The organism is Rhizobium oryziradicis (genome assembly GCF_001939045.1).
In the GTDB taxonomy this organism is placed as follows: Bacteria; Pseudomonadota; Alphaproteobacteria; order Rhizobiales; family Rhizobiaceae; genus Allorhizobium; species Allorhizobium oryziradicis.
Map to the genome: position 1 here is coordinate 1 of NZ_MKIM01000017.1, position 57,671 is coordinate 57,671.

Here is a 57,671-nt window from a genome sequence, read left to right on the forward strand (position 1 = left end):
CGCCTCATCTGATGCCACGCTTTCGAACCTGACGCTCTCAAGCGGCACGTTGTCTCCAAGCTTTGCCTCTGGCACGTTGAGCTACACGGCAAGTGTTGCAAACGCGGTGTCGACGTTAACGGTCACGCCGACGGTTGCGGATGCAACGGCGTCTGTGACGGTCAATGGTACGCCTGTCACATCCGGTTCAGCGTCCGGCACGATTACGCTTGCTGTTGGAGCCAATGCGATCACGGTTGAAGTGACGGCGCAGGATGGTTCCACGAAGGTGAGCTATACGGTAAACGTGACGCGGGCCGCTGCTGCTTCTATCGTTTTTTCGCCAGCTTCCGGCCCTCTTAGCAAGGGAAGTGTCGGGGTAAATTATAGTCAGACCTTGACGCCTTCAGGGGGGAGCGCACCTTACACTTTTGCGGTCACCAGTAATGTTCTTCCGGCTGGCCTCACACTGGATTCATCCACGGGTGGGATCAGTGGAACACCAAGCGCTGCAGGTGAATATGCATTTACCGTGACGGTAACTGACGCCAATGCTCAAACAGCTTCTGTTAATTATCAACTTTCAATTGCTGCTGCGCCGACGAGTTTGGTCTTTTCACCAGCAGGCGGTGCTTTGAGCGAGGCGATGGCGGGCGAGGATTATCGTCAGGAGATTGTTGCAAAAGGCGGTACGGGCACTCTGATTTACAGCATTGGATCTGGCACGTTGCCGAAAGGCCTTGTCCTGAATGTGTCGACCGGAACGTTGACCGGTCCTCTGGAAGCCAAAACAGAGGGGGACTATTCCTTTAGTATTTCGGTCAGTGATACGGGTGGTGCCACCGCAGCGGCAAATTACACGCTCAAAGTCGCGCCGCGTGCTGTGACCGCGCCAAACAAGGAGATCAATGTTACTGCGGGTTCGACACCTCCCGATGTCTACCTTAATCGCGGGGCAACGGGTGGACCGTTCTTCTCGGCAGAAATTGTCGTGGTTGAGCCGCCAAATGCTGGCACGGCACGGATTGTTCAAGGGCAATTGGCCCAGGCCACGTCGTCTTTCATCCCCGTCGGCTGGTATTTACAGTTTACGCCAAATCCGAGCTATTCCGGCCAGGTCAAGGTTAATTATCGATTGAGCAGCACGTTGGGCCTCTCCAACACCGGCATTGTGACCTATAATCTCGGCTATGATGCTGCCGTGGTTGCGCAGGATATTGATGCGCTTGTCCATGGCTTTGTACGCTCACGGCAAAGTTTGATTGCCGCGTCGCTTCATATTCCAGGCCTTATGGAACGTCGGCGTCTGGATTCGGTGACAGATCCTGTAACGACGGTCGTGCTGCCCTCGTCTGAGGGGCTCTCCTTGGGCTTTTCAACCAGTCTGGCGCAAATGGAAGCTGCTCGCAATCATGCCGATGGCATTGAGGGCGGCTCGGATACCCGGTTTAATATCTGGGTTGACGGTATCATTGCCCTGCACAACCGAAAAGACAACGGCAGCCAGTGGGGCAGTTTCGGCATGCTCTCTCTCGGGGCCGATTATCTCTTGACCGACAAGGCGTTGCTGGGGGTGTCTCTTCATTATGACAGAATGACCGATCCCACAGACGATGATGCCAAGTTGACCGGAAATGGTTGGCTGGTTGGGCCTTATGCATCTTTCGAGTTGCAAAAAGGCATATTCTGGGACACCAGTGTTCTTTATGGTGCCTCCTCGAATACCATCGATACACGCTTCTGGGATGGCCGCTTTGATACGACCCGCTGGATTGTGGATACAAAGGTAAAGGGACAGTGGGTCATTGGTGACTCAACTGTGCTGACTCCGAAGTTCAGAACCATCTATCTCTCCGAGACGGTGAAAGACTATGGTGTCAGCAACAATCAGGGCGACTTCCTTGGTTTGAAAGGTTTCACTGAAGAGCAATTGCGCGTCAGTGCGGGTGCAGATCTTGCCCGTTCCTTTACCTTGGAAAACGGATCGGTCCTGACACCCAAAATTGGCGCAAACGTCGGCTTTTCGGGGTTGAATGGTGCTGGTGCCTTTGGCGCACTTTCAGGTGGGCTATCGCTTGTGACCGACAATCAATGGGGAATGGAGGCCAACATTCTGTTCAATATTGAAGGCGATGGTGACAAATCCACAGCAGCCAGAGTGCGTGTCAGCAGAAAGTTCTGATCGGTTCTGACTGGTATATGTGCCGTTGCGCAGAAAAATCAATCGCGGGGAGGGGGCTTCCCGCGCGCAGGCCTCTGATGACTGTGTAGGGCTTTTGCGCCTTAACGCGTGATACGAGATTAAAGTGCCAAAGTTGAGCAGACACCACGGGCCACATGAATGACCGCATGTTTTTTGCCGCTCGGCTTCATCCCTTTTTCCGAGTACAATATGTCACGGTAAATCGCAGGGCTGATATACCCCGCGACCGTGTCGGCGTCATATTGCCAATGCCAAATACTTCTTGTGGAACAGTTGCTTTTCAAAGCAGCAAGGCCTCGCTTTATCCTGGCGCGGCCATCATCCTGTCTGCGAATCGGTTGCGAATAGGTGTCTGTTCGTAGATGATCGACTTTCGAGCAGAAGGCCGGATGCGGTGCGCAACCATTCAGTGGAAATTCTGCAGCACAGCATCGGCCGAAAAGTGGGAAGCGGTTTTCGGATAAATCCGATGAGTAAACAAAACTTAGAGCATCGGCCGAAAAGTGGGAACCGGTTTTCGATCCGCTGCTCTAAGAGGGATAAGACTGGCCTTTAGGCCTCACATGTTTGGGAAAACCAATGGCCGTCAATAATGCACCCGCTATGGATCCAATGCAGCCTCTCGCTGTTATGGTTGAGCACGCACGCATGCGGCGATTGTCGGTGCAAGACCTGTTCAGTTTTGCAGAAAACCGCGCTGCGAGCGGTCAACGGCAGGAAGCAATCGAGCTTTATAAGGCGTGGATTGCGTTTAACGAGGTGCATCCCTTTTTGCATCTGGTTTATTTCAATTACGCTGTCACGCTGCGTCAGGCTGGCGATATCACCGGCTCAATCAACGCGCTGACAGCTTGCTTGAAGATTGACCCGAAGTTTGGTCAGGCCCATATCAACCTTGGTCGGGCGTTTGAAGATAGCGGCCTGGCAGCGCTTGCAATCGAGCAATGGCGCAAGCTTTTGGATGTCACGGCTGAGAGCACGGCTGAAAAAGTCTCGCATCGGCTTATGGCGCTTCAGCACGTTGGCCGCGTGATGGAAAATGCCAACCTGTTGGAAGATGCGGAGGCGGCGCTGTGGCAAGCGATGGAACTGCGCCCCGATAAAAGCGAGTCGGCCCAGCATTGGACTGCCATCCGCCAACGCGCTTGCAAATGGCCAATATTGACGCCGTCTGAGCATGTCTCTCTGCGTCATCTGGTCGACGGCCTGTCGCCATTGTCTTTGGCTTGCTTTGCGGATGATCCGCTTTTTCAACTGGCCAAAGCCTATCGCTATAACAAATCTCTGGTCGGCCGCCCTGATACCCAACATTTTCCGCGCAAATTGGTGGCCCGCAAATCGGGAACGGGCCAGCGTCTTCGCGTTGGCTATCTCTCATCTGATCTTCGCGATCACGCAGTTGGTTTTGCGCTGCGCGACGTGTTGGAATTGCATGATAAGACGAGTGTCGAGATCTTCGCGTACTATTGTGGCGATCCGGTTACCAATGATGCGACCCAAAACCGCATGAAAGCAGCCGTCGATTGCTGGCGTGATATTGCGACGCTGAGTGATGAAGAGGCCGCACGGCAAATTGCTGCCGACGACATTGATATTTTGATCGACGTCAATGGCTACACGAAACATGCGCGGACACGCATTTTTGCCTATCGCCCGGCTCCCGTGATCGTCAACTTTTGCGGTTATCCCGGCACAATGGGTAGCCAGTTTCATCAGTATATGATCGCGGATGAGCATATTGTGCCGCCTGAAAACGAAATCTACTTTACCGAAAAAGTGCTGCGGATTGCCTGCAACCAGCCCATTGATCGCAAGCGGGAGATTGCCAAAACACCGTATCGTGCGGAGGCCGGTCTGCCGGAAGGGGCATTCGTTTTCGCCTGTTTCAATGGCATGCAAAAAATCACCGAGGCCACCTTTGCCCAATGGATGAAAATTCTGAAGGCGACGCCAGGCAGCGTGCTCTGGCTGCTTGGTGCCAGTGATGATGTGGATCAGCGCTTGCGCACTTTGGCAGAAGCCGCAGGCGTTTTGCCCGATCGCCTTATTTTTGCGCCCAAGGCACCTAATGCGCAGCATCTGGCCCGTATTGCGGTGGCTGATTTGTTTCTGGATACGTTCCCTTATGGTGCCCATTCGACCGCAGGCGACGCGCTGACCATGGGCTTGCCGGTTCTGACGGTGCCCGGAAAAAGCTTTGCGTCAAGGTTTTGCGCCAGCATTGTGCATGCAGCGGGCGTGCCAGAACTGGTCTGCAAAGATCCTCAGCATTATGTTGAACAGGCAATTGCTTTCGCCAATGCCCCCAAGACCTTGTTGAAGATCAGAAAGGCGCTGCAAGACCAGCGCGAAACCTCTGTTCTGCGCGACATTCCTGGGCTTGCTCGCCGTCTCGAAACCTTGTTCTGGCACATGCAGGAAGAGGCCGAACGGGGCGAAACACCGGTGCCGGACTTGCGCAATCTCGACCTCTATTACGAACTCGGTGTGGAACTGGTGCAGAGCAATATTGCCTATTGCGATGAGCAGACCTATCGCCAGCGCTATAGGGAAAAGCTGGCGCGTTATCACGACTATGCGCCCATTCCCTACGACAGCCGCCTCTGGACCGAGGAAGCTGCAGGAAAGCGTTGATGATGACGGCGGTTGAGGGCAAAAAAATTGCGATTGTCGGGGCCGGTCTCTCCGGTGCTGTCATTGGTCGCGCGCTGGCCGAGGCTGGAAATCAAGTTGAGATTTTTGACCGCAGGCCCCATATTGCCGGCAATTGCCACACCGAGCGCGATGAGCAAACGGATGTGATGGTCCATGTCTATGGACCGCATATTTTCCACACAGATGATGCGGAGGTCTGGAACTACGTCAACAGGTTCCAGACGTTCATGCCCTATAAAAATCGTGTCAAAACCACGAGCAAGGGGCAGGTCTATTCGCTACCCATCAACCTGCACACCATCAATCAGTTTTTTGGCAAGAGCTTTCGGCCCGATGAGGCGCGCGCCTTTCTTGAGACGCTGGGGGATGCAAGCATTGAGCAGCCAAAGACCTTTGAGGAGCAGGCGCTGCGCTTTGTCGGAAAGGATCTCTATGAAGCCTTCTTCAAAGGCTATACCCAAAAGCAATGGGGATGCTCACCCACAGAATTGCCAGCCTCGATTTTGAAGAGGCTTCCCGTGCGTTTCAACTATGACGACAACTATTTTTTCCATCGGTATCAAGGCATGCCAGAGAATGGCTATACCGATATGGTCGGGCAGATCCTTGATCATCCGAATATCTCACTGCATCTGGAAACGGCGTTTCAACGGGACCAAGCCGTTGGTTTTGCTCATGTGTTTTATTCCGGCCCGCTCGACGGTTATTTTGACTATCAATATGGCCATCTCGGCTATCGCACGCTGGATTTTGAGCGCTTTACCTATGATGGTGACTATCAGGGCTGTGCGGTGATGAATTACGGTGACGTGTCAGTGCCTTTTACGAGGATCACTGAACACAAGCATTTCTCTCCCTGGGAGAGCCACCAAGGCTCGGTCTGCTACCGCGAATTCTCCAGAGCCTGCGGGCCGAAGGACACGCCCTATTATCCCATCCGGCTGGTTGAGGAAAAAGAGCAGCTTTCGCATTATGCAGCCCTCGCCACGCAAGAGGCTCACGTGACCTTCGTCGGGCGGTTGGGCACCTATCGTTATCTCGATATGGATGTGACAATCCGCGAGGCGCTCGACACCGCAAAGCTCTATCTGTCCACGCTGGAAACAAACGCGATGATGCCTTCATTTTTGCATCCGCCGACATAGGGGTGCCTTTTCAAGGGGCATCGGTGATAAAGCGATGGGCATTGTCTTTTACGCTGCCGCGCAGAAAATCCATGATCGAGCGAATGCGTGGCACTTGCAGCATATCGTGATGGCAGACGATCCAGTAATCGCGTTTGAGCACGGTGTCTGGCAACACCGGGCGAAGCTCTGGATATTGGTGCGCGATAAACAGGGGCAGCACACAAAGACCAAGACCATTGCGGGTTGCGGTCAATTGCGAAAAGATACTTGAGCTTTGAAAACCGGGCCGAATTTTAGGATGAATGTCGCCCAGATAATCCAGCCCCGGCGCAAAGATCATGTCCTGAATATAGCCAATGAAAGCGTGGGAGAGCAGATCATCTGGTGTTTGCGGTGCGCCATTGCGCACAAGATAGTCTTTTGATGCGTAGATTTGCAGCTGATAAAAAGTCAGATGTTCAAAATGATAGGGGCCTGCTTTGGGTGGGTCCAGCACCACGGCAAGATCGGCTTCTTTGCGCGATAGCGACATGATTTGCTGAATGGTCACCAACTCCAGCGTGATAGACGGATGATAGTGGGAAAGCTCTGCCAATCTTGGCGCGAAAAAGAAATTGGAAAAGCCTTCTGGCGCTGACATGCGCACAACACCGCGCTGAACAAGATCTCCGCCCGACAGCTCTTCTTGCAGGCGGGCCGCCTCTTGCTCGACTTTTTCTGCGGTTTCCACAAAGCGATGACCAACAGGCGTGAGCACATAGCCTCGCGGGTTGCGCTCAAACAGCTTCACTTTCAAGGAAAATTCCAGTCGATCGATCCGGCGCGATACGGTGGCGTGGCTGGTGCGCAAATTACGGGCCGCGGAGGACAGCTGGCCCGAGCGTGCCACGGCCAGAAAGAACTGGAGATCATCCCAGGTAAACTGCATCTTTGCCATGGTTTAAATCCATCTGTTCAAAAATGAACATGTGCTGTTTGGAATTAATCCGCCAATTGTGTTGCGTCAATGATCAATATAGCCGACTATCGCACATGTTCGGCTGTTTTGAGGAGAACGGCTGGCCAATTTTGAACAGGTTCATCTCTGTTTGAACATCTCTGGGAGGGGAATATCATGCGAAATATGCTTTTAGCATCGGTTGCAATTTTTGTTGCGGGCGCGTCAGCGGTTTTTGCTGCGTCGGCAGGCGGCGTCTCTGACGGCAAGGTCAAGATTGGTATTTTGAACGATCAATCGGGCGTTTATGCCGATTTTGGTGGTAAGTCTTCGGTCGAAGCGGCCAAGATGGCGGTGGAGGATTTTGGCGGCAAGGTGCTGGGTGCGCCGATTGAAATTGTGGATGCCGACCACCAGAACAAGCCCGATATTGCCTCCAACATTGCAAGGCAATGGTTCGATCGCGATCAGGTGGATGCGATTATGGAGCTGACCACCTCGTCGGTTGCGCTTGCTGTGCAGGCCATCGCCAAAGAGAAGAAAAAGATCGACATCGTGACCGGTGCGGCAACCACCGAGCTGACAGGCAAGCAATGCAGCCCCTATGGTTTCCATTGGGCCTATGACACCCACGCTCTTGCCGTTGGCACCGGCGGTGCTTTGGTGAAACAGGGCGGCGACAGCTGGTTTTTCCTCACAGCCGATTATGCTTTCGGCTATTCGCTGGAGCAGCAGACCAGTGAGTTTGTGAAAGCCAATGGCGGTAAGGTTTTAGGCTCGGTGCGGCATCCTTTGTCCACCAGCGATTACTCCTCCTTCCTGTTACAGGCCCAGTCTTCTGGCGCAAAAGTGATCGGCTTGGCCAATGCTGGTGCTGATACGCAAAATGCCATCAAGCAGGCAGCGGAATTTGGTATTACCCAAGGCGGTCAACGTCTCGCAGCTCTGTTGTTCACGCTGGCAGAGGTGCATGGTCTTGGTCTTCAGGCAGCACAAGGGCTGACACTGACAGAAGGCTTTTATTGGAACCGCGATGATGAAAGCCGCAAATTTGGCGAGCGCTTCATGAAACGCACCGGCAAGATGCCCAATATGATACATGCGGGCACCTATTCGGCGGTGATGCAATATCTGAAAGCGGTTCAGAAGGCTGGCACCGATGATACTGACGCCGTGGCCAAGGAATTGCATGAAATGCCGGTGGATGATGTGTTTGGCCGTGGTGGCACCGTGGGTGCCAATGGCCGCATGATCCACGACATGTATCTGCTGGAGGTGAAGAAGCCTTCCGAGAGCAAGATGCCGTGGGATTATTACAATGTGCTGGCCACCATTCCCGGCAAGGAAGCCTATATCGATCCGGCCAAGAGCGGTTGCGATCTCGTCAAGTAAACAGGCTGGAAACAATGATGAACGCATCCGTTGAACAGATGGAGCGCTCAGAGCCACGGGTGGTGTTATCCGCCCGTGGCCTGCGCCGGGACTTTGGCGGCTTCACCGCCGTGCGGGATGTTGATCTTGATGTGCATGACCGGCGGGTTCATGCGCTGATTGGGCCAAATGGGGCTGGCAAAACCACGGTTTTCAATCTTCTGACCAAGTTTTTACAGCCAACCGCTGGAAAAATTACCCTGCTGGGCGAGGATATTACGCGCACTGTACCGGATAAGGTGGCCCGCAAGGGGCTGGTGCGATCCTTTCAGATTTCGGCGGTGTTTCCGCAATTGAGCGTTCTCGACAATGTTCGGGTGGCCTTGCAGCGCAAGAGCGGGCTTGCCCATCAATTCTGGCGGCCGTTGTCAGCGCTGAACCAATTGAACAGCCATGCTGAAAATCTGATCGCCACTGTCGGCCTCACACGAGAGCGCGATGTGCTGGCGGCGGATCTGTCCTATGGTCGCAAGCGGGTGTTGGAGATGGCGACCACGCTGGCGCTTGATCCGAAAGTTCTGCTGCTGGATGAGCCTTTGGCGGGCATGGGGCAGGAAGACATTGGCACGATTGCCAACCTGATCCGCGAGGTGGCAGCGACGCGCGCCGTGTTGATGGTGGAGCATAATCTCTCCGTTGTGGCCGATCTTTGCCACCATGTCACGGTGCTTCAGCGTGGCGAAATTTTAGCTGAGGGCAATTACGACACTGTCAGCCGCGATCCTCGCGTTAGAACCGCCTATATGGGCACGGAGGAAGACTGAAATGGCGGCTCTTCTCGAGATTAACAATCTGAATGCCTGGTATGGCGAAAGCCATGTGCTGCATGGCGTGAATATGACCATTGGCGAAGGCGAAATGGTGACGATTTTGGGCCGAAACGGCGTGGGTAAAACCACGACCTTGCGCACCATTACCGGCATCCTGCGCAAACGCCGTGGTGAAATCCGCCTCAACGGGCACGATATGATGCAGGTGCCGCTGCACCGCACGGCCCATCACGGTTTGGGCTATGTGCCGGAAGAGCGCGGCATTTTTGCATCGCTCAACGTGATTGAAAATCTGATGTTGCCGCCAGCCGTGGGCGATGGTGGCATGTCGCTGGATGAGATTTTCGAACTTTTCCCCAACCTGCATGAGCGGCGCAACAGCCCCGGCACGCGGCTTTCCGGTGGCGAGCAACAGATGTTGGCCATGGCGCGCATTTTGCGCACGGGCGTCAAACTTCTGTTGCTGGATGAGCCAACCGAGGGGTTGGCCCCGGTGATTGTGCAGCGCATTGGCGATGTTTTGAAAAAGCTGAAAGAGCGCGGCATGACGGTGTTGCTGGTGGAGCAGAATTTCCGCTTTGCCGCCCGTGTCGCCGACCGCTTCTATGTGATGGATCATGGCATGGTGGTGTCGGAATTTCCAGTTGGCGAGCTGCCCGAGCGTATGGATACGCTGCACACGGTTCTGGGGGTTTAGGTCATGACAATGATATTCGGCATTCCCCTTCAGGCCTTGCTGGGCCAATTGCTGGTGGGGCTGATCAACGGCTCTTTCTATGCGCTGCTCTCGCTCGGCCTTGCGATCATCTTTGGTCTGTTGCGGATCATCAATTTCGCCCATGGGGCGCAATATATGCTTGGCGCTTTCACCGCTTACTTGCTGCTTCAATTTGCTGGCATTGGCTATTGGCCAGCGCTGGTGCTGGCACCTGTGATTGTCGGTCTGGGCGGGGCTGTGGTTGAGCGGCTGTTCTTGCGCAGGCTCTATGATCTCGATCCACTTTACGGGTTGTTGTTCACCTTCGGTCTGGCGCTGACATTGGAAGGCACGTTTCGCTACCTCTACGGCGCATCCGGCCAGCCTTATGCCACGCCTGCGGCGCTGACTGGCGGCACCAACCTCGGCTTTATGTTCTTGCCCATCTATCGCGGCTGGGTGGTGATTGCATCTTTAGCCGTCTGCCTTGCCACATGGTTTCTGATTGAGCGCACCAAGCTTGGCGCATACCTGCGCGCTGCCACGGAAAATGCGACGCTGGTGCAGGTGTTTGGCGTCAACGTGCCGGTTTTGCTCACCTTTACCTACGGCTTGAGTGTGGCCCTTGCAGCCTTTGCCGGGGTGCTGGCGGCACCCATCTATCAGGTATCGCCGTTGATGGGGTCTAACACCATTATTGTGGTTTTCGCGGTCGTCGTTGTCGGTGGCATGGGGTCGATCATGGGGGCAATTCTGACCGGCTATATGCTGGGCATTGCCGAAGGCCTGACCAAGGTGTTCTACCCGGAAGCCTCCAGTATCGTCATTTTCGTCATTATGGCCATTGTTTTGCTCATCAGGCCGGCTGGCCTTTTTGGTCGGGAGAGCTGATATGTCTTCAAAATCATCGACACTTGCCGCATCCCGCTCGTCCATCAAGCTTGCACTGGGTTTGCTGGCTCTGGCCTTTTTGCTGGCAGCCCCCTTTTTCGTCTACCCTATTTTCCTGATGAAGCTGTTGTGCTTTGCCCTATTTGCCTGCGCCTTCAATGTACTGTTGGGCTATACCGGCCTTTTGTCTTTCGGCCACGCGACGTTCTTTGGAGCTGCGGCCTATTTCACCGCCTATGTGGTGAAGGAATGGGGCTTTCCGCCAGAACTGGGTATCTTGACCGGCGTGGTCGGCGCGGCATTCCTTGGGCTTATCATGGGCCTGCTGGCCATTCGTCGTCAGGGCATTTATTTTGCCATGATCACGCTTGCGCTTTCGCAAATGTTCTTTTTCTTCTGCCTTCAGGCCGAATTCACCCAGGGTGAAGATGGCATCCAGTCGGTGCCGCGTGGGCATCTTCTGGGCATGATTGACCTCAATCAGCCGCTGGCGATGTATTACACGGTCGCCGGTATTTTCCTGCTGGGATTGCTGTTCATCTGGCGGTTTGTGCATTCACCCTTTGGCATGATTTTGAAATCCATCCGTGAAAACGAAACACGCGCGCTGTCCTTGGGCTATGCGGTGGCCCGCTACAAGCTGGGGGCTTTTGTGTTTTCGGCCGCCCTTGCCGGATTGGCCGGAGGCATGAAGGCGCTGGTGTTCCAATTTGCGACCTTGACGGATGTGTCCTGGCAGATGTCGGGTGAAGTGATCCTGATGACGCTGCTGGGCGGCATTGGCACCATGCTGGGGCCGGTTTTTGGCGCAGGCATTATTGTTGCGCTTGGCAATTATCTGGCCACAACCGGCTTTCCTGTCACCATCATCACCGGCGTTGTTTTCATGGTCTGCGTGTTGGTGTTTCGGCGCGGTATTGTTGGCGAAATCAATGCATCTTGGATCGGTCGCAAGCTGGGTTTCAACCAACATTCTTGATGCAGAATGGTTGAGGGAATGAGCCTCAACCCTGCGCAATGCATTGTTGCGGAGTAGAAAATGGACATATTTGATTATATTATTGTCGGCGCGGGTTCGGCAGGATGCGTCTTGGCCAATCGTTTGGCGGCAGACAGAAACACTCGCGTTCTGCTGCTGGAGGCCGGTGGTAATGACAATTACCACTGGATTCATATTCCAGTCGGCTATCTGTATTGCATCAACAATCCGCGCACGGACTGGTGTTTTTCAACGGAGAAAGAAGAGGGGCTAAACGGTCGTGCCCTCAATTATCCCCGTGGCAAGGTTTTGGGTGGCTGCTCCTCCATCAACGGCATGATCTATATGCGTGGGCAGGCACGCGATTATGACCAGTGGCGGCAGATGGGCTGTGATGGCTGGGGTTGGGATGATGTCTTGCCCCTGTTCAAGCAATCCGAGGATTTTTACAAGGGCGCGGATGCACTGCACGGAAGCGGCGGCGAATGGCGGGTTGAGCGTGCCCCTGTGCGCTGGGCGGTGTTGGAAGCCTTTCAGCAGGCGGCAAAAGAGGCGGGCATTCCCGAAACTGCGGATTTCAACCGTGGCAGCAATGAAGGCAGCGGCTATTTTGATGTCAATCAGCGCTCGGGTATTCGCTGGAACACCTCGAAAGCGTTTATGCGGCCAGCCGTTGCTCGTGGCAATCTGACGGTTTTGACCAAGGCGCACACCAAGCGGCTGATCCTTGAAGGAGACACCGTGAAAGGTGTCGAGGTCCATCATGATGGCATCACCAAGCAGTTTTTCGCTTCAAAAGAGACGGTTCTGTCGGCTGGTTCGATCGGCTCGCCGCATCTGTTGGAACTTTCGGGTATCGGCAATCCAGAGGTTTTGCGAAAAGCCGGCATTGATGTTGTCCATGCCGCTCCGTCTGTGGGTGAGAATTTGCAGGACCATTTGCAGCTGCGTGTGGTTTTCAAAGTCACCGGCGTGCCGACTTTGAACGAAAAAGCCTCCAGCCTGTTCGGCAAAATGGCGATTGGTATGGAATATGCGCTGCGCCGCTCTGGCCCCATGGCCATGGCCCCAAGCCAGCTCGGTATTTTTACCCGGTCAGGACCGGACAAAGAGACGCCGGATTTGCAATTTCACGTTCAGCCGGTGTCGCTGGATAAGTTCGGCGATCCGGTGCACCGCTTTCCGGCCATCACCGCGAGTGTGTGCAATCTAAGGCCGGAGAGCAGGGGATCGGTGCATGTTCGTTCTCCCGATTTTGCCCTGCAACCGGCCATCGCACCCCATTATCTCACCAGCGAGCGGGATAAGCAGGTCGCGGTGCAGTCTATTCGCATTGCCCGCAACATTTCCAAGCAACCGTCTTTTGCACGGTTTACCCCGCAGGAATATAAGCCGGGAAGCCAGTTTGAAACCGATGACGATCTGGCCAAAGTGGCGGGCGATATTGGCACTACGATTTTTCATCCGGTGGGCACCTGCCGCATGGGGTCCGATCCAGACAGCGTTGTCGATCCGCGCCTGCGGTTTCGCGGGTTGAAACGGCTGCGGGTGGCAGATGCCTCGATCATGCCGACCATCACCTCCGGCAACACCAATTCACCGACGATCATGATCGCCGAAAAGGCGGCACAGATGATCCTCGCAGACAACAGATAAGAAGGAATGTGAGCAATGGCAAAGATTGCGTTCATCGGCCTTGGCAATATGGGATTGCCCATGGCGGCCAATTTGGCAAAAGTAGGCCATCAGGTTTCGGGTTGTGATGTGTCGGAAGCCGCGTTAGAGGCGGCCAACAAGCTTGGGATAGAGCCTGCAAAGACCATTGAAGAGGCCGTCGCAAGTGCCGAGGTGGTCATCACCATGTTGCCCGCTGGTCGTCATGTTATCACTGTTTGGGGCACGATTACGGCTCACGCATCAGCGGGTGCTCTGTTGATTGATTGCTCGACCATTGATGTCGACAGTGCGCGCAAAGCCCATACTATGGCCGAAGCAGCGTCGTTTTTATCGCTTGATGCGCCGGTCTCAGGCGGAACAGGCGGAGCGAATGCAGGCACGCTGACCTTTATGGCGGGTGGCACGGTTGAGGCGTTTTCAAAGGCCAAGCCTTTGTTGGAGGTCATGGGTGCTAAGATTGTGCATTGCGGAGAGGCCGGTGCCGGGCAGGCAGCCAAGATCTGCAACAATATGATTCTTGGTATTTCCATGCTTGGCGTGTGCGAAGCCTTTGCGTTGGGCGAACGGCTTGGTCTTTCGCATGAAGCCCTGTTCGCGGTGGCTTCCACGTCATCGGGCCAGTGCTGGTCGCTGACCAGCTATTGCCCGGTGCCGGGGCCGGTGCCAAATTCGCCAGCAAACCGCGATTATGCTCCGGGTTTTGCCGCACAATTGATGCTGAAAGATTTGAAATTGGCGCAAGATGCCGCTCTTGCCACCGGTGCATCAACGCCAATGGGCGCACAGGCACAGCAACTCTATAGCCTATTTGAAAAGCAGGGCCACGGCGGGCGTGATTTTTCTGCCATTATCGAGCTTTTACGCGATCATCAGGCCTAACCAACAAGCCTTGTTGCAAAATGCGGGAAGATGGGTTGAGCTTATCGGCCTCAAAGGCTATTTGCTGCCATGCATATCAACAACAAGGTTTACTCAGGCATGGCTCCAGCTTTTCTCGTCACCCATTCCGGTGGCTTTCATGCCGATGAATTGCTGTCCAGCGTCATCCTGACCCGGCTTTTTCCAGACGCGAAGATTGTTCGAAGCCGCGCACCAGAGTGGATTGCGCCTGCTGAAGACCGCATTGTCTATGATGTCGGTGGTCTTTATGATGCTGACCAGCAGATTTTTGACCATCATCAGCGCGGCGCACCGTTGCGCGACGATGGCCAACCGTATAGCTCGTTCGGCCTGATCTGGAAACACTATGGCCGCGATTATCTCGCAGCATCAAGCCTGCCTGAGGCGCATATCGAGGCGGTTCACACCTCGTTTGATGGCAGTTTTGTGTTGCCGGTCGATCTGGTGGACAATGGCGCGCTCAGCCCGGCAACGGCTGGACAATTGGCTGGGTTGACCCTGCCGGCGCTTTTGGAAACCTTGAAGCCTGTTTTTGATGAAACAGACCCGCAGGCCGAAGATCGCACCTTTCACGAGGCTTTGGCCATTGCGCGCAGCTTTGTTGAAGCCAGAATATCCAAAAGTGCCGCGAAGCTGCGGGCTGAAGCGGTGGTAGAACAGGCGATTGAGCGGGCAGGGCAGGGGCGCATTCTGGAATTGCCGATGGGCATGCCGTTCCGCCCGGCTGTGGTGAAAGCCGGTGCCGATCATCTGCTGTTTGTGGTGCATCCACGTGGCAATGACTGGACCCTGATTGGCATTCGCCGCGCTGACGAGGGCTTTGATCTGCGTGCAGATTTGCCAGCAAGCTGGGCCGGACTGACCAATGCCGATCTTGAGGCCGCCTGCGGTGTTGAAGGGGCCACCTTCTGCCACAACGGTCGCTTTATTGCGGCTGCCAAAACCCGCGAAGCGGCTCTTGCCATGGCCGAATTGGCCGTGAAAGAGGCGTTGGCTGTGGGCTTACCTGCTTAACATCAAGGGCAGGGGCTCAGCACAGCGCTTTGCCCCGCCTGTTTTCCCAGCTCAATACAGGTGTCTGCATAGCAAAGATGCCAACCGCCGCCAGTTGTGCCGGAGGCGGCAAGAGAAAGCTGCTTGATCGGTGCCAGCTTTGGTGTCCATGTCCACCAACCATCTTTCAGTTTTGCATCGTCGCCCGGCTCCATGCCCGCGCCAGAGCCTTTGACCCTGGCTTCTACAAGATGAAGGCCAGCGGGTTCAATTTGCCACTGCTCACGCCAGTCGATTTTCTCAACCGAATGGGTCCATTGCAGGGTAAAGACCGTGGTTGCAATCACCATGGTCTTTGCGCCCACGGCAATGCAAAGGCTCACGCGCTGGCCTCCGCTTTTGCGCGCCGCCAGAGCCAGAAAGCAAAGAGGGCTGATAGCACAAAACCTGCTTCATCGGTCATCGGTAAAGCCGCTACCAGCAAGAAAGCGGCACTCATTGCAAAAACCCGCTCAAGCGGTTTGAGCATCACCGCGCAAAAACCGGTCACAGTTGCTCCCCACAAACCAATGGCAAGCAGGGCCTTGGTGACGATGTAGAGCACAGCTGGAATATAGCCGATTTCCAAGGCCAGCGGTCCACCATCCTGAAGCATCAACGCGGGCGAATAGACGGCCATAAATGGCACAACGAAGCCAGCGGCTGCGACCTTGATGGCCTCGAGCGAGATGCGCAAACCACTTTCTTTGGCAATGGGTGCCGCGGCAAAACAGGCAAGCGCAACCGGCGGCGTCAGATCGGCGAGAATGCCAAAGTAAAACACGAACATATGGCTGACGATCAACGGAATGCCCAAGGCAAGCAATGCGGGGCCTGCGATCGACGATGTAATGATATAATTGGGGATGGTGGGAATGCCCATGCCCAGAATGATGCAGGTGATCATGGTCAGCACCAGCGATAAAAACAGGCTGGTTTTGCCCACAGAAACCACGAATTCGCCAAAGGTTGTGGCAACACCCGTGAGGGTCATTGTGCCGACGATGATGCCGACAATGGCGCAGGCAATGCCAACCGGCAGGGCGGTTTTTGCACCTTCCGCCAAGCTGTCAACGCAATCCACCAATGTTTTGCGGCCGCCCTTGCTGATCGCGTTCCACGCCACCAAAACCACCAGCGCAGCCAGCACAATGTTGAAACCAAATTTCAGAAAAGCAGCCCCGATCACGCCGAGTGCGATCCAGAAGATCAGGCGGATTGCGCCTGCGGGCAGGCCTAGCGCTATGCTGCCACCAAGGATGAGCATCGTTGTCAATCCAAGGCCGACCGTGCCTGCAAACAGCGGCGTATAGCCCGAAAACAGCAGCCAGACGAGCGCTGCCAGCGGCAGAATGAGATACCAATGTTGCCGCAGCGCCCTTGTCGCAGATGGCAATTCCGAGACAGGCAGGCCCACCAGGCCACGCCGACCTGCCTCAAGATGCACCATCCAGAAGGCCGACATGAAATAGAGGATGGCGGGAATGAGCGCTGCCTTGACCACTTCGGAGTATTCCACACCAAGAGTTTCGGCCATGATGAAAGCGACCGCTCCCATCACCGGCGGCATAATCTGGCCGCCCATCGAGGCGGTTGCCTCTACGCCACCGGCGAAGGCGGCGCGATAGCCGAATTTTTTCATCAGCGGAATGGTGAACTGGCCGGTGGTGACAACATTTGCCACACCTGAGCCGGAGATTGTGCCCATCAAACCCGATGAGATCACGGCCACTTTGGCAGCTCCCCCGCGTTTGTGACCCACGAGCCCAAGGGCCACGTCGGTGAACAGTTGGATCATCCCCGCTTTTTCGAGGAAGGACCCAAACAGGATGAAGAGGAAAATATAGGAAGATGACACGTAAATCGGCGTGCCATAAATGCCTTCCGTGCCATAGGCCATATGGTCGATGACCTGTGAAAGGTCATAGCCGCGATGATCCAGCGGGGCGGGCAGATATTGCCCCAGCAGACAATAGGCCAGAAAGAGGCCGCTGATGATCGGCAGTGCTGGTCCCATGCTGACCCAGCAGGCGAGAAAAATGACCCCAAGGCTGAGAATGCCCATAGTCATGTCCATCGGAAGCGGATCACCCGCGCGGATCAAGAGATCGGAATATTCAATGGTTTGATAGGCTGCCACTGCGACGCCACAGGCCGCCAGTGCCCATGCGATACCTTTGAACCATAAGGGTCTATGGGTTGCTGCGGCCACCAGCGGAAATGTGAGGAGCAGCAAGAAACCGACATGGATGGCGCGCACGATCTGGCTTGGAAAATCAATCAGATGGGCTGCTGTGGCAATTTGAAACACCGAAAAGGCAACCGCGATCAAAAACAGCAATCTGCCTTCGATGGATGCTGGAAAGGCATCGCCAAACCTGTTGTGAAATTCGGCCGTTTCAGTCTGTGTTGCTGTTGCGTTTGAATGCACGCTGCTTGTCCCCCCTCGCAGTCAAAAACGTGTCGCCGGTTGCAAAACCGGCGACAGGCAGAGCCTTACAACAGGCCTTTTTCCTTATAATAGCGTGCGGCACCCGGATGCAGCGGAATTGGCATGCCCTTGATGGCATTTTCCAATGTAATCGCCGATGCGGCGTTGTGGGCTGCTTTCATGGTGTCCAGATGTTCAAACAGCAGCTTGGTCATCTGATAGGCGGTTTCATCGGAAACGCCTTCGCGCGTTACCAGAAAGTTGACAACGGCAACGGTTGGGACATCCTCGGTCTGCCCCTCATAGGTATTGGCGGGTATAACAGTCGAGAGATAAGGCGGTCCCAATTTATCGGCCACATCTTTGGGAACGGACACCACATTGATAGCAACCGAAGTTGCCAAGTCTTTCAGCGATGCAACGCCGAGGCCCGCCGATTGCAAAGTGGCATCCAGTTGGCGGTTCTTGATCAACTCAACGGATTCCGCAAAAGGCAGATATTCGGTCTTAGCCAGATCCTTGTAAGACATGCCATCGGCGGCCAGAATGGCGCGCGCATTCAATTCGGTACCGGATTTTGCGGCACCCACCGAGATGCTCTTGCCTTTGAAATCGGCCAGTGTCTTGATGCCGGAGTCTTTTGAGGCGACAATCTGGATATAGTTTGGATAGATCGCCGCAATGCCGCGCAGCTTGTTGAGCGGTGCCTTGAAGCCGGCCTCTGCATCGCCTTCAGCCGCCATTTTCACGCTATCGCCCAGCGCAAATCCAATCTCGCCTTTGCCTTGCTGCAAGAGATTGAGATTTTCAACAGAAGCCTTGGTGGCCTGCACCTGGGTGCGTGCTCCCGAAATGCCATCGCCATAAATTTTGGCCAGCGCCACACCCAGCGGATAATAGACCCCCGATGTGCCGCCAGTCAAAACATTGATGAATTCGCTGGCTTTGGCGTGCTCTGTTGCTGTGATGCCGCTCAGCACGAAAGCACCTGCGGCCACGCAATTTGCAATAGCTCGTTTCACGATTGTCCTCCCTTTCAATCATTCGACAGAATGATCATGAGCGGACAGACGGATTGCGTCAATAGCGGCTGAGTGCGAGGTCGGCGGTTTCAATCTCTGCTTTTCGTCCGCTGATCACATCGCTCAGCATCCGCGCCGAGCCACAGCTCATGGTCCAGCCCAGCGTTCCGTGACCGGAATTGATGTAGAGATTGGTAAGTCTGGTCGCACCAATCACGGGCGTGCCATCGGGGGTCATGGGGCGCAGGCCCGACCAGAAATTGGCCTTGGACAGATCACCACCCGGAAACAGGTCGGTGACAGAATGTTCCAGCGTGCGGCGGCGCGCCTGGCCCAGATCATTGGTGTAGCCGGAAATTTCTGCCATGCCACCCACCCGGATACGATCGCCCAGACGGGTGATGGCAATTTTATAGGTTTCGTCCATCACGGTCGATTCGGGCGATTTGGACGGGTCCACAATTGGAATTGTCAGAGAATAGCCTTTGACCGGATAGACGGGCAGTTTGATGCCAAGGGGTTTTAGCAGAATCGGTGAATAGCTGCCCAGGGCCACAACATAGGTGTCGGATTTTACCACGCCCTTATCGGTGGCAACGCCGGTGATTTTCGAGCCGTCGGATTGAATGGCAAGGATGGTGCGACCGTAATCGAACACCACGCCCAAGGCTGCGGCCTTTTCAGCCAGACTATTGGTAAATTTGAAGCAATCGCCGGTCTCATCCTTGGGTGTTAAAAGGCCGCCGACGATTTTGTCGCGTGCGGCAGCCAGCGCAGGCTCCATGCGGATACAGCCTTCCTTATCCAGCACTTCATAAGGAATGCCATCGGCGGCAAGCGCCTTTACATCCTTGGCGGAGGCGTCGAGCTGGGCCTGCGTTCGAAACAGTTGCAGCGTTCCCTGCATGCGCTCATCATATGCGATGCCGGTTTCCGAGCGCAGATCGGCAAGCGCGATGCGGCTGTAATCTGCCAGTCGCAGCATGCGGCTTTTGTTGATGGCATAGCGGCCGGATGTGCAGTTGGAGAGCATTTTCAACATCCAGCCCAACATGGCTGCGTCAATTTTGGGGCGCAAAATCAAAGGCGCATGTTCCATGAACAGCCATTTCAGTGCCTTTTGCGGAATGCCGGGTGCCGCCCATGGGGAGCAATAGCCAAAGGAGACTTCGCCGGCATTGGCAAAGCTGGTTTCAAGTGCCGGGGCGGGCTGGCGGTCGATCACCGTCACCTCATGGCCGGATTTCGCAAGATAGTAAGCTGTGGTAACGCCGATGACACCAGCGCCAAGAACTGTGATTTTCATGATAATCCCCGATGTATGCTGTGCGTGGCGCGGTTAAATATAGTGGCGATGATAGCGGTGGCGAAGGCTCGTCAGGATCTCCCACGAGATGGTGCCTGCGGCTTTGGCCACATCTTCAAGTGTTTGATGCGGCCCAATCACGTCGACCAGACTGCCCAGGGTCAAGGTGCCCTCGGGCAGAGCAGAGATGTCTATTGTCATGCTGTCCATCGAGACGCGCCCGACAATCGGCAGACGCACATTCCCAAAATAAGCTGCACCCTTGTCGCTCAGGCTGCGTGGCAAGCCATCGGCATAGCCTGCCGCAATTGTCGCAAGTCGCATGTCCCGCGCGGCAACATAGGTTCCACCATAGCCTATCCGCGTGCCGGCAGGAACGGTGCGGGTTTGAACAACACGCACGGAGAGGCTGATGACCGGCTTGATTGCATCCCCCGAGCGGGCTGAAGGCACACCGCCATAGAGCGCAATGCCCGGGCGTACCAAATCGCCATGAAAATGCGTATCGAGAAAAATGCCACCGGAATTGCCAAAGCAGAGCGGAATACCCGGAAATTGCGCAAGAATATCTTGCATCACGGCGTGTTGGCTGGCGTTTTGCGGGCTTTCGCTCTCATCCGCGCTGGCAAGATGGCTCATGAGATAATGAACATCCAGATCTGCGAGCAAGGCCGGATTTTGCACCAGAACATCACGCTCTTGCGGCGACAATCCAATGCGTGACATGCCCGTGTCGAATTGCAAAATCGCAGGCAGGGATTTTCCCAGCGATTGAACGGTTTCTTGCCAATTGGCAATTTGCTCCAGTGAGTTTAGCACTGGAATAAACCCATGGGCGGCGGCAAAGTTTTCGCCACCCGGCAACACTCCGTTTAAAATGAAAATGCTGGCGTCCTGGGAAAGGTAAGGCCTTAGTTTCGCAGCTTCCTGAAGGTGGGCCACAAAAAATTTGCGACAGCCTGCCGCAAACAAGGCTGGTGCAACATGAGAAACGCCAAGGCCGTAAGCATCCGCTTTGACCACGGCTGATGCCTCTGCGGGGCGAACGCGAGCCGCCAGCGTGCGGTAGTTTTCAGCCAATGCATGTAAATCAATGACAAGACGCCCCGACAGGGCGTCAGCACAGATGTTTTCACCAATCGACATGTCCATCGCAATTCCCCGTTTTTGGAAAAGACTAGGGCAATCTGGAAGCAATGTTCGCGCAATATATGCATCAACGTTGCCATTTTAAGCGAATGACGCAATAATCAATGAAAAATAGGAGATTTATTGCGTGAGCGGCATCGACGCCATAGACCGCAACATCATGCGGCAGTTGCAACTGGATGCGCGAGTGAGCAACACTCGGCTTGCGGCCATTGTTGGCCTGTCACCATCGGCCTGTTTGCGCCGGATCGCGGCCCTGGAAAAAGAGGGCTATATCCGCGGTTATACGGCGATACTGGGCCAGTCGGACGAGAAAGACGGCATTGCCGTGATCATCAATATTACGCTGGAACGACAGACCGAAGAACACCTCAACAAGTTTGAGGCAGCGATCCGCAAATTCCCCGAAATTCAGGAATGCTTCCTGATGACCGGCGGCTCGGATTATCTGCTCAAGCTGGAGGTGGAGAACGCCCATGCTTTTGAGCGCATCCATAAGGAAATTCTTGCCAAATTGCCGGGCGTTGCGCGGATTCACTCCAGCTTTTCCATCCGCAATGTCTTGAAGACACGACAAAGAAAAGGGACTTGAGCGCGATGGCGTGATCAAGCAGATGGCAGCATCAACCGCCATCTGTTGAACAAGGTTTCAATATTTCCGGATCACCGCACATAAGCGGAGATCACCGCAGCAATTTGATCCGGGTTCAGCGCGCCCATCTGCGTTGCCATCAACGTGCCCAACTGCTCGCTTGACAAGTTGGCGATGTCACTGGTTGACAGGCCAGCAATGCCAGTCGAGTTGAACGAGGCAATATCTTCCGTCGAGAATGTTGCCAATTCTTCCTTCGTCAGGGCTGCCACTTGTGCAGAGGTCAGGGCTGCCACCTGGCCTGAGGTCAACGCCTTGGCCTGATCTGTGGTCAAAGATGCAATGACCCGCGTGCTCAAACCAGAAACAGCGCTGGTGCTCAACAAGGCGATCTGGCTGGTAGACAGAAGCGCGATATCATCAGTGCCCAGTGCCGCCGCCTGAATGCCATTGAGGGTTCCAAGCTGGGCTGTGGACAGTGCAACAAACTGTGCCGTGGACAGCGCCGCCACCTGATTATAGGTCAGATTGCCAATCTGATAGGTGGTGAGAGCAGCGACTTCTGTGGTGGACAGAGACGCGATGACGGCCGTGGACAAACCCTTGATTGACGACGAACTGATCAGCTTAAGCTCATCAACGGTGAAGGTATCCATGTCTTCGACGGACATGCCTGCCAGGCCATCGGCGCTCAAGGCGGCAATTTGGGCAGTGGAGAAGGCGTCAACCTGCGCAGCCGTTAATGCGGCAATCTGATTGCTGGTCAGGCCCTTGACATTTTCGGGGCTGAGCGAGGCCAGCTCAGCCGTGGAGAGGGCCGCAATGAACGCCGTCGGCAAGCCGGAGATACCCTTTGAACTGAGGGCGGCAAGGTCTTCGGTGGAGAAGGCCTGCAGATCTTCGGCCGTGAGACCACCCACCGCGTCGGAGCTGAGGGCGGCAAGCTGGGTGCTGGACATGGCCGCGATCTGCGCCAGTTTCAGGGCAGCCACCTGGCTGCTCGTCAATCCCGAAATCCCGCTTGTGCTCATTGCTGCGATCTGGGCGGTCGAAAGGGCGGCAAGAACGTCCGTTTTGAGCGTTGTGACCTGTCTGGAAACCAGTCCGCTGACCTGCGCTGTCGTCAGTGCGTGCAGTTGGTCGGCACTCAAAACATTGAGCTGTGTTGAGGACAGGCCCGAAATGGCCTTCGAACTGAGGGCGGCGATCTGGTCTGTGGTAAATGCGGTCAGGGCCGATGTCGATAGCCCGACGCTGGCCTCCAGATTGATGGCAGCAATATCGGCCGTTGAAAAGGCGGCGAGATCTCGAGAATCCAGCACCGCAATCTGTTTCGAGTTCAGGGCGGCAATCTGGGCTGTGGTCAGAGCCTCGATCTGATCTGATGCCATGGCATTGATCTGATCGGTGGAAAGACCGGGGATGCCGGCAGCGCCGAGGGCTGCAATCTGCGCGGTTGTCAATGCTGCGATGGTGCTTGTCGATAGTCCGGCAATGGCAGAGGAGTTGATTGCCGCGAGGTCGGCGGATGAGAATGCGGCGAGATCGTCGGTGCCGAATGTGGCAATCTGTGCCGATTCGAACATCGCAATCTGGTTAGACGTCAAGGCTGCGGCCTGATAGACGCTCAGTGTAGCAATTTGAGCGGTCGAAAGACCCTTCACGCTGGTCGGGTTCAGGGCCGCGATCTGATTGGTTGAAAGGGCGACAATATCGTCTGTGCCCAGCACCGATAGCTGCTTCGACGTCAAGGCGGCAATCTGCTGGGTGGTCAAAACGGCCACGTCGTCTGTGGACAGCGCGGCGATTTGATCCGTGGAGAGTGCTGCGACGCTGGCGGTTTGCAATGCCGCGATCTGTTCCGTGGTAAGGGCGGCAATGATGGATGTGGACAGACCGGCAATCGCACTGGAATTGATGGCGGCAATGTCTGCGGTCGAAAATGCACCGAGATCGTCAGCACCCAGCATGGCGATTTGCGTTGACGATAGAACGGCGATTTGCGTTGGCGTCAGTGCTTGCACCTGGGCGGTGTTCAAGACAGCAATGTCATCGGTGGTGAGGCCAATCACACCGGCTGTGCTCAGAGCTGCGATCTGTTTTGTCGAGAGAATTGCGATGTCATCGGTGCCAAGCACGGCGATCTGTTTGGAAGTCAGGGCGCTGATTTGCGTGGTTTGTAGCGCGCCCACCTGTGCCATGCTCAAGGCCGCAATCTGGGTGGTGGTCAGTCCTGCAATCGCGGCTGTGCTGATGGCCGAAACCTGGTCTGTCGTCAGGCTGGCGATGACACCCGTCGTCAGACCGGTGATGGCACTCGAATTGATGGCCGCCAGATCGGAATTGGTGAAGGCAGTCATATCCATCGTGTCAAGCGCAGCAAGCTGGTTTGATGTGAGAGCGCTGATCTGCAGGGTGGAGAGTGCGCCAAGCTGGGCTGTGGTCAAAATGCCAACCTGCGCAGTCGACAGACCGATAATGCCGGCTGTGCTGACGGCTCCGATCTGGTCTTCGCTCAGAACGGCGATATCCGCTGTATCGAGCGCCGTGATCTGCGCGGAGCTGAGAGCTGCCATCTGGCTTGTGGAGAGTGCGCCCACCTGAGTGGCTTGCAAGGCAGTGATCTGCTTGGTGGAAAAGCCAGCAATTCCGCTTGTTGTCAATGCCTTGACTTGATCTTGCGAGAGTGCGGCAACCACATCCGTTGAAAGCCCAACGATGGCACCAGGATTGAGAGCGGCAATGTTGCGGGTCGAGAGAGCTGCAACATTGGCTGTTGTCAGCACAGCCAATTGCTTGGATGTCAGCGCATTGATCTGGTTTGTCGCCAGAGCGGCAATCTGTGTCGAGCTGAGGGCTGCAATTTGTGCGGTCGACAGGCTGCTCATACTGTCTGTCGTCAACATGGAGATCTGAACAGGTGTAAGGGCTGCGATCAGTGCCGTCGACAGGCCTGCAATCGTGCTCGAAGTGAGGGCTGCGATGTCTGCTGTGGTGAATGTTGCCAGATGTTCTGTGCGCAGCACCGAGATCTGGTTGGAGCTCAACGCAGCCACCTGGCTTGCGGTCAATGCCTCCATCTGGGTGGTGGTGAACATGGCAAGATCTGCGGTCGTCAGACCGGCGATACCATCAAAGCTGATGGCTGCAATCTGTGCCGTTGTCAGCGCCGCGACCTTGTCTGCGGAGAGGGCCTCGATTTGGTTGGAGGCAAGGGCACCCACCTGACTTGTGGACAATCCGGCAATCTGGCTCAAACTGAGGGCTGCAATTTGTCTCGTTGAAAGGGCACCAACGCTGCTTGCACTGAGGGCGGCAATCTGATCACTCGTGAAGGAAGCAAGGACACCGGTCGCCAGGCCGGATACGCCATCGGCGCTGAGGGCGGCAATGCTGCTGGAGGACAAGGCAATCAGATCATCGGTCTGAAGCACGGCAATCTGGCGCGATGTCAAAGCCGCAATCTGGGCTGTGGTAAACGCTGCCAATTGGGCTGTGCTCAGCGTATTGATCTGGCTGGTGGACATGGCCGAAATGCCGCCCGCATTGAGAGCGGCAATCTGCGTTGCCGAGAAGGCAGCAAGATCACCGGTTTCCAATGCATTGATCTGCATGGATGTCAGCGCCGCCACCTGGCTGGTGGCAAGCGCTGCGACCTGCGTTGAGGTCAGCGCGGAAACCTGCTTGGTGGTCATTCCACTGATAGCAGCCGCCGTGAGCGCGGTAATCTGATTGTTGGACAGGGTGGCAAGAGCGCTGGTTTCGATGGCCGAGACCGCGCTTGCGCTGAGGGCTGCGATGTTGGCAGTTGAAAAGGCAGCCAAGTCACCTGAATCAAGCACAGCTATCTGCTTTGAGGTGAGCGCTGCCGCCTGAGATGTGGTCAACGCCGCGAATTGTTGTGCGCTCAAGGCTGCGATCTGCGCTGTGGACAGGCCCGCAATGCTGTCGGCGCTGAGCGCCTGGATCTGGCCGTTTGTCAGTGCGGCAACATTGCTTGTGCGCAAGGCGGTCAGCTGATCAGAGCTCAAGGCTGCAATCTGTTTGGTGGTCAAAGCGCTCGTTTGCGCGGCGCTCAAGGCATCCAGCTGCTTGGTGCTCAGGCCGCTGATGCCGGAGGTGCTTAAAGCGGCAATCTGACTGGTTGAGAGTGCTGCAATAACAGCGGTCGAGATTTGTCCAATCATGGACCCGCCAATGGCCGCAATGTCCTTGGTCGACAGGCCAGCGATACTGCTGGTGTCAAGGGCTGCCAGTTGGGCAGCGGTCAGCGCACTGACCTGTTTGGTCGACAGCGATGCCAATTGTGTGGCGCTCAGGGCATTGATCTGCTTTGTGCTCAATTGGGCAATGCTGTCACTGCTCAAGGCCGCAACCTGCGCGGTTGTGAGTGCTGCGATAAGGCCTGTGGTGAGACCCGCAATCGCGTTTGTGGTAATGGCTGCAATATCTGCTGTCGAGAATTGCTGTAAATCACTGGTGGTCAGCGCGGCGATCTGGGCGGAGCTGAGAGCCGCCACCTGGATTGGTGCCAATGCCTGGGCCTGCGCCGTGCTCAGAACATTGATATGTGTGCTCGACAAGCCGGAGATGCCGTTTGTGCTTAAAGCTGCAATCTGGCCCGTCGACAAGGCTGCCACATCGTTGGTGCCAAGCGTGGATATCTGCGCCGAGGTCAGTGCGGCAATCTGTTTTGTTGACAGGGCGGCAACCTGATTGGTGCTGAGGCTGTCAATCTGTTTGGTGGTCAGCATATTGACCGCAGATGTGCTGAGAGCGGCAATCTGGGCTGAGGAGAGCGTCGCAAGAACGTCTGTCGACAGGCCTGCAATGGCCGCTGCACTCAGTGCAGCCAGATCGCTGGTGGAGAACTGCGCGATATCGGCGGTGTCCAGAGCACCAATTTGGGCAGAGTTCAGAGTTGCGATCTGTTGCGTTGTCAACGCGTTGATCTGGCTGGTACTGAAGGCGTTGATTTGATTGGTTGACAGGCCGGAGATGCCGTTTGCGCTGAGTGTTGCCACCTGCGTTGTGGACAAAGCCGCAATGTTGTTTGTCGTGAGAGCGGCAATCTGCGTTGAACTCAGGGTGGCAATTTGTGCGGTATCGAGCGCGCCAACCTGGTTGCTGCTCAGGGTCGAAACCTGATCACTGCTCAAGCCGTTGATACCATTCAGGCTCAGCGCCCTGATTTGGGCCGTGCTCAGCGCCGCGACACTATAGGTGCTCAACGCCGCAATCTGCGTGGATGTCAGAGATGCCATTTGCGCTGTGGTCAAACTGCTGATCTGCAGCGTGCTGAGGGCGTTCATCTGATCGCTCGTCAAACGCGACACGGTCATTGTGCTCAAGGCGCTCAGCTGGTTTGTGCTCAGCGTGTTGATCTGATCGCTCGACAGTCCCACAACCGCATTGGCCCCCAGAGCCGCAAGCTGTTTGGTCGACAAGGTTGCGACGCTGCCAGTTGTCAGGGCGGCGACTTGTTCGGATTTGAGCGTGGCAATCTGTTTGGTTGTCAGAACGTTGATCTGGTCGGTGCTCAGAACCCGGACCTGATCAGAGGTCAATCCCCAAATGCCAGCGGTGCTCATGGCAGCCATTTGTGCGGTCGACATCGCGGCGATGTCGTCGTTTGTCAATGCGGGTACCTGAGCCCAAGAGAGCGCTGCGACCTGAAGCGTGCTCAACGCCTTGATCTGGCTGGTCGTGATGGACTGGATCTGATCTGTCGTCAACCATGCGACGCTGAGGGTGGTGAGTGCCGAAATCTGATCGGACGACAGGCTTGTGAGGACACCTGTCGACAATCCTGGAATCGAGCCCGCATAGATGGCAGCGATGTCAGCGGTTGAGAATGTTGCCAGATCGTCTGCTTTGAAAGCGCCGAGCTGCGTACTGGTCAGATAGCCAATCTGCTTTGTGGTGAACGCATCAATCTGCGTGGTGGACATGGCATCGATCTGGTCTGTCGTCAGAGCCGACACGCTGGACACATACAGTGCGCCGATCTGTGCGGTAGACAAAGCCGCTACCGCGCTGGTTTTAAAGCCAACAATGGCGGCAGCACCAATCATGGCGATGCTTTTGGTTGAGAAATTCGCGATGTCGTCAGGCTCAAACGCAGCCAATTGGCTGGAGCTGAACGTGCCCACCTGGTTTGGTGTCAACGCGCTTATTTGTGCCGAGGTCAGAGCGCCAATTTGAACAGAGGTCAAACCTGAAATGCCACTGGCACTCAATGAGGCAATTTGCGCCGTGCTCAAAGCTGCAATGTCGTCTGAAGACATGGCGGCGATGTCCAAGGAATCCAGCCAAGCGATCTGCCGTGTGGAAAGGCTGGCAAATTGATCCGGTGACAAGGCATCAAACTGATCGGTTGACATATTGCTCAGGGTGGACGCATCCAAGGCCGCGAGTTGGGCGGTGGTCAAAGATGCAACGGCATCAAGTGTCAGGCCCCGAATGGCACCGTATTGGATGGCAGCCATGTCTGCGGTGGAAAAGCGTGCAATATCATCGGTACCAAGCACAGCCAATTGCAGCGAACTGAGAACGGAAACCTGCGTCGGCGATAGGGCTTCCACCTGGGCGGGCGACAATGCCGCAAACTGCTCTGTTGTCAGGCGGAAGACCGAGTAGCTGCTCAAGGCCGCGACCTGATCGGTTGTCAGATTGGCGATAACCTCCTTTGACAGGCCGGTGATCGAGTTGAAGTTAATGGCAGCGATATCGGTGGTCGAGAATTTGGCAACAGCTTCCGGGCTGAGAACCGAGAGCTGTGCGGAACTCAAGGCGGAAACCTGAAGAGAGGACAGGGCCTCGACCTGAGTGATTGATAGTGCGGAAACCTGATCGGTTGTGAACCTTTGTATGGCATTATAGCTGAAGGCAGCCACTTGCGCTGTCGACAATTGGGCGAGATCATCGTTCCCCAAAGTATAAACCTGGGAGGCGTTGAGTGCTGCAATCTGACCGGTTGTGAACGCGGCAATCTGGCTTGTGCTGAAGGCGTCAATTTGTGAGGTTGTCAGGAGCGCGACGGCCAGGGTGTCAAAAGCAGCGACTTGTGCGGTGGTCAGATGTGCAATCACATCGGTTGTCAGGCCCGAGATTGCGCTGTTGGTAATCGCAGCCATGTCAGCGGTTGAGAAGGTTGCAATATCATCTGTGCCCATTGCCGAAAGCTGGGAGGAGCTGAGAGCGGCAACCTGAGGAGAGGTAAGTGCCGCAACCTGACTGGTGGACAGAGCTGTGATTTGCTGTGTGGTGAGGCGAGCGATAGCGCCTGTGCTCATGGCAGCAATCTGACTTGTCGACAGGGCTGAAATGTTGCTGGCGTCTACGGCTGCGGATTGGACCGCGCTGAGAGCTGCAATTTGCGCGGTTGAAAAGGCGGAAATCTGCGCAGCTTTGAGACTGGCAATCTGCGTGCTGGTCAGGTTGGCAATTGCATCGGTTGAAAATGAAGCAATTTGTGCGCTCGAAAGCGATGCGACAACGTCTGTCGACAAGCCTCGAACAGAGTAAGGCGAGATGGCTGCAATCTCGGCTGTCGTAAATGTCTGCAGATCGTCCGCACCGAGTGCAGACATCTGGGCTGCGTTGAGGGTAGAAATTTGAAGAGAAGACAGGGCCTGGATCTGGCTGGTGTTCAAGGCACCAATCTGGTTGGTGCTCAAGCGACTTACTGTGTCGACCGTCAGGGCAGCCATCTGCGCGGTTGACAGAGCAGCAAGTGTTGCTGTCGCCATGCCCGATATGGCTTGACCCGAGATGGCCGCGATGTCGCTGGTGCTGAATGTTGCAATGCCGCTTGGGTCAAATGCCGTCATCTGCACAGAGTTGAACATGGCGATCTGCGCCGATGTCAGCGCTCTCACCTGAGCCGTGTTCAAGGCGTGAATCTGGTCGCTGGTCATGCTGGAGACGGCATTGATGTCCAGCACTGCAATTTGATCGGTCGAAAGGGATGCAATAGTTGCCGTCGCCAAACCGGGCATACCATTTCGGCTGATGGCGGCAATACCAGCGGTCGACATGGCCGCGACGTCATCCGTTCCCAGAACAGCCAATTGCGTAGAGTTAAGCGATGCAATCTGGCTCGGCGTCAGCGCTGCGATCTGCTGTGTCGTGAACGTATTGATCTGAGTCGCGCTTAATCCGCTGACGGACCGTGAATCCAATGCCGAAACCTGATCGGTGCTCAGGACGCTGACCTGAGCCGTGGTCAATGTTGAGATTTGCGACCAACTCAGCACAGACATTTGTGCGGTTGTGAGGGCTGCAACCTGCTTTGTGCTCAGGGCATTGATTTGACTGCTGCTCAAATAGGCAAGCGCGCTGGTGCTGAAGGCGGCGATCTGATCGGTTGTCAGGGCAGCAAGGGCTGCTGTGGATAGGCCAGAGATGGCCCGGTTGGTAATGGCGGCAATGTCATCTGTCGAAAAAGTGGCAATGTCATCACTGCTGAGCGCTGCAAGCTGGGCCGAGCTTAACACCTGCACCTGGCTGTCGGTCAGGGCCTGTGCCTGGGCCGTGCTGAACGTTGCCATCACGTCCACCGACAAGGCCGACATGCCCCATGTGCTGAAGGCGGCAATCTGGCTGCTCGACAGCGCTGCAATGTCGTCGGTGCCGAAAGCGCCAATTTGCACGGGCGTGAGAGCCGCGATCTGCGCGGTCGTCAAAGCCGCAATCTGGCCGGTGGTGAGCTGATTGACCTGGGTCGACGACAGGTTGGAGATGGTGGAGGGGTCAAGCGCTGCGACCTGTGCGGTTGACAAAGCCCCAAGTTGCGCGGTTGTCAGGTTTGAAACAGCACGAATGCTCAAAGCCGCCATTTGCGCTGTGGAAAGGGATGCAAGAACAGCCGTGGAGAGGCCCAGAATGCCTGAGCTACTGATGGCTGCAATGTCGCTGGTTGAAAATGTCGCCAGATCCGCAGTGCTGAGTGCCGCCATCTGCAGAGAGCTCAGCGCACCGACCTGCGCCGAATTCAGGGCTTCGGCTTGATCGGTTGAAAACGCACCAATTTGCGTGGTTGTGAGCGAGCTGATCTGCCCCAATGTGAGGCTGTTGACATCTTGCTTATCCAAAACGGCAATTTGCGAGAGCGTCAGCCCGACAATGGCGTTGCGCGAAATGGCGCTGATTTGGTCGGCGCTGAGAACATTGACATCTTCATCGTCCAAAGCGGCAATCTGCTCAGAGGAAAGCGCATTGACTTGCTGGGTCGAGAGTGACTTTGCATCTTCGGTTGTCCAGGCTTTCACTTCCGCTGTCGAAAGTGATTTGATCTGGCTAATGCTCAGGGAAGGAACTATCGATGTCATGCGTCAAAACCCCAAGTATTATCGCGATACAAAAACCAACTTAAACTGCAACGACATGAGACGAACGGGATCGTTATGGATGCAATCCGGATCGTTCACAGCCTGTCTCCCGCAGCTTTTTCGCAGTTCAAAGTTCTGGATGTGCCTTTCTTGTGCGGCGCGCGTTTGCTCCAAATGGGCAACGCACTTCCACGCAAGACGGTTTTCCAGCTAGCGGTTTGATTATGGGGTCTCTGGCTTGTCCGAACCTTAAGTTGACACGCTCGCTGCGGGTGAGAACAAGCAGGCTGGCATCATGACAACACCTCGCATCCATAGGGGTGCAAGGCGCTGACGGGCGATAAGATCGCAGATATTGATGCAACTATGTGGAGAGGACGCCTCTCCAAAGCAAAAGGAATGGGTGGCTCTTTGGTGCCTCGAGAGTCTGTCAGGTTCAAATTGAACCAGACAGACTCATCGTTCCCTTGTTTTCGTTTGTCTGTTCGGGAAAACCGGATTCCACTTTTCCCTGACAAACTCTATTGTCAGGCCTGTGTTTCGAATATTTCGTCATGGGTGGCGACAAACATCCGCCCATTTGTGTCAATCCAGCCGCGAAACATGCCTGCGGTGTTGTAAGGCGCGGTGATTGAACCATCGGCACCAACGGCCACAAGACCGGCCCCAATGTCATGTGGGGCGAGATCGGTGAAGACGACGTGCTGGCAGGCATCGGTCAGGCTCTCACCCAGATAACGCATCCGACTGGCGATTTCATGGCCCACGGCATGGCGGATGAAGAATTCACCTTTGCCGGTGCCAGACAGTGCTACAACGCCATCACTGGCATAGGTTCCGGCACCAATAACGGCAGAATCGCCAATGCGGCCGGCGGGCTTGTTGTTGAAACCGCCGGTGGACGTGGCGGCGGCCAGATGGCCCTGAGCGTCGAGGGCTACAGCCCCTACGGTGCCATGCTTTTCAGCCTCGCTGGCTTTTGCGTCCGTGCCTGCTTTGGCGTGTTCTTTCAGAGAAGCCAATGCTTTTATGCGCCGTTCGGTGGTGAAATAGGCCTGCTCCACCATCGAAAGCCCGGCCTTTTTGGCAAAGGCATCGGCAGCAGCGCCGCCCAGCATCACGGTTTCACCGCTGTGCATCAGGGCGCGGGCGGCGGTGATGGGGTTGCGGATCGCGCGTGTCATCGCCACCGCTCCGGCCTCTCCGGTGCTGCCATCCATAATGGAGGCGTCCAACTCATGCACGCCATCGGTGTTGAGGGCGGCACCATGGCCCGCGTTGAAATGCTCGGAATTTTCCATGACCACCACAGCGGCTTCCACGGCATCAAGTGCCGAGCCACCCTGCATGAGTAAGGCCCAACCGGCCTTTAACGCCCGCGTCAGGTCGGCGCGGGCGGCTTCCCAGTCGCTTTCCGGCATGTCCGCCTTGTTCATCACGCCGCACCCGCCGTGAATGGCCAAGGCAATCGGATTTTGCTGAGCGTTTTTCATAGATGCCTCAAATGAGTTTGGATGTTATCGCAGCATTGTCGACATGGCCGAGAGAGAGTTGATCATGCGCACGGCATGTTCAACCTTTGGCGCTTCAAACGAAATGCGGTTGCCGCCAATGCGGGAAAGCGTTGGCCATTGGCAAAACAGATCGGCAAGTCTGGTGGATTGGGTTTCGATCTCTACAGAGATGGGACCAGTCAAGGTAAACACGGGCGTTTGGCGGGTTGCGCCAACGGCAATCCGTACCCCTTCGCGAATGGCTTGGCACGATTGCTCGGGCGACAGGCTGACGCCGCAGATCGCACCACCCGCTTTTTTGGTTTCGACAAAGGTGGTCTTGGGAAAGAGATCTTTGTTTTCGTCAATGAACACATCATCGCCGCTGGCCATGATCACCGGCACACCATATTCACCGGCAAGCGCGCCATAAATGCCCGCTTCACCCAGTTCCTGGCCATTGAGGAAGATGCGCGAAAAGGCAAAGCTGTTGATGGTATGGGCCAATATGCCATAGCCCTGACCGCGCGAATGATAGCCAATCAGGCAAACCCCATCGACACCCAGTTCAACGCCGGACATCATGCTGAGATAGCGCGGCTTGCCCTGAATGGCGCGGGCGCGTTTATCAAGGAGATCAGGCGGCATATTGCGAAACGAGCCGTGGGAATCGTTGACGAAAACCTCGGTTGCACCGGCGTCAAAGGCCCCGGCAATGGCGGCATTGGCTTCATGGGTCATCAAAAGGCGGGCACGTTCATATTCACCATTGCCAGCACGCACCTGATCAGTGTGATAGACGCCAGCCACGCCTTCAATGTCGACAGACAGAAGAATTTTCATGGATTTCTCCGAGATGTAAAAAGAACGAACGGCAATTATTTTCGGTCGATTTTCGGATCAATCGCATCGCGAAGACCATCGCCCAAAAGGTTAAAGGCCAAAACGGTGACAAAGATCGCAAGGCTTGGAAACAGTGCCACATGCGGTGCATTGACCATATCGGCGCGGGCATCATTGAGCATGGCACCCCACTCTGGCGTTGGCGGCTGCGCACCCAGACCCAGAAAGGAAAGGCTGGCGGCGGTGATGATGGAGGTGCCAAGCCGCATGGTGAAATAGACCACGATGGAGGAAAAGGCACCGGGCAGAATGTGGCGAAACAGAATGATGAAATCGGAAGCGCCCACACTTCTGGCGGCCTCGATATAGGTCATGTTCTTGAGCACAAGCGTGCTGCCGCGCACCAGACGCGCGAAAGCCGGAACCGAAAAGACGGCAACGGCAGCCACAACATTGACCATGGAACTACCCAGAATGGCAACGATGCCCAAAGCCAGCAAAATACCGGGAAAGGCAAACAGAACATCGCAAATGCGCATGACGATGCGATCCCACCAGCCTTCATAATAGCCAGCCAGAAGCCCGAAGATGGTGCCGACCAGCCCGCCCAAGGTGACAGAGAGAAGGCCGGTGGCCAGCGAGATGCGCGCTCCCATCAGAATGCGGCTGAAAATATCGCGGCCCAGTGGATCAACACCAAACCAATGGGTCAGCGAAGGGCCAGCGTTGATCATGTCATAGTCAAAGAAATTCTCGGCATCAAAGGGCACGATATAAGGAGCGGCGATGGCCAGAACCATCAACAGCACAATGAAGGCCAAGGCTGCGAGGGCGACGGGTTGGCGCTTGAACTTGCGCCAGAACTCGCTCCACGGCGTGCGGACGGCGTGATTTGCCTCGGGAATGACGGCAATGGGGGCAGATTGGATGTCGCTCATGGCCTGCTCATTTATAACGGATTGTAGGATTGATGACGCCGTAGAGCAGGTCCACGACAAGATTGATCAGGATGAATTCCAGCGAGAACATCAAAACCAGAGCCTGAATGACGGGGTAATCGCGCTGGGTAACAGCATCGACCAGTAGGCGGCCAACACCCGGCCAGTTGAACACCGCTTCGACCACAATGGAGCCACCAAGCAAAAAGCCAAATTGCAGACCCATCATGGTGACAATCGGGATCAATGCGTTGCGCAGGCAATGCTTGGCAATGACCACCTTTTCATTCAGCCCCTTGGCGCGGGCGGTGCGGACAAAATCTTCCTGAATGACATCAACGAAAGCAGCGCGGGTAAAGCGCGCCATAACGGCTGCGACCCCCGCACCCAGGGTCAGCGATGGCAAAATGTAATGCTTCCAGCTGTCAGCGCCCACGGTCGGCAGCCATCCGAGCCAGACAGAGAAAATCTGCATGAGCAACATGCCCAAAGCAAACGCCGGAAAAGAAATGCCGGAGACGGCCAGTGTCATGCCCAAGCGGTCTGGCCATTGATTGCGAAAAACAGCCGAGAGAATGCCGATGCCCATGCCAAATGTGACCGACCAGAGCATGCTGGTCAGGGTCAGCAGCATAGTGGGCATGAACCGCTCGCCGATTTCAACCGAGACGGGGCGATGCGTGCGCATGGAAACACCCAGATCACCGTGCAACATGCGGGTAAAATAGCTCACGAATTGCTCGGGCAGGGGCTTGTCGAGGCCCAGTTCGCTGCGCACCAGTGCCACAGTCTGCTCATCGGCATCCTGGCCTGCGGCAAGGCGAGCCGGATCGCCCGGCAGCATATGCACGAACAGGAAAACCAGCACGGCAACGATGAGAAGTGTTGGCAGGAGGCCAAAGACGCGCTTTAGAAAATAATTGAACATGGCAACAGCCGCAATAAGCCTTCAGGATGGTGATGAGGTGCCCCGGCGCAGGTCGCGCCGGGGCATATTTCAGAAACGATTATTGGCTGACCGCAATATCAGACGTATCGATATTGCCGTCTGGCATGACATAGACGCCGCTCAAGCGCTTGGCGGATGCCGAGACGTTCTTTTCGACCACCAGCGGTGCCCAAGGCAGATCCTTCATGATCTGCTCTTGTGCATCGGCATAGAGCGTCTTTTTCTCATCGTCCTTGGTGCTCTTCATCGCCTTGGCAATCAGATCATCCACGGTCTTGTTGCTGTAATAGGCCGTGTTGTTCAGCTTTGGCGGCCATGCCTCGGTGGCCAGCAGCGGGCGCAAGGCCCAGTCGGCTTCACCGGTCGAAGAAGACCAGCCTGCATAATACATGCGGACCTGTGCGGTCTTTGGATCAGGCGCTGTCTGCACCCACTCGGTGCGCTGGCCCGGCTCTAGCGCCTGAAGCTTCAGCTTGATACCAACCTGTTGCAACTGTTGCTGGACAAATTGGATGCTCTTTTGCGCCGTTGTGGTGGTGTAGGCGCTCCAAAGCGTTGATTCAAAACCGTTCGGATAACCGGCTTCCTTGAGCAATTCGCGCGCTTTGGCTGGATCATAGGGCCATGCTGGCAATTTATGGGCATAGAGCACGCCTTCCGGCACAATGCCTTCGGCAGGCTTGGCAAAGCCGCTGAAGGCCACCTTCGCCAGCGCTTCCTTGTTGATCGCGTAGTTGATGGCCTGGCGCACACGCAGATCATCATAGGGCTTTTGCAGCATGTTGAAGCTCAAATAGCGCTCGATGATCGATGGGGAGACGGTGACATTGAGCTTGTCGTTCTTCTCCAGCGTTGCAACCTGCTCATAGGGCATTGGGTAGGCAAAATCAGCTTCGCCGGTCTGCAACATGGCGGCACGGGTGTTGTTATCTGTCACGGGCTTCCAGGTGATGTCATCAACCTTGGGAAAGCCTTTACGCCAGTAGCCGTCAAACTTCTTGACCTTGACGAAATCGGTCTGCTTCCATTCGACAAATTCAAACGGGCCGGTGCCGACGGGATGGAAGGCGATTTCCTTGTTGCCCCATTTGGTCAGGGCGGCAGGCGAAATCATCGCAGCAGAGGCATGCGCCAGCGAATTGATGAAGGGGCCGAACGGCTGCTTCAGCGTGATGCGCACTTCTGACGGGGAAACAACCTCGACCTTGTCGATCTGGTTGAACTGGTTGAAGCGGGCAAGCTTGTTTTCGGGGTTGCGAACGCGATCAAGATTGACCTTCACGGCATCTGCATTGAAATCGGTACCGTCTTGAAATTTCACGCCTTCGCGCAGCTTGATGTCATAGACCAGACCATCATCAGACACGCTATAGCCGGTTGCCAGCACGGGCTGCACTTTCAAATCCTTGTCGAAGCCAAACAGGCCCTCGTAGAAAGACTTGGTCACAGCGGTGGTCAGCGTGGTGTTGGTGTTATAGGGGTCGAGCGTTTCTGCCTGTCCACCCAGAGCCAGAACCACATGGCTGGCCGCAAACGTCTGGCCTGCGCCCAATGATAGAAATCCCGCAAGCGCTGTGGCAAGGGCGAGCCTGGAAGAGAACCTGTGCGTCATCAATATCTCCTGTTCTGGTGGTCTGGATGGGTAAGTGTAGAATTACATTTTGAACACGCCAACGGCGTGCCTTGCCACGAAATGGCCGGGCGAAACTTCGTGCAGTGCCTCAACAACCGGCTCATCGCCTTTTTTGCGCACGGGGCTTGGCAGATCTTCCACGGCAAATTCACGCTTGAGATGGCGGCGGGCCGGATCGGCGATTGGCACAGCCGCCATCAGCTTTTTGGTGTAAGGATGCTGCGGATTTTCAAAGATGGCGCGGCGCGGACCAATTTCGACAATCTGGCCCAGATACATCACTGCGACGCGATGACTGACGCGCTCGACCACAGCCATGTCATGGCTGATGAAGAGGTAGGAAATGCCAAGATCGCGCTGCAATTCCAACAACAGATTGACGATCTGCGCCTGAATGGACACATCCAGCGCCGAGACCGATTCATCGGCCACCACCACTTTGGGATTGAGCGCAAGGGCCCGGGCAATGGCGACGCGCTGACGCTGACCGCCGGAAAATTCATGCGGATAACGCTCAGCGTGGGCGGCCGTCAGCCCCACCCGTTCCAGCAGCCATGCCACGCGCTTGCGTGCTTCTTCGCCCTTGGCAATGCCGTGGATCAGCAGTGGTTCCATAATGGAAAAACCAACCGTGAGGCGCGGATCGAGCGAGGCGAAAGGATCTTGAAACACCAGCTGAATATTGCGGCGCAGGCCGCGCAATTCGGTTGCGGGCAGGTCCAGCACATTGCGGCCATCAAATTCGACATTGCCGCTCTGGCTATCGACCAGACGCAGCAAGGAACGGCCGGTGGTGGATTTGCCACAACCCGATTCTCCCACCAGCGCCAATGTCTCGCCGGGATAAAGATCAAAACTGACCTTTTCGACGGCATGCACATAACGATCAATTCGATTGAGAAAGCCACGGCGAACCGGAAAACGGGTGACAAGATCCCGCACTTTCAAAATCGGCGGCAGATCAAAGCGGGCTGGCGGTTGCTCAGCGGTCACAGTTGTTGCATCTGCTCCGACCAGATCAAAGGCGCGTGGTCCTTCGGTGCCTGCCATGGCTCCAAGGCGCGGCACTGCGGCCAGAAGGGCTTTGGTGTAGGGGTGTTTCGGCTGTTCAAACACCTCTTTGGAAGCACCGTGCTCGACCTTTTCGCCCTGGCACATCACCAGAACCCGATCAGCAATTTCGGCCACCACGCCCATATCATGGGTGATAAACAGCACGCCCATGTTCATGTCATCTTGCAACTGACGGATCATTTGCAAAATTTGCGCCTGCACCGTCACATCAAGCGCGGTCGTTGGCTCATCAGCAATCAACAGCGAGGGGCGGCAGGCCAGCGCCATGGCAATCATCACCCGCTGGCGCATGCCGCCGGACAATTGATGCGGAAAGCGGCCAAACACATGGTTTGCCTCGGGAATACGCACCAGATCCAGCATGCGCAAGGCTTCGGCCTTGGCCGCCCCATCGCTCATGTTCTGGTGCAGGCGAAGGGATTCGGCAATCTGTTCGCCTGCGGTAAACACCGGGTTGAGCGATGTCATTGGCTCTTGAAAAATCATGGCAATATCAGCGCCGCGGATATTGCGCATGGTTGGCGCATTCGCCGTTGCCAGATCCAGCACCGGGCCTTTTGCCGGGCGAAACAGCATCGAGCCGCTGTCGATCCGCCCGCCACCATGCTCGATGAGGCGCATCAACGCGAGAGATGTCACGGACTTGCCGGAACCGGATTCACCGACAATCGCCAGAGTTTCACCACGACCCACGTCAAAACTGACATTGCGCACGGCGCGAACCCGCCCTTCGGATGTGGCAAAGGACACCGTCAAATCATCGACCGCCAAGACCTGATTGTCCAGCAGAGAGGGAGCGGCGTGAAGCAAAGAAGCGGGAGAGGTCATGGGCGATACGCTCAGTCAGAAATTGGCAGAGAAGAGATCAGCTAAGATCGGCGTCATCGTCTGGGATGTCATCGATCAAGGCGGGCTTGGCAGAGGCTCGAAAGGCGTTTGAATGCCCTCCATGCAAATAGGGAAGCACGGTATCGGCAAGCTCTGTTGCCGCTTGCATGGAGCGGCCTGATGCATGGGCAACGGCTGCCGTCAACGCCTCGATCAGTGCCAGAGCACTCGCCTCGCAATTGGCAAAATGCGCACTTTCCACATGGGCAAACAGCGTCATGGTGGCGTGGGCAACCAGCGGCGAGCTGGCATTGTCGGTGAGGGCCAGCACGTGCGCGCCCGCATCAGCCATGCGCTTTGACAGGGTGATTGTGTCGGCCATATAGCGCGGAAAGGCGATTGCCACGACCAGATCACCGGGCTTTATGCCACGCAGCGACCGGGCTGCGAAAGAGGCACCTTCAATATTGGCCAGCAGCCGCACATCATCACAAAACAGATCGAGCCGCCGTAGCAGCAGGCCGCCGTGCCATGCGCTGCTGCCAAGCCCGATAATATAGATGCGCCGTGCAGACAAAATGGCATCAACCGCCTGCGCCAAAACATCAAAGTCCAGTGCCTGGCGGGTGCGCTCCACATTGCGCGCCATGGTCGCCAGCGTGTCGGCAAACACGTCGGCGGGGCGAATGGATTGCTGCGGCTTTGCACGTAACTTTTCTACCGGTGCCAATGCCGACTCATAGCCGAGCACCAGATCGGCGCGAAATTGTGCATAGCCCGAAAAGCCAAGTGCGCGGGCAAACCGATTGACCGTCGGCACGGACACCCCAACAATTTCAGCAAGATCTTCAGCCGGCATGGCGGCGACCCGCAAAGGGTAATCCAGCACATAATCCGCGATCTGCCGATGGGCAGGCGACAGCGTGGCGTGAATTATCCGCTGGGAAATCGACATGCGGTCTTGGGATGACGTCATGGATGCGCCTCGGGCTGAAGGTGTGAGACTTGATTTAAAAATATCATGGCGAAACCAGTATAGATATTTTTAGATCAATCAAGGGGAATGTGCGCGCTTTCTGTGCATTCAAAGTGGTTGCGATTTTTTTGTGCGATGCGATAGGAAATGCTGCGGCAAAGCGAAGGAAAAGATTAAAAATAACGCATGTTGCAGTGCAGCACATATAATACTACTAATGCCCTTTACACGGTTTTCAAATCTGCTTATGAATACTGAAGATGCCATTGGAGGTGGTGTCTTTTTTGGGAGGGTTTCAATGAATATGATCTGCAAACTCGCGCTTGGCGTGAGCATGATGGCGCTTACCTGCTCGACAGCAATGGCGGCAAATCTGACGGTTGGTTTTTCGCAAATCGGTTCAGAGTCCGGTTGGCGCGCGGCTGAAACTTCGGTCACCAAAATGGAGGCTGAAAAGCGCGGTATCACTTTGAAGTTTGCCGACGCGCAGCAAAAGCAGGAAAACCAGATCAAGGCCATCCGTGGCTTTATCGCGCAAGGTGTTGACGCGATTTTGGTGGCTCCTGTTGTGGCCACCGGCTGGGAAGCGGTGTTGAATGAAGCCAAGGAAGCGAAAATTCCGGTCATTCTTCTCGACCGCGGCATCGATGCGCCGCAGGATCTTTACCTGACATCGGTTGCATCCGATCAGGTCAAGGAAGGCCGTGTTGCGGGTGACTGGCTGGTCAAGGCGGTTGGCGACAAGGCCTGCAAAGTGGTCGAGTTGCAGGGCACGGTTGGCTCAACGCCTGCCATTAACCGCAAGAAGGGCTTTGAAGAAGCCATTGCCAAACACCCCAACATCACCATTGTGCGCAGCCAGACAGGCGATTTCACCCGCGCCAAGGGCAAGGAAGTGATGGAAGGCTTCTTGAAGGCCGAAAATGGCGGCAAGGACATTTGCGCCATGTATGCCCACAACGACGATATGGCCGTGGGTGGCATTCAGGCGATCAAGGATGCTGGCCTGAAGCCAGGCAAGGACATCAAGGTGGTTTCCATTGATGGCGTGCCGGATATTTTCTCGGCCATGGCCGCAGGTGAAGCCAACGCGAGCGTTGAATTGACACCAAACATGGCAGGTCCAGCCTTTGACGCGCTTGCTGCCTATCTCAAGGACGGCAAAAAGCCTGAGAAGTTCATCATCACCGAGTCCAAGCTCTACACCCCTGCGGATGATCCAAAGGGCGAATATGAGCGCCGCAAGGGCCTCGGCTACTAAGTGTTTCGAAAAAGACCGCGCTGGAACACCAGCGCGGTTATTTTTTCAGGATGCTTCCTTAAGATGCAGGATGTCTCCTTAAGATTGAGTGGCGAGATGACGAAAAGCGAAACAGCCGTGCTTGCGGCAAAGGGCATCACCAAGACATTCGGAAGTCAGGTGGCGCTGAACAATGTCGATATCCAGTTTCAACCGGGCGAAGTTCATGCCCTTTTGGGTGAAAATGGTGCCGGCAAATCCACCTTGATCAAGATCCTCACCGGCGCTTATTCGCCTGATGGTGGTTTGGTGTTGGTCGATGGCGAGGCCATGAGCTTCTCAACACCGCAGCAGGCGCAAAGTGCCGGCATTGGCACGGTCTATCAAGAAGTCAATCTTCTGCCCAATATGACGGTGGCCGACAATCTCTTCATTGGACGGCAACCTCGCCGGTTTGGTCTCGTTGACACTCGCAGCATGGAGCGCCAGGCGCGCACCATTCTTGCCGGTTATGGCCTTGATATTGACGTGCGGGCAGAGCTTTCGACATTTTCTGTGGCCGTTCAACAAATCATCGCCATTGCACGCGCGGTGGAGTTGTCTGGCAAAGTGCTCATTCTGGACGAGCCAACCGCCAGTCTTGATCGCTCTGAAGTGCTGAAGCTGTTTGAAATTGTGCGCAGCCTCAAGGCCAGAGGTTTGGCTATTGTTTTTATCACTCATTTTCTGGATCAGGTTTTTGAACTGTGCGATCGCGTGACCGTGTTGCGCAATGGCTGCCTTGTGGGCAGCGAGGCAATCAATGGCCTCGATCGCACCAAGGTGGTTCGCATGATGCTGGGCAAGGATGTGTCCTTGCACTTCGATGCCGTGGCGGGTGTCGAGGCGGAGGCGGGCGAAAGCATGATGCAGTTCGAGCAGTACGGACTGGATGGCAAAGTCGCGCCTTTCGCGTTGAATATCCGCAAAGGCGAGGTGATTGGCGTGGCCGGTCTGCTTGGCTCGGGACGTACGGAAATGGCGCGGCTGATGTTTGGCATTGATGTTGCCAGCACCGGCGAATTGAAAGTCGATGGCAAGGCCTTGCGCGTGCGCTCTCCGCGGGATGCCATTGATCTCGGCTTTGGCTTTTGCCCGGAAGACCGTCGTGCCGACGGTATTTTTGGTGACCTGTCGGTGCGCGAAAATATTATCATCGCCATGCAGGCCAAGCTGGGCTGGTTCCGGGCGCTGAGCCGCGACGAACAGATGGAAATCGCCGGACAGTTTATCGAGGCGCTGGACATTCGCACGGCGTCTGCAGAATTGCCGATCAAACTGCTCTCCGGCGGTAATCAGCAAAAGGTTATTCTGGCGCGCTGGCTGGCAACCGATCCACGGTTTCTCATTCTGGACGAGCCCACGCGCGGTATCGATGTGGGAGCACACGCCGAAATCGTCCGCATGATCAGCCGTTTGCGCGAAGATGGTTTGGCCTTGATCGTCATCTCCTCAGAGCTGGACGAGGTGGTTGGCTATTCATCGCGCATTGTGGTGATGAGGGATCGCAAAATGGTGGCCGAGCTTCACGGGGCCGACATCACACCCGACGTCATCGTGCAAACCATTGCTGCCCAGCCAGACGGGGCCACCCAGCCAGAAGGGGCTGTTGCATGAAAATCTCATCACTTTCCGTTTTCATGAAACCGCAATTTGCAGCATTGGCGACCGTGCTTTTGCTCAATTGGCTGGTGTTTCCGGGCTTTTTTGACATTGCCTGGCGTGACGGCCGCCTGTTTGGCAGCCTGGTTGACGTGTTAAATCGCGGAGCACCCGTGGCCATTCTGGCCATTGGTATGACAGCGATTATTGCCACCCGTGGCATTGATTTGTCCGTGGGCGCGGTCATGGCCGTCGCCGGTGCCGTGGCCGCCACCTGTGCGGTGGCCGGTCAGCCGTTGGTGGTCACGCTTCTGGCATCCTTGTCTGTTGGCGTCTTGTGCGGGTTGTGGAATGGTGCCTTGGTGGCCTATCTCGGCATCCAGCCCTTTGTGGCAACGCTGGTATTGATGGTGGCGGGCCGAGGGCTTGCGCAGTTGATCACCTCTGGCTCGATTGTCACCTTCACCGATCCGGCGTTGGTTTTCGTCGGCACGGGGTCGGTGCTGGGCTTGCCCATGCCGGTGGTGATTGCCTTTGTGTTGATGCTGGCGACCCATATTTTTATGCGCCGCAGCGCTGTTGGCCTGTTTATCGAGGCGATTGGTACCAATCTTTCCGCCGCCAATTACACGGGCTTGCGCAGCCGCACCCTGATTGTTGCGGTTTATGCTTTTGGCGGGTTGTGTGCGGGCATTGCCGGAACTATTGCTGCGGCTGACATTCGCGGTGCCGATGCCAACAACGCAGGTTTGTGGTTGGAGCTGGACGCCATTCTGGCTGTGGTGATTGGCGGAACCTCGCTGCTGGGGGGGCGCTTTTCCATCCCCATGTCCGTGTTGGGGGCTGTGATTATTCAAGCCATGAACACCGGCATTCTTGTGTCTGGCCTGCGGCCAGAGTTTAACCTCATCGTCAAGGCCATGGTGATCATCGTCATTCTTGTGCTGCAATCGGATCGAGTGGCAACGCTGATGGGTTTTTGGGCCCAGCGAAAAATGCCTGTAGCATCTCATAAAGTTCAGACTTCGGAAAAAATTCAGACTTCGGAGAAGGCAGGATGAACCCGCGCTATCGGCCTTTGGCAGCCACCACACTTATTTTCATTGTCGCCTATACGCTGTGTGTCATGCGCTATCCGGCGATGTTTTCAACCCGTGTCTTTGGTAATTTCCTCACCGATAATGCGTTTCTGGGCATTGCGGCGGTGGGGGCAACCTTTGTCATTCTCTCCGGCGGTATTGATCTTTCCATCGGTGCCGTGATTGGCCTGACCGGCGTGGTCGCGGCCATGCTGATCAACAAGGGTATTGATCCGCTGATCGTGTTTGCCTTGGTGCTGGTGATGGCCGCCTGCTTTGGCGCGATCATGGGTGCGGTGATTTATTTTCTGAAAGTGCCGTCTTTCATTGTCACGCTGGCTGGCATGTTTTTGGCGCGGGGCATTGCCTCGGTGCTCACGCAGGATTCTCTGCCGATCAACAGCCCGCTCTATGAGACTATTTCCTCCATGTATATTCACCTGCCCGGCGGTGGTCGCTTGAGCGCGATCGGGCTTTTGATGCTGGCCGTGTTTGTTGTCTGCGGCTTCATTGCCCACCGTACGCGCTTTGGCTCCTATATCTATGCGCTGGGGGGCAATCCAACCTCTGCGGCATTGATGGGGGTGCCCACCGGGCCGGTCACGGTTGGTATCTATGCCCTTTCTGCCATGCTTTCCGGTTTGGCAGGCATTGTCTATTCGCTCTACACATCGGCGGGCTATCCACTTGCCGCCGTTGGCATCGAGCTTGACGCCATTGCGGCTGTGGTGATAGGCGGCACGCTGCTCACCGGCGGTTACGGGTTTATTTTTGGCACCCTGATCGGCGTGATGTTACAGGGGCTAGTGCAGACCTATATTGTGTTCGACGGAACACTTTCGAGCTGGTGGACAAAAATTGCAATCGGTGCCCTGTTGTTCATGTTCATCCTGCTGCAAAAACTGGTCTTTCACGCAGGTGGGCGCTCGCGGCAGAAAAAGGCTGCGGTATGATTGAGCCGGGGAGCCTTCTGCGCTCCCTGTCCGGACGGGTCACAGCGCGCAATTTTCACTCTCATGTCATCAATGAGCTGGGTGCCGGTGTCATCTCTGGCCGGTTTCCGGTTGGCTCCATCCTGCCCAATGATGCCGCCTTGATGGATGAATTCGCCGTTTCCCGCACGGTGTTGCGTGAAGCGCTCAAAACACTGGAGGCCAAAGGGCTGGTTGAAGCCCGCCCCAAAGTCGGCACCAAAGTTGTGAAGCAAAGCCGATGGAGCCTTTATGACGCGCAAGTCTTGGCATGGTGTCTCGAGGCCGGGCCTGACGAAGAGTTTCTTCGCGGGCTGCACAATGTGCGGCATGCGCTGGAACCTCAGGCGGCCAGCGATGCGGCGTCCCATCACTCAGGCGATCAGATTCGCTTGATGCATTATTGGCTGCGCCAGATGGAGCTTGCGCTCAACGAGCCCCAGAGTTTTTGTCTGGCGGATTTCGAATTGCATCGCATTATTGCCGAAGCGGCGCGCAATCCATTTATTCGCGCCCTGCAAGGCGTGATCGAACTGTCCCACGCTTTGGCGTATCGCACCATTGTGCATGAACAACATGTGGTGGACCTCACGCCCGTCTTCCAGAAGCATTATCAATTGGTGGGTGCAATTGAGCGGGGTCTCGCGTCTGAGGCAGGTTTGGCCATGACCGCGACGATAGAACAGGACGTTCAAATGGCGATTGATTTTCCTCCCAGCCGTTAAGCCCAGCCGTCAAGCATTGTCTCAGTAGACAATCCGAAGTGTGGTAATAGGGCCGCACTTCACGTTGGCAAAATCCGATACCACTTGAATTTCCTCTGAAGACGGGCCATTAAAGCCCGATATGCGGGTGGCTCCGTTGGAATCTGTTGCTCGCCAAGAGCAGGCATTGAATTTTGAAATGCGCAACTTGCTGATTGCTGCATTGAAGGACTGAAACTGTATGTTCGCAAAAATGATTTCAAACGCAAACAAGACTCTTCTTGTGAGGCTTCTTTCTGAGAACTTCAAGAGTCAGGCCCCGTGGTATGGTATTGCCATTGTTGCAATGATTGTTGTTGCAGCCATGACATCCGCCAGTGCGTGGATCATGCGCGATATCGTCAATAGCTCTGTGGTTTCCAAAGACATCAACAGAGTGTTTGAAGTCGCAATCATGGTTGCGCTCATCTTCTTTGTCAAAGGCATCGCAGGTTACGTCCAATCAGTCTTCCTGAGCCGGGCTGGCAACAACATCATTGCCAAAACCCAGAAAATGCTGTTTTCGCGCATTCTCAAGCAAGGTATTTCGTTCTATTCCAAATATCCGTCGTCAGAATTGTTGATGCGGATCACCACCAATGCGCAAGCCGCGCGCTCGGTTATCGATCTTATCGTCACGTCTTTTGTGCGCGATCTGTTTTCCTTGATCGGGCTTGCGGCCGTTATGGTCATTCAGCAGCCATCGTTGACGCTGTTTTCAGCCATTATTGTGCCGGGTGCCATCTATGGCGTGCGCCACCTCACCAAAAAGGTGAGAAAGATCATGGAGCAAGAACTGGCATCGCTGGGTATGATTATCCAGAATGTTCAGGAAACCGCCACAGGCATTCGGGTCATCAAGGCTTTTGGTCTTGAAAACTACATGAATGCTCGTATGGAAAAATACGTGAGCGAGGTTGAGCAGCGCTCAAACAGCATCGCAAAGCTGGAAGCGGCGTCCAGCCCGATTATGGAAACGCTGTCTGGCTTTGCCATCGCGGGTGTTGTGGCTCTAAGCGGCATTTGGGTGTTGCAGGAGGGCAATACGCCTGGCGAGTTGATGTCCTTCATCACGGCACTTCTTTTGGCCTATGAGCCCGCCAAGCGTCTGGCCAGAATGCGCATCAGCCTTGAAACAGGCCTTATTGGTGTGAGGATGATGTATGAGCTTGCCGATCATCCGATTGATCTCAGCCAAAAAGACAATGCGGTCGAGCTTGCGGCTGGTAAGGGCGAAATCAGCTTTCGCAATGTGAATTTCTCCTACAAGGAAAATCACCGTCTGTTTGATAACCTGAATCTGGATTTTCCAGCAGGCAAAACAACGGCGCTGGTTGGTCCTTCGGGCGGTGGCAAATCCTCTATCATCAATCTGGCCATGCGTCTTTACGATCCGGAGAGCGGTTCTGTGATGATTGACGGGCAGGATCTGCGCGATGTGACGTTTGAATCTCTTCGCAACCGCATCGCCTATGTTGGGCAGGACACATTCCTGTTTGCCGGAACCGTCAAGCACAACATCGGCCTTGGTCGCGAAGGTGCCTCCGATGAAGAGATCATTGCGGCCGCCAAAGCTGCCAATGCGCATGATTTCATCATGCGCATGCCGCACGGTTATGACAGCGATGTGGGTGAAAACGGCGGCAACATGTCGGGCGGCCAAAAGCAGCGGATTTCCATTGCGCGCGCCATGCTGCGTGACGCTGAAATTCTCATTCTGGATGAGGCCACAAGTGCTTTGGATTCCGAGTCGGAATATCTGATCCGTGAGGCGTTGACACGTCTGACCAGAAACCGCACCACCGTGATGATTGCGCACCGCCTTTCAACCATCACATTTGCGGATAATATCGTGGTGATGGAAAATGGTGCTGTGGCAGAGCAAGGTCGGCCAGCCGAGTTGCTCTCACGCGACGGACCTTACCGGCGTTTGTATGAATTGCAGCTTTTGCCAACGGCAGAGCAGGCAATGCTGCTATAGGCTGGCCAAGCGAAGGCGTGCCTGCAAACCACTGCATGATGGCTGAATCGGATCCGGTTTACAAAACTATCATGCAGCACATATGGAAAAGTGAAATGAGCCTTTGCGCATCCTTCGTGGTGCGCAAAGGCTCAATGTCGTAAACGCAGTAGTGGTTGCCGCTATCCTGTCGTCGTTGGTGGAAGAGAATGGTCGATATTTCCGTGCCAACTGCATCCTTCTCTCTGGACGAAGGCTTTTATCGCCTGACGTTGCGCGGGGGTACGCCTGCGGATGTCGTTCAGCTTATCGACCGCGATAATCCGTCGCGCGGCTGCGTGCTGTTTTCCAGGCAGAGTGGTCAGACCTATCTCTTGAAGCTGAAACGCCCGCTTTCCGCAGGCATGATCACTGTAAACTCTCCAGCCGGGGAGGGAGCCTCTGGCGCAACGCCCATTTCTTTGCACTGTTCTAAAATCTCAAAGGCCATGTATTATGGGGCTGGCTTGGCGGCTTTGACAAAGCCACGCCGACTGCAGAGGTTTGGTCCGGGTGAAAAGCTTGTGGTGCGGGGCGGTACAGCGCAGGATCTGGCATTGTTTGCCAGCCAGAATGTCGAGTTTCGTTACCTGCGTCTCTACGGTCTGGATAATCGCTCTGTTGATGCGCGCGGATGGCAATGGCTTTTGGATGCTGAGCGGCCCGTGTCAGGCCAAAAGCAGCCCGCTCATTCTGAGGTTTCTGGTCGGATCTGTGTCTATGTCCATATGCATTATTGGGAGACCTGGCCGGAGATAGAAGCAATCCTTAGCAATGACTGCGAGGGTGCTGATCTGATTGTGACGTCTAGTGTTGACGCCAGTCAGCATTTTTCCAAAATTGCCCAGCGCTTTCCCCATGCGCAATTGGTGGCAACGGAAAATCGCGGCCGAGATGTCGGCCCGTTTTTGGAAATGCTCTCCAAAGGCATGTTTGATCAATACACGGCCGTCTGCAAAATTCATGGAAAGCTGTCCAAAAAAGACGGTAGGGAAACCGCCATCGGTTTGCGGGTGCGCCGCTATATTTTGGCATCATTGCTGGCCAATGGTAATTTTCGCCAGGCGACAGAGGCTTTTGCAGCAAAGCCCGCGCTTGGTCTGTTGGGTCCGCAAAACCTGCTGTTGCCGCCACGCGGCGGCAATATCAAAGCCTATATCAAGAGCGAATGGTCCATCATGCAGCGCGTATTTGCGCGCGCGAATATCGAGATTGATCCCAAGGACATTCAGTTTTTTGTTGGCACGATGTTTTGGTTTCGCCCGAGGGCATTCTCAGGCTTGCAAAAACTGGGAATCGGTTTGGGCGATTTCGATGCGGAGAATGGCAAGAAACGCAGCACATTGCAGCATGCTTTTGAGCGCATGTTCTGTGCCTTTGTGCAGAATGCCGGATATACAGTGGATGTGATTTCACCGCCTTAAAGTCTTGCCAGTTTAATGGATACCTATGATGAATGATGAATTCCGGCTTGAGGATGTGACGGTGGTGTCGGTCTGCTATAACAGCAGCGAGATCATTGGCGGTCTCATTGATAGCCTGCCACCGGCTGTTTCCCTCGTGCTTGTCGATAATGGTGGCACCAACATATTTCCAGCGTTTGCACCAGACCGCCGTGTGAACATTGTCCGTATGGCGCAAAACGAAGGGTTTGGACGCGGTTGCAATGCCGGAGCGGCAGAGGCCTCAACGCCTTATCTGCTTTTTCTCAATCCCGACGTGCGGGTGGAGGAAGGGGCTATTGAGGCCCTGTTGCGCGCGGCCCAGGCCTATCCTGAGGCATCCGCCTTTAATCCACGGCTGATCAATTCGGACGGCGGCGCCTATTTCAAACGTCGCTCCTATCTTCTTCCGCGTTCGCAACATCTCAAAAGAGGTTGGCCCGATGCGGATTGCCAGGTGCCGGTGCTGAGCGGAGCTGCAATTTTCGTCAAGAAACAGCTGTTCGACAGGATTGGTGGGTTTGATCCGAAAATTTTCCTCTACCACGAGGATGATGATCTGTCTTTGCGGCTCAAAGCGCTCGGCCCGCTGATGTTTGTGCGTGATGCAGGCGTGGTTCACGCCAAAGGATATTCCTCGGGGCGGTCGCCGGCGGTTGCCTCTTTCAAGGCGTTTCATATGGCCCAATCCCGGATTTATACGGGCAAAAAGCACCATCGGCCTGTGCCGCTTTTGAGTGCTGCCTGGCACTGTTTTGTATCGAGTCTTCTGCCGTTCAATTGGTTCTCCAGCCGCCGCAGAGCAAAGCTTGGCGGATTTTGCCGCGGTGTGTGCAGCATGCGGAAGGGCAATGACCTGAACTGAATCAATCAGCATTGATTGAGATCCGCATTCCTGTCGACTTTCATTCTTCTGTCATGTATATCCAAAATATAGATACATAACAAGAATGTCTTTCGGGGGCTGAATGAGGCAGAATTTTCTTTTGATTGATGCCGAGAAGGATTTTGAAATTCTGAAAGCTGCGGCCTCACCGGTTCGCGTTCAGATTTTGAAAATTCTGCATGAGTCGGATGGTCTCAATGTCAATGAAATTGCCGAGAGGTTGGCGCTTCCGCAATCCTCCGTGTCATCCAATGTCGCCTCGCTGGAGGCGGCGGGGTTGCTGCGCACCGAGACCCGCAAGGCCCGCAAGGGCAGCCAGAAAATCTGTTTTGCGACCTTCGATGAATTGATTGTCACCTTTCATAAGACAGAGCAGGCGTCTGCTTCCAATATGATCGAGGTCTCCATGCCGCTTGGCCTCTATACCCATAGCTCGGTGACCGGCCCGTGTGGGATCTGTTCGCCCGAAGGCATTATCGGGCTTTTGGATGTGCCAGAGACGTTTATGGACCCAGAACGCATGAAAACTGCGCTTTTGTGGTTCACATCCGGCTATGTCGAATATCAGTTTCCCAACAACGCCCGCATTCAAGGCCGTCAAATTGAGGAAATCGAATTCTCGATGGAGGTCAGCTCAGAAGTGCCGGGCACCCATACCAATTGGCCATCGGATATCACCATTTCGGTCAACGGCATTGAGCTTGGCGATTGGACATCGCCCGGCGATTTTGGCGATAAACGCGGCGCTTATACGCCGGATTGGTGGAAATTGTCCGGCTCTCAATACGGCATGCTCAAGACTTGGCGCATCAATGATGCTGGTGCTTTTGTCGATGGTATCAAGATTTCAAATGTGAATTTACGCGATCTCGATGTGTCATCCCATCGCTCCATCCGGCTTCGCATTGAGGTGAAACAAGAGGCTCGCCATCCCGGTGGGCTGAATATTTTTGGCCGGGGCTTTGGCAATTACGCCCAGGATATTGTTCTGAGATTGCATACGAAAGCCTGAGCTTACTCTCCAAAGCCGCATAACGGCGTTGACAATCGGTCTTCGCTTTGCCATTAATATCCAATAAATAGATTTATATCGAAAATATGGTTATTAATGCAATGGGAGGAAGTTGCATGAAAGCGCGCGTCACGGTTCACCGGGATTTTCGCATCGGGCTGATTGATGATCGTCTCTATTCAGCATTTATCGAGCATATGGGCCGGGCCATTTATTCCGGCATTTTTGAGCCGGACCATCCCAGCGCTGATGCCAATGGCTTTCGCACGGACGTTTTGAAATTCGTTCAGGATTTGAAAATACCGGCGATCCGCTATCCAGGCGGCAATTTCGTATCTGCTTACCGCTGGGAAGACGGTATTGGCCCGAAAGATCAGCGGCCTGTTCGTCTTGATCTCGCTTGGCGCTCCAAGGAAACCAATCAGGTCGGCATCAACGAATTTGCGATCTGGGCCGAAAAGGCGGGCATTGATATGATGCTTGCCGTCAATCTAGGCTCGCGCGGGTTGGAGGATGCGCGCGATTTTCTGGAATACGTGAATTTTCCGGGCGGCACACATTTGAGCGATCTGCGCCGCAGCCATGGCACGGAAAAGCCCCATGATGTGAAAATGTGGTGCCTTGGCAATGAAATGGACGGTCCCTGGCAGGTTGGCCATAAAACCGCAGTGGAATATGGCAGGCTTGCCAATGAAACGGCCAAAGCTTTCAAGCTGTTTGATAAATCCATCGAAGCCGTGGTGTGTGGCAGCTCCAATGACAGAATGCCGACCTATCCCGAATGGGAGCGTCAGGTGTTGGAAGAATGCTATGAGAATGTCGATTACATTTCCCTGCACAAATATTTCGACAACAAAAGTGGCGACACCCTGAATTTCTTCGGCAAAATTGAAGAAACTGGCCGATATATCCAGGCCATTGGCGGCACGATTGATTATGTGAAGGCCAAGAAGCGCGCCAAGAATGATGTCTACATCTGCTTTGATGAGTGGAATGTCTGGTATCACAATATCGAAGAGGATGGCCGCCGCTGGAAATCCTGGGATTGGCCCGAAGCACCGGAACTGCTGGAAGAGACCTATAATTTCGAGGATGCGCTTTTTGTTGCCTGCCTGATGAACGAGTTTATTCGTCGCTCAGACCGGGTCAAAATTGCCTGCATTGCCCAGTTGGTAAATGTGATTGCACCGATCCGGGCAGAAAAGGGTGGGCCTGCATGGCGGCAAACCATCTATTACCCTTATCAATTTGCATCGCTCTATGGGCGCGGTGACGCCCTGAACATCGCAGTGGATTGCCTGACCTATGACTGCGACGCCGCCAATGATGTCAGCTATCTCGACGTTGCAGGCGTGCATGATCGCGAAGCCAACACGCTTACCCTGTTTATCGTCAATCGGCATTTGACGGAAAGTGTCGAGCTTGATGTGTCGCTGGGCGGTTTCCCCAAGGCCCGTTTGATCGAGCATTTGGTGATGCAAGGGCATGATTTGCGCGCTGTGAACTCGCCAGAGCGGCCTGAGCATATCGTGCCGACCCAAGGCAGCGGCGTTGGCATTGAAGACGGAGCCGTGAAGGGCACATTGGCGGCGGTTTCCTATCATGTTCTGCGTTTCAGCGTAGGGTGAGATCATGAGTGTCCGCCTCACCAATGTCGCCAAGTCCTTTGGTGCGTTTAACGTGATCAAGGACGTGTCCATGGATATTCCCGACGGAGGCTTTGCGGTCTTCGTCGGCCCTTCCGGTTGCGGAAAATCGACCCTGCTGCGGATGATTGCCGGTCTTGAGGAGACCAGTTCCGGCATGATTTCGATTGAGGGACAAGACGTTACGCAGATGGAGCCAGCCAAACGCGGTGTTGCCATGGTTTTTCAAAACTACGCGCTCTATCCGCATCTGAGCGTGTTTGAAAACATGGCCTTCAGCCTGCGGTTGGCGCGGGCACCCAAAGAAGATGTTCTTCGCCGGGTTGGCGAGGCCTCGCGTATTTTGCAGCTTGATGAGCAGTTGCAGAAAAAGCCCTCGCAGCTTTCCGGTGGCCAGCGCCAGCGGGTGGCAATTGGCAGAGCCATTGTGCGCCAGCCCAAGGTTTTCCTGTTTGACGAACCGCTTTCCAATCTTGATGCCGAATTGCGGGTGCAGATGCGTTTGGAGCTAACCCGTCTGCACCGCCAGCTCGGCGCGACAATGATCTATGTCACCCATGATCAGGTGGAAGCGATGACCTTGGCAGACAAGATTTTCGTGCTCAAGGGCGGAATCTTGCAGCAGGCGGGTGCACCGCTGGAACTGTATGACAATCCCGACAACCGCTTTGTTGCCGGCTTCATTGGCTCGCCGGCTATGAATTTTCTTCCCGCACGGGTCAGCGGGCAGAAGGATGGAATGGCCACGCTGACCCTTTCAGAGGGGGAGCATTCCCTTGAGGCTCCGATTTCTCAAGCCCTTGAGATCGGGCAAGCGGTGGAGATTGGTATTCGGCCAGAGCATTTTCGGCTCGGCGACAGCGGTATCAAAGTCAATGTCGAGGTGGCGGAAGAACTTGGCGACGTCTCGTATTTGTACGCCCGCACGGTTGGAGGCCGTGAGGTGATTGTACAACGCCAAGGCTCGCGCCAACGGCTGGATGGCACCACGGTGTGCCTCACGGCGGATGCCAACAAGATACTGGTTTTCGATAGCAAGGGCGAAAGACTGCGATAGGACCAAATAAAACTGGGAGGTCTGCCGAGCTGGATCAGTCGGGCAGAAAAAAGGAGGAAGAGATGAAATTTATCAAAGCTTTACTTTTAGGCTCCGCTGTCGCTTTGACAGCTGTTCCGGCATTTGCGCAGCAGGAGATTACCTGGTGGGATTTCTTCAGTGGCGGTGATGGTGTGCGGATGAAGGCGCTGATCAAGGCCTTTAATGACGAGCACCCGGACATCAAGATCAATGGCACAACATTGGAATGGGGCGTGCCATTTTACACCAAGGTGCGCACTGCGGCATCCGTCGGCGAAGCGCCTGATGTTATGACCTATCATCTCTCGCGTGTGCCTTTGGCCGTGTCGGAGAACATTCTAAGCCCGATTACCGATCAGGATCTGAAGGACGCGGGCTTACGCAAAAGCGACTTTTTTGAAGCCCCCATGGCGGCGGCAACCGAAAATGGCAAGCTCTATGCTGTGCCGCTCGATATCCACGCCATTGTCCTTTACTACAATGCAGATTTGCTGAAAGGCTCACCTTACATTGATAGCAATGGCAAGCTGACCGGTATCAGCACCATGAAGGATTTTGAGGCAGCGTTGGCCTGGGCAAAAGATCATGGCGTCAAGACACCTGTGACCTATGAGACTGGTGCGCCTGCTGGCATTTGGCGGGTTTTCTACACGCTTTTGTCCCAAGAAGGCGGCACTTTTATTGAAAATGGTCAGGTTTTGCCCGGCGATAACACCGCAAAGGCGGTGAAGGCTGTTCAGATCATGTCGGATTGGCGTGAAAAAGGCTGGGCACCGGAGCAGGCGGATTATGAATCCTCTGTCGCACTTTATACATCCGGCAAGGCGGCGTTCCAGCTCAATGGTGTGTGGGAAGTGCCGACCTATAAGGATCTGGTCAACAAGGACAAGCTTGGTTTTAAATGGGGTGCGATCGAGATCCCACCATGGATGGGAAAATCTGCCACCTGGGCTGACTCCCATGCCTTTGCCATCCCCAATCAGGGCGACAAAACCATCTCTGGCGAAAAGCGTGCTGCGGTGATGAAGGCCATTGGCTGGATCGAAAAACACGCAATTCAATGGGCCGATGCGGGCCATATTCCAGCCTATAAGCCAGTGACCGAAGGCGATGCTTACAAAAAGCTGGAGCCAAATGCGACCTATGCCCCCTTGGTCAAAACCGCAGCGTTTGATCCGAAATCGGTCATCACCGGTGTTGCATCGCCCACCTATGATGCCGCGCTCAATCTGCTGGCCCCTGCGGTTCAAGGCTATATGACGCCTGAAGATGCTGTCGAGCAGATGAAGAGCGAGCTTCAAGGCATGCTGAAGTAAGCGGATGTCTCCCGGTGGGCAGCCCTGCCGGGAGACATGCATATACTGTAAGCAATAGGGGAGATTGCCCGATGGCAATGCTGGAAAACCGGCGCAAAAAGGGCTTCGCAGCTCTGGTGATGGTTGCACCTTTTTTGACAATATTCACGCTGTTTTTTCTCTATCCCACCGTGGAAATGGTGCATCTGAGCTTCACCGATGCACCGCTGGTGGGCAAGGGCAACTGGGTTGGGATCGATAATTATATCCGGCTGCTGAGTGATAAGCTGTTTATGACATCTTTGAAAAACAACGGTTATTTTGTGCTTCTGACCGTTGTGCCAACAACGGTGATTGCGCTGTTGATAGCACTTTCGGTCAACCGGCTTTCCGGGTTCAAACAGGCCGTGGCGATGTCGCTGTTTTTTCTACCCTATGTGCTGCCGGTGTCGGTGGTCACGCAAATCTGGATGTGGATGACGGATCTTCAATTTGGCATCGCCGAGCCATTGATTTCGTTTTTTGCAGGCAAGCCCATTGCGGTTTTCAAGCACCCCTATTGGGTGATGCCAATGATTGCCGTTGTGACCATCTGGTGGACCAACGGCTTTAACGTGCTGTTGTTCATTGCGGGCCTTCGTAATGTGCCGCCTGAATTGTATGAGGCAGCCTCGCTGGATGGTGCCACAACGTTGCAAAAATTCTCACGGATAACATGGCCGCTGCTGTGGCCGGTAACGGCACTGATTTTGACGTTGCAGCTAATTCTGCAGCTCAAGATTTTTGATCAGGTCTATCTTCTAAGCAAAGGTGGGCCTTTCAATTCCTCCTATGTTTTGCTCATGCAGGTTTATCGCGACGCATTTCAGCTCAACAAAGGCGGCTATGCCTCTGCAGTATCCACAGTGCTGTTTTTGCTGATTGCCATTATCTCGGTCTTACAGTTTCAACTTCTGCGCATCAGGAGATCATCATGAGTATGATGAAGCGAATTGAAACGCTCGTTCTCACGGTGGCCACGCTGGGCGTCGGCCTTATTTGGATTTTTCCGCTGTACTGGGCCTTTTTGACATCCATCCGCTCCGAGCAAAATGTGGTTGGCAATGCCAGCCTCTGGCCAAACGAGATCGACCTTCACGCCTATGCCAGCGCCTTGTTTGATACCAAATTGATGCTTTGGTACGTCAATTCCATTGGCACGGCGGTGATTGCCACCGTGGTTGTTTTGCTGATTTCGGTGATGTGTGCCTACGCACTCTCGCAGATCAAATTTCCGGGGCGCGGTCTGCTGTATGGCGTTGTTCTGGCCAGCTTCATGGTGCCCACGCAGGCCTTGGTCGTCACCCAGTTTATCCTGATGAAAAATCTCGATTTGATCAACACCTGGGCCGGGATCATCCTGCCACAACTGGTCGTGCCGGTGGTGATTATTGTCTATAAGCAGTTTTTTGACGCTGTACCCAAAGAAATGCGCGAGGCCGTGGTGTTAGACGGCGGTGGTGAATTTACCATCCTGTTTAAAGTCTATTTGCCGCTGAACTGGGGCATCACCACGGCGCTTGCCATTGTCACCTTTATCGGTGTGTGGAACAGTTTCTTCTGGCCATTTCTGGTGATCACGTCTGAAGATATGATGACGGTGCCGGTCGGGATTACGCAAGTGCACGACACCTTCGGCTTGCACTTTGCCAAGCTTATGGCGGTGGCCATGCTAGCGGCCTTGCCGGTGATTGCGGCTTATCTGATTTTCCAGCGCCGTGTTACAGACGCGATCATGATTTCATCCGGCGTAAAGGGATGATGGGAACGCGCGCCTGATTGCATCAGGCGCGCGTCCTTTATTAGTTTAGGCCGCACTTCTGTAGTGTCTCGTCTGGCCAGGCCGATCAATGACGAACTTGGACACCAGCATGCGCAATTTGTCGGCTTCGGAGGCGAGGGCACCGGATGCTGCACTGGTTTCCTCCACCATCGCGGCGTTATGCTGGGTGTTTTGGTCCATGTGATTGACCGCTGTGTTGATTTCGCTCAGGCCTGAGGATTGTTCGCGCGTTGCTGTCGCAATAGATGCAATCCGCTGGTTCACCTGACCAATCAATCCGCCAATCTCGTTGAGAGCCGTGCCGGTGGTGGAGACCAGATCGACACCAATAGACACTTCGCGGGTTGAATTTTCGATCAATCCCTTGATTTCGCGTGCAGCATTGGCCGAGCGCTGGGCCAGTTCACGCACTTCCTGCGCCACCACGGCAAAGCCTTTGCCCGCTTCGCCAGCGCGCGCCGCTTCCACGCCAGCATTCAAAGCAAGCAGGTTGGTCTGGAAGGCAATTTCATCGATGACGCCAATGATATTGGCGATCTGCGCGGCGCTGGTTTCAATCCGGCTCATGGCAGCAACGGCATTTTCCATGACATCGCCAGATTTATCGGCACCACTGCTGGCTTCAATCGCCACGTGGCGGGCTTCTTCGGTGAGTTTCAAAGAGGACGAAATATTGGTGGTGATCTCGTTCAAAGCCGCTGCCGTTTCTTCCAGCGATGCAGCCTGCTGCTCGGTGCGGCGGGCGAGATCATTGGTGTTGCTGGCAATATCGCGGGTTCCTGCATCAATGTTGTTGGCGGTGATCACCACCATGGACAGCGTGTCACGCAATTGCGCCACGGCATCATTGAAATTCTGGCGCAAGCCTTCAAATTCTTCGGGCAGTTGCTCGGAGATGCTTGCGGTCAAATCGCCGTTTGCCAAAGTTTGTAAGCCCTTCGCCAGGCTGGTTGTGGCGCTGGACATGGCGGCG

The 57,671-nt window shown here is 55.2% G+C and carries 41 protein-coding genes (1 of these 41 running past the window's edge); 26 read left to right on the forward strand and 15 right to left on the reverse strand.

Features of this window, described 5'->3' with window-relative positions; translation table 11 throughout:
• The 3 genes from BJF95_RS00500 to glf form a co-directional block, all read left to right on the forward strand.
• Positions 1 to 2,161 (forward strand): putative Ig domain-containing protein (locus BJF95_RS00500; RefSeq protein WP_175577168.1); only part of this gene is annotated, 2,161 nt, incomplete at its 5' end.
• A 600-nt stretch (positions 2,162 to 2,761) separates the two neighbouring features.
• On the forward strand, positions 2,762 to 4,816 hold the full coding sequence (locus BJF95_RS00505) for an O-linked N-acetylglucosamine transferase, SPINDLY family protein (RefSeq protein WP_075637488.1): 2,055 nt from the start codon (positions 2,762 to 2,764) through the stop codon (positions 4,814 to 4,816).
• A gap of 2 nt (positions 4,817 to 4,818) precedes the next feature.
• The gene (glf, locus tag BJF95_RS00510) at positions 4,819 to 5,982 is read left to right on the forward strand and encodes a UDP-galactopyranose mutase (RefSeq protein ID WP_075637544.1); all 1,164 of its coding nucleotides are present in this window, start codon (positions 4,819 to 4,821) and stop codon (positions 5,980 to 5,982) included.
• 10 nt (positions 5,983 to 5,992) lie between these two features.
• Here the strand turns inward: glf and BJF95_RS00515 are convergent, their stop codons facing one another.
• The gene (locus tag BJF95_RS00515) at positions 5,993 to 6,901 is read right to left on the reverse strand and encodes a LysR family transcriptional regulator (RefSeq protein ID WP_075637489.1); all 909 of its coding nucleotides are present in this window, start codon (positions 6,899 to 6,901) and stop codon (positions 5,993 to 5,995) included.
• 177 nt (positions 6,902 to 7,078) lie between these two features.
• Between BJF95_RS00515 and BJF95_RS00520 the strand changes: the two genes are divergently transcribed.
• The 8 genes from BJF95_RS00520 (at position 7,079) to BJF95_RS00555 (ending at position 15,260) form a co-directional block, all read left to right on the forward strand.
• The gene (locus tag BJF95_RS00520) at positions 7,079 to 8,293 is read left to right on the forward strand and encodes an ABC transporter substrate-binding protein (protein WP_075637490.1); all 1,215 of its coding nucleotides are present in this window, start codon (positions 7,079 to 7,081) and stop codon (positions 8,291 to 8,293) included.
• 17 nt (positions 8,294 to 8,310) lie between these two features.
• Positions 8,311 to 9,096 carry an ABC transporter ATP-binding protein gene (locus BJF95_RS00525; protein WP_075637491.1) on the forward strand — a complete coding sequence of 262 codons (786 nt, stop codon included), beginning with the start codon at positions 8,311 to 8,313 and terminating at the stop codon, positions 9,094 to 9,096.
• A gap of 1 nt (position 9,097) precedes the next feature.
• Entirely contained in the window at positions 9,098 to 9,799 is a 702-nt protein-coding gene (locus BJF95_RS00530; RefSeq protein ID WP_075637492.1) for an ABC transporter ATP-binding protein, read from the forward strand.
• A 3-nt stretch (positions 9,800 to 9,802) separates the two neighbouring features.
• Entirely contained in the window at positions 9,803 to 10,690 is an 888-nt protein-coding gene (locus tag BJF95_RS00535; RefSeq protein ID WP_075637493.1) for a branched-chain amino acid ABC transporter permease, read from the forward strand.
• A gap of 1 nt (position 10,691) precedes the next feature.
• The gene (locus BJF95_RS00540) at positions 10,692 to 11,669 is read left to right on the forward strand and encodes a branched-chain amino acid ABC transporter permease (protein WP_075637494.1); all 978 of its coding nucleotides are present in this window, start codon (positions 10,692 to 10,694) and stop codon (positions 11,667 to 11,669) included.
• A gap of 60 nt (positions 11,670 to 11,729) precedes the next feature.
• On the forward strand, positions 11,730 to 13,325 hold the full coding sequence (locus tag BJF95_RS00545) for a GMC family oxidoreductase (protein ID WP_075637495.1): 1,596 nt from the start codon (positions 11,730 to 11,732) through the stop codon (positions 13,323 to 13,325).
• Positions 13,326 to 13,340: 15 nt separating this feature from the next.
• Positions 13,341 to 14,225 carry a 3-hydroxyisobutyrate dehydrogenase gene (gene mmsB / locus BJF95_RS00550; RefSeq protein WP_075637496.1) on the forward strand — a complete coding sequence of 295 codons (885 nt, stop codon included), beginning with the start codon at positions 13,341 to 13,343 and terminating at the stop codon, positions 14,223 to 14,225.
• A 99-nt stretch (positions 14,226 to 14,324) separates the two neighbouring features.
• The gene (locus tag BJF95_RS00555; RefSeq protein WP_075637545.1) at positions 14,325 to 15,260 is read left to right on the forward strand and encodes an MYG1 family protein; all 936 of its coding nucleotides are present in this window, start codon (positions 14,325 to 14,327) and stop codon (positions 15,258 to 15,260) included.
• 2 nt (positions 15,261 to 15,262) lie between these two features.
• Here the strand turns inward: BJF95_RS00555 and BJF95_RS00560 are convergent, their stop codons facing one another.
• The 5 genes from BJF95_RS00560 to alr all read right to left on the reverse strand — a co-directional run bounded on the left by BJF95_RS00560 (position 15,263) and on the right by alr (position 21,189).
• Positions 15,263 to 15,622 carry a DUF1850 domain-containing protein gene (locus tag BJF95_RS00560; RefSeq protein ID WP_075637497.1) on the reverse strand — a complete coding sequence of 120 codons (360 nt, stop codon included), beginning with the start codon at positions 15,620 to 15,622 and terminating at the stop codon, positions 15,263 to 15,265.
• Positions 15,619 to 17,709 carry a TRAP transporter permease gene (locus tag BJF95_RS00565; protein WP_075637498.1) on the reverse strand — a complete coding sequence of 697 codons (2,091 nt, stop codon included), beginning with the start codon at positions 17,707 to 17,709 and terminating at the stop codon, positions 15,619 to 15,621. The genes BJF95_RS00560 and BJF95_RS00565 overlap by 4 nt, the downstream gene beginning before the upstream one ends.
• Before the next feature lie 65 nt (positions 17,710 to 17,774).
• Entirely contained in the window at positions 17,775 to 18,731 is a 957-nt protein-coding gene (locus BJF95_RS00570; protein ID WP_075637499.1) for a TAXI family TRAP transporter solute-binding subunit, read from the reverse strand.
• A 58-nt stretch (positions 18,732 to 18,789) separates the two neighbouring features.
• The gene (locus tag BJF95_RS00575) at positions 18,790 to 20,037 is read right to left on the reverse strand and encodes a D-amino acid dehydrogenase (protein ID WP_075637500.1); all 1,248 of its coding nucleotides are present in this window, start codon (positions 20,035 to 20,037) and stop codon (positions 18,790 to 18,792) included.
• A gap of 33 nt (positions 20,038 to 20,070) precedes the next feature.
• A complete protein-coding gene (gene alr, locus BJF95_RS00580; protein WP_075637501.1) occupies positions 20,071 to 21,189 on the reverse strand; it encodes an alanine racemase in 1,119 nt (372 codons plus the stop codon).
• Between the two features lie 124 nt (positions 21,190 to 21,313).
• Here alr and BJF95_RS00585 point away from each other — a divergent pair, with 124 nt between their 5' ends.
• Positions 21,314 to 21,778 carry an Lrp/AsnC family transcriptional regulator gene (locus BJF95_RS00585; protein ID WP_075637502.1) on the forward strand — a complete coding sequence of 155 codons (465 nt, stop codon included), beginning with the start codon at positions 21,314 to 21,316 and terminating at the stop codon, positions 21,776 to 21,778.
• Positions 21,779 to 21,849: 71 nt separating this feature from the next.
• On the opposite strand, the gene BJF95_RS00590 is transcribed toward BJF95_RS00585, so the two are convergent.
• The 8 genes from BJF95_RS00590 to BJF95_RS00625 form a co-directional block, all read right to left on the reverse strand.
• Entirely contained in the window at positions 21,850 to 31,110 is a 9,261-nt protein-coding gene (locus BJF95_RS00590; RefSeq protein WP_139317343.1) for a beta strand repeat-containing protein, read from the reverse strand.
• Positions 31,111 to 31,637: 527 nt separating this feature from the next.
• Positions 31,638 to 32,603 carry an isoaspartyl peptidase/L-asparaginase family protein gene (locus BJF95_RS00595; RefSeq protein WP_075637503.1) on the reverse strand — a complete coding sequence of 322 codons (966 nt, stop codon included), beginning with the start codon at positions 32,601 to 32,603 and terminating at the stop codon, positions 31,638 to 31,640.
• 24 nt (positions 32,604 to 32,627) lie between these two features.
• Positions 32,628 to 33,446: a M55 family metallopeptidase gene (locus BJF95_RS00600; RefSeq protein ID WP_075637504.1), complete on the reverse strand. Its 819-nt coding sequence runs from the start codon at positions 33,444 to 33,446 to the stop codon at positions 32,628 to 32,630.
• Positions 33,447 to 33,481: 35 nt separating this feature from the next.
• The gene (gene gsiD, locus BJF95_RS00605; RefSeq protein WP_075637505.1) at positions 33,482 to 34,384 is read right to left on the reverse strand and encodes a glutathione ABC transporter permease GsiD; all 903 of its coding nucleotides are present in this window, start codon (positions 34,382 to 34,384) and stop codon (positions 33,482 to 33,484) included.
• Between the two features lie 7 nt (positions 34,385 to 34,391).
• The gene (gene gsiC, locus BJF95_RS00610; RefSeq protein ID WP_075637506.1) at positions 34,392 to 35,312 is read right to left on the reverse strand and encodes a glutathione ABC transporter permease GsiC; all 921 of its coding nucleotides are present in this window, start codon (positions 35,310 to 35,312) and stop codon (positions 34,392 to 34,394) included.
• 79 nt (positions 35,313 to 35,391) lie between these two features.
• A complete protein-coding gene (gene gsiB, locus BJF95_RS00615) occupies positions 35,392 to 36,945 on the reverse strand; it encodes a glutathione ABC transporter substrate-binding protein GsiB (RefSeq protein ID WP_075637507.1) in 1,554 nt (517 codons plus the stop codon).
• Positions 36,946 to 36,987: 42 nt separating this feature from the next.
• Positions 36,988 to 38,868 carry a dipeptide ABC transporter ATP-binding protein gene (locus tag BJF95_RS00620; RefSeq protein WP_075637508.1) on the reverse strand — a complete coding sequence of 627 codons (1,881 nt, stop codon included), beginning with the start codon at positions 38,866 to 38,868 and terminating at the stop codon, positions 36,988 to 36,990.
• Between the two features lie 37 nt (positions 38,869 to 38,905).
• Positions 38,906 to 39,844 (reverse strand): MurR/RpiR family transcriptional regulator, encoded by a 939-nt coding sequence (locus tag BJF95_RS00625; RefSeq protein ID WP_075637509.1) that lies wholly within the window; start codon positions 39,842 to 39,844, stop codon positions 38,906 to 38,908.
• A 304-nt stretch (positions 39,845 to 40,148) separates the two neighbouring features.
• On the opposite strand from BJF95_RS00625, the gene ytfQ reads away from it, so the two are divergent.
• The 14 genes from ytfQ (at position 40,149) to BJF95_RS00695 (ending at position 56,677) form a co-directional block, all read left to right on the forward strand.
• Positions 40,149 to 41,105: a galactofuranose ABC transporter, galactofuranose-binding protein YtfQ gene (gene ytfQ / locus BJF95_RS00630; RefSeq protein WP_075637547.1), complete on the forward strand. Its 957-nt coding sequence runs from the start codon at positions 40,149 to 40,151 to the stop codon at positions 41,103 to 41,105.
• Between the two features lie 96 nt (positions 41,106 to 41,201).
• A complete protein-coding gene (locus tag BJF95_RS00635) occupies positions 41,202 to 42,740 on the forward strand; it encodes a sugar ABC transporter ATP-binding protein (RefSeq protein WP_075637510.1) in 1,539 nt (512 codons plus the stop codon).
• On the forward strand, positions 42,737 to 43,786 hold the full coding sequence (locus tag BJF95_RS00640; protein ID WP_075637511.1) for an ABC transporter permease: 1,050 nt from the start codon (positions 42,737 to 42,739) through the stop codon (positions 43,784 to 43,786). The genes BJF95_RS00635 and BJF95_RS00640 overlap by 4 nt, the downstream gene beginning before the upstream one ends.
• On the forward strand, positions 43,783 to 44,757 hold the full coding sequence (gene yjfF / locus BJF95_RS00645; RefSeq protein WP_075637512.1) for a galactofuranose ABC transporter, permease protein YjfF: 975 nt from the start codon (positions 43,783 to 43,785) through the stop codon (positions 44,755 to 44,757). The genes BJF95_RS00640 and yjfF overlap by 4 nt, the downstream gene beginning before the upstream one ends.
• The gene (locus tag BJF95_RS00650; RefSeq protein ID WP_075637513.1) at positions 44,754 to 45,500 is read left to right on the forward strand and encodes a FadR/GntR family transcriptional regulator; all 747 of its coding nucleotides are present in this window, start codon (positions 44,754 to 44,756) and stop codon (positions 45,498 to 45,500) included. The genes yjfF and BJF95_RS00650 overlap by 4 nt, the downstream gene beginning before the upstream one ends.
• A gap of 220 nt (positions 45,501 to 45,720) precedes the next feature.
• Entirely contained in the window at positions 45,721 to 47,499 is a 1,779-nt protein-coding gene (locus tag BJF95_RS00655) for an ABC transporter ATP-binding protein (protein ID WP_075637514.1), read from the forward strand.
• Positions 47,500 to 47,687: 188 nt separating this feature from the next.
• Positions 47,688 to 48,941, forward strand: a complete 1,254-nt coding sequence (locus BJF95_RS00660) for a rhamnan synthesis F family protein (RefSeq protein WP_075637515.1) — start codon at positions 47,688 to 47,690, stop codon at positions 48,939 to 48,941.
• Between the two features lie 28 nt (positions 48,942 to 48,969).
• A complete protein-coding gene (locus tag BJF95_RS00665; protein ID WP_139317345.1) occupies positions 48,970 to 49,824 on the forward strand; it encodes a glycosyltransferase family 2 protein in 855 nt (284 codons plus the stop codon).
• Positions 49,825 to 49,927: 103 nt separating this feature from the next.
• On the forward strand, positions 49,928 to 50,857 hold the full coding sequence (locus BJF95_RS00670) for an ArsR/SmtB family transcription factor (protein WP_075637517.1): 930 nt from the start codon (positions 49,928 to 49,930) through the stop codon (positions 50,855 to 50,857).
• 116 nt (positions 50,858 to 50,973) lie between these two features.
• The gene (arfA, locus tag BJF95_RS00675) at positions 50,974 to 52,485 is read left to right on the forward strand and encodes an arabinosylfuranosidase ArfA (protein ID WP_075637518.1); all 1,512 of its coding nucleotides are present in this window, start codon (positions 50,974 to 50,976) and stop codon (positions 52,483 to 52,485) included.
• Positions 52,486 to 52,489: 4 nt separating this feature from the next.
• Entirely contained in the window at positions 52,490 to 53,560 is a 1,071-nt protein-coding gene (locus tag BJF95_RS00680; protein ID WP_075637519.1) for an ABC transporter ATP-binding protein, read from the forward strand.
• A 62-nt stretch (positions 53,561 to 53,622) separates the two neighbouring features.
• Positions 53,623 to 54,897, forward strand: a complete 1,275-nt coding sequence (locus BJF95_RS00685; protein WP_075637520.1) for an extracellular solute-binding protein — start codon at positions 53,623 to 53,625, stop codon at positions 54,895 to 54,897.
• A 77-nt stretch (positions 54,898 to 54,974) separates the two neighbouring features.
• Positions 54,975 to 55,853 carry a carbohydrate ABC transporter permease gene (locus BJF95_RS00690; protein WP_139317348.1) on the forward strand — a complete coding sequence of 293 codons (879 nt, stop codon included), beginning with the start codon at positions 54,975 to 54,977 and terminating at the stop codon, positions 55,851 to 55,853.
• Complete coding sequence (locus BJF95_RS00695; RefSeq protein ID WP_075637522.1) at positions 55,850 to 56,677, forward strand: carbohydrate ABC transporter permease; 828 nt, start codon at positions 55,850 to 55,852, stop codon at positions 56,675 to 56,677. The genes BJF95_RS00690 and BJF95_RS00695 overlap by 4 nt, the downstream gene beginning before the upstream one ends.
• Positions 56,678 to 56,722: 45 nt before the next feature.
• Here the strand turns inward: BJF95_RS00695 and BJF95_RS00700 are convergent, their stop codons facing one another.
• A protein-coding gene (locus tag BJF95_RS00700; protein ID WP_075637523.1) for a methyl-accepting chemotaxis protein crosses the window boundary here: on the reverse strand, positions 56,723 to 57,671 show its 3' portion. Its footprint extends 758 nt past the window's final position; 949 of the gene's 1,707 nt are visible here — the last part of the coding sequence; the start codon falls outside the window, past its right edge; it ends in the stop codon at positions 56,723 to 56,725.

Bases quoted from the DNA above. Each gene is read 5' to 3' on its own strand.
- BJF95_RS00620 (WP_075637508.1), bottom strand. From the start codon at position 38,868: ATGACCTCTCCCGCTTCTTTGCTTCACGCCGCTCCCTCTCTGCTGGAC.
- BJF95_RS00540 (WP_075637494.1), top strand. From the start codon at position 10,692: ATGTCTTCAAAATCATCGACACTTGCCGCATCCCGCTCGTCCATCAAG.
- BJF95_RS00680 (WP_075637519.1), top strand. From the start codon at position 52,490: ATGAGTGTCCGCCTCACCAATGTCGCCAAGTCCTTTGGTGCGTTTAAC.
- BJF95_RS00535 (WP_075637493.1), top strand. From the start codon at position 9,803: ATGACAATGATATTCGGCATTCCCCTTCAGGCCTTGCTGGGCCAATTG.
- BJF95_RS00660 (WP_075637515.1), top strand. From the start codon at position 47,688: ATGGTCGATATTTCCGTGCCAACTGCATCCTTCTCTCTGGACGAAGGC.
- gsiB (WP_075637507.1), bottom strand. From the start codon at position 36,945: ATGACGCACAGGTTCTCTTCCAGGCTCGCCCTTGCCACAGCGCTTGCG.
- BJF95_RS00640 (WP_075637511.1), top strand. From the start codon at position 42,737: ATGAAAATCTCATCACTTTCCGTTTTCATGAAACCGCAATTTGCAGCA.
- ytfQ (WP_075637547.1), top strand. From the start codon at position 40,149: ATGATCTGCAAACTCGCGCTTGGCGTGAGCATGATGGCGCTTACCTGC.
- BJF95_RS00555 (WP_075637545.1), top strand. From the start codon at position 14,325: ATGGCTCCAGCTTTTCTCGTCACCCATTCCGGTGGCTTTCATGCCGAT.
- BJF95_RS00695 (WP_075637522.1), top strand. From the start codon at position 55,850: ATGAGTATGATGAAGCGAATTGAAACGCTCGTTCTCACGGTGGCCACG.
- BJF95_RS00635 (WP_075637510.1), top strand. From the start codon at position 41,202: ATGACGAAAAGCGAAACAGCCGTGCTTGCGGCAAAGGGCATCACCAAG.
- glf (WP_075637544.1), top strand. From the start codon at position 4,819: ATGACGGCGGTTGAGGGCAAAAAAATTGCGATTGTCGGGGCCGGTCTC.
- BJF95_RS00545 (WP_075637495.1), top strand. From the start codon at position 11,730: ATGGACATATTTGATTATATTATTGTCGGCGCGGGTTCGGCAGGATGC.
- alr (WP_075637501.1), bottom strand. From the start codon at position 21,189: ATGGACATGTCGATTGGTGAAAACATCTGTGCTGACGCCCTGTCGGGG.
- BJF95_RS00590 (WP_139317343.1), bottom strand. From the start codon at position 31,110: ATGACATCGATAGTTCCTTCCCTGAGCATTAGCCAGATCAAATCACTT.
- BJF95_RS00515 (WP_075637489.1), bottom strand. From the start codon at position 6,901: ATGGCAAAGATGCAGTTTACCTGGGATGATCTCCAGTTCTTTCTGGCC.
- BJF95_RS00625 (WP_075637509.1), bottom strand. From the start codon at position 39,844: ATGACGTCATCCCAAGACCGCATGTCGATTTCCCAGCGGATAATTCAC.
- BJF95_RS00520 (WP_075637490.1), top strand. From the start codon at position 7,079: ATGCGAAATATGCTTTTAGCATCGGTTGCAATTTTTGTTGCGGGCGCG.
- BJF95_RS00685 (WP_075637520.1), top strand. From the start codon at position 53,623: ATGAAATTTATCAAAGCTTTACTTTTAGGCTCCGCTGTCGCTTTGACA.
- BJF95_RS00655 (WP_075637514.1), top strand. From the start codon at position 45,721: ATGTTCGCAAAAATGATTTCAAACGCAAACAAGACTCTTCTTGTGAGG.
- gsiD (WP_075637505.1), bottom strand. From the start codon at position 34,384: ATGAGCGACATCCAATCTGCCCCCATTGCCGTCATTCCCGAGGCAAAT.
- mmsB (WP_075637496.1), top strand. From the start codon at position 13,341: ATGGCAAAGATTGCGTTCATCGGCCTTGGCAATATGGGATTGCCCATG.
- BJF95_RS00505 (WP_075637488.1), top strand. From the start codon at position 2,762: ATGGCCGTCAATAATGCACCCGCTATGGATCCAATGCAGCCTCTCGCT.
- BJF95_RS00575 (WP_075637500.1), bottom strand. From the start codon at position 20,037: ATGAAAATCACAGTTCTTGGCGCTGGTGTCATCGGCGTTACCACAGCT.
- gsiC (WP_075637506.1), bottom strand. From the start codon at position 35,312: ATGTTCAATTATTTTCTAAAGCGCGTCTTTGGCCTCCTGCCAACACTT.
- BJF95_RS00525 (WP_075637491.1), top strand. From the start codon at position 8,311: ATGAACGCATCCGTTGAACAGATGGAGCGCTCAGAGCCACGGGTGGTG.
- BJF95_RS00530 (WP_075637492.1), top strand. From the start codon at position 9,098: ATGGCGGCTCTTCTCGAGATTAACAATCTGAATGCCTGGTATGGCGAA.
- BJF95_RS00650 (WP_075637513.1), top strand. From the start codon at position 44,754: ATGATTGAGCCGGGGAGCCTTCTGCGCTCCCTGTCCGGACGGGTCACA.
- BJF95_RS00665 (WP_139317345.1), top strand. From the start codon at position 48,970: ATGAATGATGAATTCCGGCTTGAGGATGTGACGGTGGTGTCGGTCTGC.
- yjfF (WP_075637512.1), top strand. From the start codon at position 43,783: ATGAACCCGCGCTATCGGCCTTTGGCAGCCACCACACTTATTTTCATT.
- BJF95_RS00600 (WP_075637504.1), bottom strand. From the start codon at position 33,446: ATGAAAATTCTTCTGTCTGTCGACATTGAAGGCGTGGCTGGCGTCTAT.
- BJF95_RS00670 (WP_075637517.1), top strand. From the start codon at position 49,928: ATGAGGCAGAATTTTCTTTTGATTGATGCCGAGAAGGATTTTGAAATT.
- BJF95_RS00690 (WP_139317348.1), top strand. From the start codon at position 54,975: ATGCTGGAAAACCGGCGCAAAAAGGGCTTCGCAGCTCTGGTGATGGTT.
- BJF95_RS00595 (WP_075637503.1), bottom strand. From the start codon at position 32,603: ATGAAAAACGCTCAGCAAAATCCGATTGCCTTGGCCATTCACGGCGGG.
- arfA (WP_075637518.1), top strand. From the start codon at position 50,974: ATGAAAGCGCGCGTCACGGTTCACCGGGATTTTCGCATCGGGCTGATT.